Consider the following 57671-nt stretch of genomic DNA (forward strand, 5'->3'; position numbering starts at 1 on the left):
TCGATCACGCAACGAACACAAATGCCCTGCGGCAACTCCGAGGGGATGATGAACTTCTGTAGTCTCGGTGTTGGCTGTTAATCTGGAAAGAGTTGTGCGTGTCCCATTTTTCTGTTTGAATAAAAAATATTGATAGCACACCGAGTTCGATGCTAACTTATTGGCACAATTGAATTATTCATATCATTCCCATCTCCAACTCTATACAGTTTTCATTTTATTAGAAGTGCGAGTATTACCCTGTTAGATGTAACCTTTATTGAGACTGCGTATGCCCTTAAGACAATCAGATGAAAGTATCGCTAGTGCAATTAAATTCGATGTAGAGAAATCATCTACAGGATCAAAGCGTCTAAAATTACGTACCTTACTGACTAAGTTTGGCTACGAAAAAAGATCAGACACTAATACTGCAAAAATTACAGAATTGTTAACTTATGAAGGCCTATCAATCAACCCTCCAATTGTTAGGTTTGGAGAACGCTGGGAAATATCACTGCAGGACTGGATATATTTATCCTGTAATGTACTTCCAGAGCAACAAGTACCATCAGTATTATCAACATGGAATGCTGATGGCTGGTTCGATAAAATTTCAGAACTAGATCTCCGAACAGAAAAAGAAGTTGAAACAAAGTTCATCATTCCATTGCTAATTCGCCTTGGTTATTCGGAGAATGATAGATTCGATGGCATGCCCGTTCCCGCTGCCCATGGTTCACGAAATACAACCCTTGTCATAGATTTTGCTCTATTTAACAACAGTGAGGAGTCATTGAAAAATCAACCATTGCTAACGGTTGAGGCAAAAAAAGAAGGGCGTCTACTTAAACAACAAGAACTCCTAAATGCACACAACCAAGCCAAAAGCTATTGCCTCTGGACTCAATGCGATTTTTTCTTGATAACTGATAGTAAAACCGTTCAACTTTTTCATATTTCACGAGGAAGAATTGGCCAACTCTCACCAATATTTTCATGCGAAAGAGAGTCCCTATCTTCATGTTTTGGCGAGCTTTATGCTCGAGCGTCCAAAGAGGTGCTGACAAAATACTATCTAGCCAAATTCTCCACTACCGAAGAAACTAGCTAAGGCAATCTTCGTAAAGTGGCTTTGTTCAACAAAAGGTTCAAACCTTTCGCTCCGATCACAGGGACGTGCTAAAGCCCGCTCCTTAGCCAACAGTTATATCTATTGACGCTTCATTCCACTCATTTTATTAAGGCCATATAAGGCTTATTCAGTCAGCATTAGTATCAACACAAATCGCACCCATCATGTATGGATCTGCGAACGCATTTGCTATAACGCAGGAATGCGGCTCTCTGAGCTAAATGAATACACCCAAATATAATTTAAGTTAGATAACTTGATGAATATAACCAATTGAAGGATAAGAAACACTGAGGTGTTAATTTGCACGCTGAATTGACATGAGCACCTTGCTTCATTGAATAATCTATCCCGCGCTTATGGAAAAACCATTATGATCTCCGCGCTATAACAACTTATCTTGCTATAAGGATTACCGTGTCTCAGCCATCGGAACAACCTAAGTTAGAAACTGCGCAAATTTGCCCTTTGTGCAAAGGCGCGAATCAATGTGCGGTGATTGTTGGTAAGGGTATTGAGGATTGTTGGTGTGCGCAGCAGGTGTTCCCACCTTTGGCCGCCTTGCAAGCGCAAGCATCAGATTCGCTGCAAGGGGCAATCAGCCCCATTTTACCGTCTGCCGATGCGTGTATTTGCCAAACCTGTCTAAACCAACTCATGCAGAGTTTAAGTCAGGGGCAGCTTGCAACGCAGGATGAAAAAAGCCCATCGAGTGTGAGCGATGGGCTAGGTTATGAGGTGAAATAGCGGGCTGAAGTAATGAGTTATCGACTGATTGTGTAATCCAGTTGCACAGTGGTTTGTGCCTCAACGGCTTTACCATTTTCAAACTTAGGTGCGTAACGCCATTTATCTATCATTTTTAGTGTTTCTTTCTCGAAGAGAGCACCACCCTTAGAAGCTAAAATTTCAGGATTTTTGACGAAGCCATGCTCATCAACAGTAAATTTAAGCTGAACCCAGCCACTTTTACCTCGCTGCGCATAGGACATTGGATAGTCTGGGACGGTACGGAAAATAGGTTGTTGTTCCTGTGCGTCGGCCCAAGGACGCATTTTGCCGATAGCAATACAGTGAGCGGTGGATTCGTCACGCTTTCCTTGGCGCTCATACAGTTCGACTAAATACGCATGGGCACTCAAGGCATAGGGATGACTAAAATTGAGTGCGTCGAATTGTTTAACGACTTCTAAAAGCAATGGAATCGCTTTGTCATCATGCTTTTCGGCATATTCAACGGCACCCACCACATAGGTTGCCTTGACTCTATCCAATGCATTTTGGGGAAGAATTTCTTTATAAATATCATAGGCATCGAAGGCATAGCGTCTTACGCTTTTGGTGTATAACTCTGTATTGGATAAGCGGTTAAAGGCTGCCATTTTTACATCGGCGATCAGCTTCTTTTTATCGGATTTTTCCGCAATTGCGATAGCAGTAAGAAAATCCTCTTTCGCATCTTTGGCTTCGACGGCGGTTTGCGCAGCGCCCAGTAAGGGATCGATAAGCTCAAGCGCTTGTTTGCCATAATGAACTTTATAGTTAGCCAGAGCGAGCTGATACAACTCATTCGCCTTAGCCGTTTTGGGTAGATTCTTTTCTGTAAATGGGTAGGGTGCAACTTGCTTCTCTATCGCGCTGGCCCAATTCAAGGCGAGGTTAGCTAAGTCGACACTGTCTTTGGCATATTGAGCTTCACCGAGTTGATAAGCGGCTTTTGCGCTCGCTTCAATCTTAGCAGCATCGCCTTTTTCTACGGCGGCTTGATAGTCACTATAGGCTTTGGCAAAGCTATTTTCTGAGGCGTACACGCTAAGAGATGTGCCTAAAGTGAGGGCAAGAAGACAGGCTATTGGCAGCATTTTTCCGTGCGACATTCTATATATCCTTATTATTGATGAAGTTAGATGATACATAGATGTGCATTATGGGACAAGTCGGTTTGGCTTTTGTTAATAATGCTGGGGGAATGCTGATAACTGGGAATTGATAATTGAGAGCTGAGATTAAAAATAAACGAGCCCAGTTGAAACCGAGTTCGCTTATTTATCAGTGTTTTGTCGCTTTACTAGCCGTTATGAGTTCGAATAGCCGCAAGTGCTTTTACTCGCCGCAATTACTTAGCTGTGAAAGTCACGGTAAATTGCCCGAGCGCGCCGTATTCAAAGTCACAAACCTGCGCCAATGGCAGGTCGAGGACGCCAGCGTAGGAACCTGTGATCACATATTGCCCTTGAGTTAGGCCAATGCCTTGGGCGGATAAAAAGTTAACTAACCAGTAGAGTCCCGCCTTAGGGAAACCATTGGGATGAATGGCGAATTTTTGCAGCGTTTCATTTTGCAGCTGCTCGCCATTGGCAATATTAACGCTGAGTTCGAAATGGCTGGTTTCTAAATCTTTTTGCGGATTAAGTACTGGGCCTAACCACAATCCTTGATTGACTAAGCCATCGGCGAGGGCATCAAAATGCGTTGCTTCACTGGGTGTGTGGTATCGGCTTTTGATCAATTCCAAGGCTAAGCGTGTGTGGCCTAAGGCCGCGTCGATTTCAGCCTCTGTGTAAGGTGTGGCTCTTGGTGGTAAATCGCGAGCAATCTCGAAGGCGAGTTCAGGTTCGACGCGGGCCAGGCCTTTAGTCGACGGATAGAGTGGACAAGTGGCAGATTGTTGATACACATCAGCTTGATAAATAGGCGCTACGACGGTTTTTTCCGCCGAGGGTAATAGGCATTTCCACGCCGCGATAGGATTATTGTTAGCCTTATAGATGGCAGCCACGGTTTGCTGAATGGCGAAGGCCTGTTCGAAGCTGGTTGGCCTCAGCTCTGGGAGCAGTAAATCGCCGCTGGTGCCTGCTGCGCGGCGCGCGGCTAATTCTTTGGCTGCGGCATGAATATGCGTTTTAACTTGTTCGATCGTGGCGGTAGATAACATTAACTTTCCTATTTAAAGCGTTCGCTTAAAAAGAAGTGGCCTAGAGAGTGTGTGAAGAAGCCATTTAATCGGCCAAATATACTCGGTTATTGCCATCGCGGGAAATGCCAATGTTGGCTTTCCTAGTAAATCAGCTGCCGCTGGGTCAAGAGTGCGGCCAATATTCCAATTATTGTAAGATGCTGAAACTTGCTCCACATCAGCGTCAGCTAAAGTATCCAATCTAACGCGAATGTTTCCATGATGTGCCGCTAGATATTGCGCTGACTCAGTGCCAGAATGACGCTCCATTTTGCGGTCTCTACTGGATATCTCCGTGAACCTTAGCCATAACGCCCCTTCGGCAAATAATCATGCTCAACTCGGGCTCCTCTTCATTTCTGTTGCGATTGTATTTTGGGGTATGTTACCCATAGCCTTGAAGCTTTCGGGGGCTTTTATCGATCCTGTCACTTTGACTTGGTTTCGTTTTTTGGTTGCGCTTGTGGTCAGCATACTAATCCAATGGAGCGCGGGCAGCCTTAAGCAATTTGCGGCGCTCGATGCTAAAGTCTGGTTAAGATTAGTGCTTGCGGGCGTGTTTTTGATGCTCAATTATGTGTCTTTTGTTTACTCACTCGATTATCTCGCGCCGGGTGCTGCCCAGCTGAATTTCCAGACTTCGCCCTTTTTCCTTGCCTTCGGTGGCGTGCTGTTTTTTAAGGAACGGCTGAATGCGGTGCAACTCAGCTGTTTTGCGACACTGGCCTTAGGCATGTTGATGTTTTTCCATCCGTATTTGGATTTATCTGGCGCCAATAATCATCAGGTTTGGATTGGGGTGATGATCATTCAGTTCTCGGCGTTGTCGTGGACTAGCTATGCCTTGTTGCAAAAATCCTTATTGAATCGTTTATCGCCCGCGAACGTGCTTTTAGTGATCTATGGCTTAGGTATTTTCGTAATGGCTCCCTTTAGCGACTTTAGTCAGTTTGCCAGTATGGACAGCTTCGAGTGGCAGATTGCGCTGTTTTGCGCCGCCAATACCTTGATCGCCTATGGCTGTTTTGGGCAGTCGATGAAGTACTGGCCGACGGCACAGGTGAGTGCCATGTTGGCCCTAACGCCAGTATTTAGCTTTAGTGCCACTGCTTTGGTGGTGAGCATTGGCTGGTGGCCAGAAGTCTTCCATGCAGATGAATTAGATGGATTATCTCTGCTGGGGATTGGCGTCATTATTGTGTCTGTGATGGTGGTACAATTACTGCCACTGTATCGCAATCGTCAGGCGAAGCGTTTGCAGATTGTCTAAGGCGTACATTTTCACCTAATGGGAAAAGCCAGTGATCACCAGACTTAGCGATTTAAAACTTAAGGATATCCGTGGGGTCATCTTCGATCTCGACGGCACCTTAGCGCATTCTAATCCGGATTTTTCTGGGCTACGGCGGGAGTTGGGGATTCATTCTGGTACGGATATCTTGGCCCATGTCGATAGTCTGAGCGCGGGTGAAGAGCAGGCTCAGGCGCTGGAAATCGTCCATGAGTACGAGAGACAAAGCTCACTCAATGCCAGTTGGATCGATGGCGCGCGCGAGCTTATCGAATGCCTAAGGGCTAAGTCGCTGCCCTTGGCTATTTTGACCCGCAATATGCCAGAAGCGGCGCAAATCACTATCGATAAGCTCGGCATAGATATCGAATTGGTGTTAACGCGCTACGACGTGCAGCCTAAGCCGCATCCCGAAGGCATTCACCTTATTTGCCAGCAGTGGCAACTCGCGCCCGCAGATATCCTGTATGTGGGCGATTATCTATTCGATCTGCAAACCGCGCGTAATGCGGGTAGCCGCTGCGCATTATATTGCCCTGAAATTATTCCCGATTATGCCCAAGCGGCTGATTTACTGGTCTCTTGCTACCACAGCCTGATTAAAGCATGGCCTAAATAATTTATTCCTATGCGGTTAACCTGTTTAGCCGCATATATCTCAATTAACTCCTGTGACTACTTAGGTAATTGCTTACAAAGGTCATCAAATAGTGCAAAACTTTCGGTTAGCACCGTCTGTAATTGATCTTCGTTATAGCACCATGGCTGGCGTTGTGTACGCCAGTCGTTATCCCAGTCAATCTCTGCACCTCGTGCTAACCGCTCTGCCACGGCAATCTTTTGGTAAGAGCCGCCACCGATGCGCATATCTTCACGCCATAGGTTAAAACGGAAGGTAACCCACTGCCGCATCTCCATCATAAGTGTCATATGCGGGTAGGCGAATTTTTTCGCATTTAGCATGTAATATCCCCCCTCACTTGTGTAAAAGCGGATCGGGTATGGGAACTGGGCAACCAATATTTGTTGACGCTCCGTCGGCACCTTAGGATTAAAATCGCCAGGGAGTTTAGGAAAGCGCGCTAACATGGAGGCATAGCGCTCGGCAAAATTAACTTCACGGGCAATGGTAATCACGGGTTGTGACACTTCACTTAGGATAAAATTGTGTTGTTGCTCAGTTAACATATCGTCATCCATCTTGACTGTTTATGGTGTTATTTTCATGGTAGCTAAAGGTTAATATCCAATTTTTCAATTGATTAAAAATGTTAGGTCAATATCAAAATCGCTTTTGTCGCTACGGCCTCGCTAAGAGTCAGAAGGTATTTAGCGGTTACTTTGTGTATCCAGCTTATCTTGCTTAAGCCCAAGCCGAATACTGTCGAGTAATGCCACTAACCAGCAGAGGATAAAGCCGTAGAGCAGTTCATTGGCATTGGCAATTGTGGTCTGGGTTTGTTGGGTGATTTCGGCAGAAATTACGCCGATATCTAGCGGTAAGATGCCGTTTTGAATATCTAAGGCGATGACTTGCGCCACTTGATAGATTTGCGATAGCAACAGCACAAGACTCACGACCGCTAAGCTAAAAAATACCAGTGCCGAGCGTTTATGTTTTAGGTAAAAATGGCCGCTGCCGGGGGCGACAAAGGCGGATAACAGGCCGGCGTTAAAGGCTTTTTTCATCGAAATACACTAGATGCGTTGCTAAAGACTAAGTCGACACTAATAAACATGTTGGCTTAACTGCAAGTTAATTTGCCATTGCGACTAACATTCCAATAAAGCCCGCAAACAGAGTGCAACCGACAAGTACCATGATTAATAACGTTTTATCTTTGTGGCATGACTTAGCGAGTTCAGGCAGTGCCGAGGTAAATGGGGAAGTGATCAGTGCTAAAAAATCCATTTTATATCCTTAAGCTAGGCGTTCTTGCACTGACTATATCAGCTTGAAATATCAACTGGCCAGTGTGCTTTGAGCTAGTGCGATGTTAAGCCAACAAAAAAGGAGCCTAGGCTCCTTTTTTAGTCTCTAGCTTAAGCTAGATTAGTCTTCACGTGGTTTACGTGGCTTACGCTCACCGGCAGGTTTGTCTGCACGAGGTTTGCGGTCAGCAAATGGCTTGTCACCCGTAGATGCTGCGCGAGGCTTACGATCACCCGCTGGGCGGTCACCACGTGGTTTACGGTCACCAGCAGGGCGGTCTGAACGCGCGCTACGGCCTGAATCAACAAATACTTGATCGCCAGCTTCACGGATGTTCAATGGCTTGCCACAAACACGTACTTTACGTAGGTGCTGTAACACGTCTTTTGGCATGCCGTCTGGCAGGTCAACAGTGGTCACTGCATCGTAAAGTTGGATTGCGCCAATGTAACGGCTGTCGATGTTAGCTTCGTTCGCGATAGCACCAACGATGTTACCCACACCTACACCATTCTCACGACCTACGTCGATGACGTAACGGCACATTTTCAAATCTGGGTTGTCTTTCAACGCTTCAGCTGTACCTAAGCTGGCTGGCATTGGACGCGGTTCGCGACTTCTGCGTTCACCACGCTCACCACCACGGTCGCTACGCTCGCTGCCGCGATCAGTACGTTCACTGCGCTCATCACGGGCACGTTCTTGAATTGCTGGCAATTGAAGCGGGCGTTCTTGTTGTACTTGATGCAACAAGGCTGCGGCGAGAAGATCGGTATCGACTTCTAACTGTTGGCATAGTTGAGCAACCGCTTCTTTCATGAAATCTAAATCGCCGTTGATCGTCTCAGCCAATTGCTCACCTAAGCGAGATAGACGACGTTCTGCAACAGTCTCTGGGCTTGGGATTTTCATTGGAGAAATACGGCTGTTAGTTGAACGCTCGATCGTGCGCAGCATGCGCATTTCACGGCTTGTCACAAACAGGATCGCCATACCAGTACGGCCAGCACGGCCAGTACGGCCAATACGGTGTACATAAGCTTCGGCATCATACGGAATGTCGTAGTTCACAACGTGACCGATACGCTCAACGTCAAGACCACGGGCCGCAACGTCAGTCGCGATCAGTATGTCTAACTTGCCACGTTTCAGTTGGTCAACTGCACGCTCACGGGCTTGCTGGTTCATGTCACCATGTAGTGGTGATGAAGCATAACCGCGGGCTTCTAACTTCTCGGCTAACTCAACACATGAGTTACGAGTACGCACGAATATGATTACACCTTCAGTGTTTTCAACTTCTAATACACGTACTAAAGCTTCGAGTTTGTTGTGCTGTGATACTTGCACGAAACGCTGCTCAATTGACTCAACCGTTGTTTGGCTTGATTCAATACGAACATGCACTGGGCTGCGTAAGTGTTGGTTTGCAACACGCTTGATTTGCTCTGGCATAGTGGCAGAGAATAACGCCAGTTGGCGCTCGCTTGGCGTGTGCTCAAGGATCCATTCGATATCATCGATGAAGCCCATTTTTAACATTTCATCGGCTTCATCGAGCACGAGTGCTTTTAATGAGTCGAGTTTCAAAGTACCGCGACGCATGTGGTCCATAACACGACCAGGCGTACCCACGATAACTTGTGGGCCGCGTTTCAGGGCATTCAACTGTTGTTGCATGCTTTGACCGCCATAGATAGGAAGAACGTGGAAATTCTTCATAAATTTGGCATAGCTACTGAACGCTTCAGCAACCTGCACGGCTAATTCACGTGTTGGTGCTAAGACTAAAATTTGCGGTGTAGTTTGGCTGGTAACTTTGTTTAATAGTGGTAAAGCGAAGGCGCCAGTTTTACCTGTACCTGTTTGCGCTTGACCTAAAATATCTTTGCCAGCCATAAGTGGGTCGATACTGGCTGATTGGATTGGCGTTGGTTTTTCATAACCTAGCTCGTCAAGAGCACGCAACAAATTCTCGGATAAGCCGAGTTCACGGAAAGTTCTTTCATCGGATGACATTGGGTTGTAGCCTTGTGGATGCGCGCGCGAAATGGCGCTAATAGTTTCACAGACAGAAAATCAACCCCGTGTCGATTTCCCGCGAACGACGGATTATAGCAGCATGGACGCCACTTTACCAATCAGAGTCACGCTATTTAACCTGTTTTCTGCATTTTTTTCGCTAAAACTGAGCAAGAAACGCGCCACTTCCCATTAATTCTTTAAATATTCGGCATTTAATTGAAGTAACTCAAATGCTGACTCAGTCACTGCTGCAAGAAAAGTGATGTCGATTGTCGCGACGGTATCTTCAGGGGTGTGATATTGGGGATGGGTCGGCACGCCAAAATACAGCCAAGGGATATTAGCTTTGTGGAAGGAATAGTGATCCGATGCCCGCAGCCAATCGGTACTTTGTATGCTACGGCCAACGGGTTTGGGGTGGGAGAGCCTAATGCACAGTCGGTTCTGTTGATTCAGTAGAGGTTTAAATTGAGAGAACTGAGTGAAGTTTCGACTGCCTTCAAGGTAAATCGCATAGGGCCTGCCGGGGTGACTCACCATATCTAAATTCAACATCAGCTCAAAAGTCGCCTCTGGCAGACGGGTTTTGAGTTGTTCGACCAAGGCGATACTGCCATAGAGCCCCGGTTCCTCGGCATCGGTTGCCACAAACATTAGATTCACCTTAGGCAAGGTATGGGGTTGCAGAGCAAATTGCTGCTGCCAATGTTTGGCAATCGCCAGCATAGCGGCGACGCCGGAGGCGTTATCATCGGCGCCGTGGTAAATCTTGCTGCCGCTCATGCCTAAGTGATCATAGTGGGCGACGATAATACGCCATCGATTCGTCGGCTCTGTCGCCATGGCGGTGGCGACCACATTGGCGCCATTTTCTTGGGTGAAGAAGGTTTGATATTCAAAGGGCACGATAAAGTCTGCTCCCCAAGGCTGTAAACCTAGCCACTGAAATTGCTGCTTTATATAGTCACGACTTTTTTCTGCACCTTGGGTTTGGGTTTTGCGGCCTTCAAATTCATCTGAGCTTAATCTTGTGACAATCGCTTGTAACTCTAAGGGTTCGGCCCAAGTGAGCTTAAGTTCAGTACGCGCACAGGTTTCGGGTGAACTGGCGCAGCCAGTGAGAGTCGTTGCAACAAAGCAGGCCAGTGCTAATAAGCCAAGTCTTTGGAATTGATCTCTTATAAGGTGCATGAACGTGAACTTGGCGAGTAGCTGACCGATGCGACTGTGGTTGAATTGAGTCGATGGGCTTAGGTTTATGTCACTAAGGTTTATGTCGCTTAGGTTTTTATTTAAAAGTGATTGATGTTGCCTCGGTAACATAAGGTGAGTCACTGGGGACTGAGTGCTATTACGCATGGACATTCCTTATCGCTGAAGCCTTCGCCAGAAGATGAATATCATCTTTGCCTAAATCCGATTCTAATTCAATGTGATCTATATGTATGCGATAGCATAAGCATATTGGATTGCTGAACTAAAAAAGAAGCGCAGTGCTTATGCGACTGCGCTTCTACTGTACTCAGACCAAGGGCTCGTAACTTATGCCTTGGCTTTATTGGCCTTTGCCATTTCAATATCCCGTTTTAGCAGTGGCTTTAAGAAGCGTGCCGTGTGGGAGGTTGGATGCTCGGCGACTTCTTCCGGTGTGCCTGTGGCTAAAATCATACCGCCACCACCGCCGCCTTCTGGGCCTAAGTCGATAATCCAGTCCGCCGTTTTGATCACGTCCAGATTATGCTCAATCACCACAATGGTGTTGCCGTGGGATTTAAGACGATGTAATACATCGAGCAGCAATTGGATATCGGCAAAGTGTAAGCCCGTGGTCGGTTCATCCAAGATATACAAGGTTTGGCCCGTGTCACGCTTAGACAGCTCTTTGGCGAGTTTCACCCTCTGAGCTTCGCCGCCCGAAAGTGTGGTCGCACTTTGGCCGAGGCGCACATAGGACAAACCTACATCCATCAAGGTTTGCAGCTTACGGGCAATGGCAGGTACGGCATCGAAGAAAGTGCGCGCATCTTCCACTGTCATCTGCAGTACTTCGTGAATATTCTTGCCTTTATAGCGTACTTCTAAGGTTTCGCGGTTGTAGCGCTTACCTTTACAGGAATCACAAGGTACATACACATCGGGGAGGAAGTGCATTTCGACCTTGATTAAGCCGTCGCCTTGGCAAGCCTCACAGCGGCCACCTTTAACGTTAAAGGAGAAGCGGCCGACTTGATAACCGCGAGTACGTGATTCTTGGGTTCCGGCAAAAATCTCGCGAATTGGGGTGAAGATGCCAGTATAAGTGGCAGGGTTAGAGCGTGGCGTACGGCCAATCGGGCTTTGGTCTATATCGACCACTTTGTCGCACAGCTCCATCCCTTCGATACGATCATAGGGTGATGGCTCATCCACAGTCGCCCCGTTGAGCATTCTATGGGCGATCTTGAAGAAGGTATCGTTGATTAAGGTTGATTTACCCGAACCCGACACGCCCGTCACACAAGTGAATAAACCAATGGGAATGGTTAAATCCACATTGCGCAGGTTGTTGCCGCGTGCGCCAAATAACTCAATCACTTGAGTTTTGTCGAACGGAATACGCGGCGTATCAATATGAATGCTGCGCTTACCGGAAATATATTGGCCAGTGACTGACTCTTCACAGGCGATGATTTTCTCAATCGGGCCGTCGCAAATCACTTCGCCGCCGTGTACGCCAGCGCCAGGGCCTATGTCGATCACGTGATCCGCCATGCGGATCGCATCTTCATCGTGCTCAACCACAATTACTGTGTTGCCCAAATCCCGCAGGTGGATCAGGGTTTGCAGCAGACGTTCGTTATCCCTTTGATGCAGGCCGATTGAAGGTTCGTCGAGCACATACATCACGCCGACAAGTCCGGCGCCAATTTGGCTAGCAAGTCGAATCCGTTGGGCTTCACCACCCGAGAGGGTTTCTGCCGAGCGCGATAGGCTCAAATAATTGAGGCCCACGTTGACGAGGAAACCTAAGCGATCGCGGATTTCCTTTAAAATCTTCTCGGCGATCTGCGCCTTTTGGCCACTAAATTCGACCTTCTCAAAGTAGTCTAAGGCTTCGCCAATCGACCAAGTGGTGAGTTGCGGCAGATTGATATCGCCTAAAAACACATTACGAGCTTCTTCGCGCAGACGCGAACCACCACAGCTTTGGCAGGCTTGGGTATTGATAAACTTGGCTAATTCGTCACGTACCGAGTTGCTTTCGGTTTCGCGATAGCGCCTGTCCATGTTGTTGAGAATGCCTTCGAAGGGATGATTACGCACCACCACATCGCCGCGATCGTTGATGTACTTAAAGGCAATGCTATCTTTGCCTGAACCGTACAGGACGATTTTGCGAACTTTTTCGCTGAGCTGCTCATAGGGCACTTCGACGTCGAACTTATAGTGTTCGGCGAGTGAACTGAGCATTTGGAAATAGTAGAAGTTGCGTCTATCCCAGCCGCGAATCGCGCCGCCAGCCAGTGACAGCTCAGTGTTGCTGATCACGCGCTCAGGATCGAAAAATTGTTGTACTCCTAAACCATCACAGGTTTGGCACGCGCCGGCTGGATTGTTAAAGGAGAAGATCCTTGGCTCTAATTCTGCCATCGAATAACCGCAGTGCGGACAGGCGAAGTTGGCCGAAAAGATCAGTTCTTCGCCTTTTGCTTTACCAGTACCTGTGTCGTCATCCATGGTGGCAACGGTCGCGATGCCGCCGGAGAGTTCCAGTGCGGTTTCAAAGGATTCAGCTAAGCGTTGCTTGATATCGTCACGCACTTTAAAACGGTCGACGACCACTTCAATCGTGTGCTTAACGTGTAAATCTAAGGTTGGCGGATCGGTTAAATCACACACTTCACCGTCGATACGCGCACGGATATAACCCTGCGCCGATAGACCTTCGAGCAATTTAACGTGTTCACCCTTACGGGCGTTGACCACAGGCGCGAGCAGCATCAAGCGGCTGTCTTGGGGCATTTCTAACACTTTATCGACCATTTGGCTGACGGTTTGCGCCGCTAAGGGTTGATTGTGTGTCGGACAACGCGGCTCACCCACACGGGCAAACATCAAGCGCAGGTAATCGTAAATTTCGGTAATCGTGCCCACGGTGGAACGCGGGTTATGGGAAGTGGATTTTTGCTCTATGGATATCGCTGGGCTTAAGCCTTCGATATGGTCCACATCGGGCTTTTCCATCAAACTCAAAAATTGGCGAGCATAGGCTGACAAGGACTCGACGTAACGTCGCTGGCCCTCGGCATATAAAGTATCGAAAGCAAGGGAGGATTTGCCAGATCCCGATAAGCCCGTGATGACAATCAGTTTATCCCTTGGGATAGTCAGGTTGATATTCTTGAGATTGTGGGTGCGTGCGCCGCGTATTTCAATCTTATCCATCTATCGCTCTAATGCCATATGCTTAAAAAAATGAGCATAAGTATCGCACAGTTCCGCGGCTGAGTTTAGTTGATTCTGTGATCGGCACCAATCCTAGCGCTGGCACTGGCTTTTAATCACCTTGCTGACAGTGGCAGTTATGTACCGAGTGGATTAACTAAGATTAATGCGGTTGTTGCGTACTGACTCACAGGACAAATGTGAACACTATGTTAGACTCGTTTCCCTGTGCCTGAGCGTTAAATAGGGCAGAAAAATAAACATGTTAACCCGAGCACGGTCAATATAGGTCCGTGATAATCGGGATAAAAGTTAACTGTACAGGCAGTGGTTTAGGCCACTATTTCCTTTTGAGCAAATCCTTTTGGGTGTGATAACATGCGCCCCTTAAAAGACTTCAATCCAGGGCAAAATCATGGGTAACAACGGACTTTCGGGTACTGAGAAAAAAGTCGCGTTTTCTTTAGCCAGTGTATTTGGTTTACGCATGATGGGCTTGTTTATGATCATGCCCGTCTTTGCACTTTATGGTCAGCACCTCGAAGGCTTCTCGCCGCTGTGGGTCGGTATTGCTATCGGCGCCTACGGTCTGACTCAAGCTGTGCTGCAAATCCCCATGGGGATTTTATCTGACAAATACGGTCGCAAGCCGATTATCCTTATCGGTCTGGTGCTGTTTGCCATTGGTAGCTTGATTGCCGCCAATGCTGATTCGATTTACGGCGTGGTGTTTGGTCGAGCAGTGCAGGGCATGGGTGCGATTGCGGCTGCCGTGTTGGCGCTGGCGGCGGATTTAACCCGCGACGAACAGCGTACTAAGGTCATGGCGATTATCGGCATGTGTATCGGCGGCTCTTTTGCGCTGTCCTTACTGGTCGGGCCGATTGTGGCACAACATGTGGGCTTATCAGGCCTGTTCTTCCTCACGGCGATTCTCGCTGTGACGGGCATGTTGATCGTGCAATTTTTAGTACCGAATCCGATTTCCCACGCGCCTAAGGGCGACACGTTAGCCACGCCTGCCAGACTCAAGCGTATGTTGACCGATCCCCAGTTGTTTAGACTCGATGCGGGGATTTTTATTCTGCATTTAGTGTTAACCGCAGTATTCGTGGCCTTGCCGCTGGATCTGGTGGATGCGGGGCTCGTGAAAGAAAAACACTGGATGCTGTATTTCCCGGCTTTTGTGGGCGCGTTTTTCCTGATGGTGCCGTTAATCATCATTGGGGTTAAACGTAAGAATACTAAAGCTATGTTCCAAATCGCCTTAGTGATCATGATAGTGGCGCTGCTGGCGATGGCTTTATTCTCTAATAACTTATGGGTGTTGAGTTTTGCAGTGGTGCTGTTTTTCACTGGCTTTAACTATTTAGAAGCCTCATTGCCCAGTTTGATTGCCAAATTTTGCCCCGTCGGTGAAAAAGGCTCGGCCATGGGCGTGTATTCCACTAGCCAGTTTTTAGGGGCCTTTTGTGGTGGTATGCTGGGCGGTGGCGCCTTCCAATTAGTGGGTGCGGTCGGGGTGTTTATTGTTGCTGTGATCTTAATGTCTATTTGGTTATTCCTGACATTGGGCATGGAAAATCCTGTGCTGTTAAAGAGTTACACCTTAGAAGCCGAAGTCAAAGACAAGGCGCAAGCGCGGGATATGGCGGCTCAGTTATCACAGCTCATGGGCGTCGTCGAAGCGATCGTCGTGCTTGATGAAAAAGTTGCTTATCTTAAGGTCGACGAGCATTTCGATTTAAGAGAAGCACGAGCTGTGTTAGGCTCTGCTCAATAATATCTGGGTCTGCCGTGTGATATTTGGGGAAGCTGATTTTCCTCTATGGCGACACAGATAAACAACATACTGAATTAATAGATTATTTAAAGAATCGCAGGAGATTTCAATGGCCAGTCGTGGTGTTAACAAGGTAATTTTGGTTGGCAATTTGGGACAAGATCCAGAAGTGCGTTATATGCCAAACGGTAATGCAGTCGCTAACATCACAGTTGCGACCAGCGAATCGTGGAAAGACCAACAAGGTCAACAGCAAGAGCGTACTGAATGGCACCGTGTGGTTCTGTTCGGCAAATTAGCTGAAATTACAGGTGAATACCTGCGTAAAGGTTCACAGGTTTACCTCGAAGGTAAACTGCAAACCCGTAAGTGGAAAGACCAAAGCGGTCAAGACCGTTACAGCACTGAAGTGGTTATCGACCAAAGCGGTAGCATGCAAATGCTAGGTAGCCGTGGTCAAGGTGGCCAAGCACAAGGCGCGCCAATGGGCGGCGGCATGCCACAAAACGCAGGTTACCAATCTGCACCGCAACAAGCGGCACCAGCGCAAAATCAATATGCGCCAGCGCCTCAAGCTGCACCTGCTTACCAAGCGCCAGCTCAGCAACAATATGCTGCGCCAGCACCTGCTCAGCAGCAATATGGACAACAACAAGCTCAACCACAGCAAGGTGGTTATGCGCCTAAGCCACAAGCCGCTCCAGCGCCTGCTTATCAAGCGCCAGCTGCGCCGGCACAACGTCCAGCACCACAACCACAGCAAAACTTCACGCCAGATTTGGATGATGGCTGGGACGACGATATCCCGTTCTGAAATACACCTGAGACCAAAACGGTAAAAAATACAATTTAAAGCCCTGTTATTCAGGGCTTTTTCTTTTTCTGAAAAATGAAAAGTAGCAAAAATTATCTTACTGCTGTTGTGATATGTCATACCTTGATAAAGTGTAAAGATTATGGAGGCATCCGATGGCAAAAAAATACAGCACCAGTGCTTTTGTTATGGATAGTGGAGAGCGTTACTGTTTAGTGATGAATAGTACCTTAAAGCTACCTGAGTTTTACCCTAACCTCTTTTTGACTACGCAAGTTCGCAACAAGAGTGACTCATTCTCCACTATGGAGGCTATCGCTAGCCATTTGGTTGTGCTTCTTCGTTTCCTAGATAGTAGATGTATTGATCTTGAGGAACGACTGCTAACAAGAAGTTTTTTACTCGAGTATGAATTGGATGCCTTACGAGACTTTACTCAACATAGGTTTGGTAGCAATGTTACCGAGCTTTCAAAAAGAGATTCATCTAAAATAGGTACACCAAAACTATTTCACAGTATTGTTAGTAACAGCACACAGTATGCCCGCCTTACTTCAATTGCTAACTATTTTAGCTGGCTAGCAAAACATTTGTTGAGTAATCCGAATCAAGAAGATGCAGATAGAATTGATTCGATAGTTGAGCGAATTAAGGCTCGTCGCCCAGTGAAAAAGGGACGTAATAATTGCCAGGATAAATCGCTTAGTGATGATCAAACTGATGCGCTTTTTGAAATCATTAGATTAGGCTCAAATTTAAATCCATTTGACATGTCCGTACAGCGCCGTAATCGATTGATGGTTCTGCTTTTGTATCACTTAGGCATTCGTGGAGGTGAATTATTGAATATTCGAATATCGGATATCAACTTCGCAGCCAACAGACTCAGAATTTTTAGGCGAGCCGATGAAAAGGATGACCCTAGAGCTAGGGAGCCGAACGTGAAGACATTAGAGAGATTGATTCCTCTAAGTTCCCATTTAGCTAAGGAACTGCACGAGTATATTGTCAATGATCGGCGATTAATTCGAAACGCCAAGAAAAACGATTTTTTATTTGTCACTCATAAGGAGGGCCCGACTGTTGGGCAGCCGGTATCCAAGTCAGGGTATCATAAGCTTATGTCGGTTGTTAGGGCTATCTCTCCTCAGCTTTATTCCGTAACTGGACACATGTTGCGTCATACTTGGAATCGTAAATTTTCCGAGAAAATGGATGCTATGGATGAGCCACTTGGAGAAGCGCGTCAAGAACAACTTCGCTCGTTCTTAATGGGCTGGAAACAAGGCTCAGGCACTGCATCTACCTATAATAAACGTTTCATTGAACAAAAAGGGCACGAGGCTGCATTACTCATGCAGGAAAAAAGTGGAACCCGCATGCCAGTAGGGATACAAAATGAAGAATGATTCCTTGCCCAGATTCTATCAAGAGTATGTTTCAGCCAAAGCTGAGGGGTATTCTTTTCGGCTTTACGACAAGGTTTGGAAACTGGATAAAAATACCACAGTATATCTAACAACAATTCACCGATATTTGTCAGGGGATATACTTCATGGTTGTCTTCAAACTCTCGCATATTACGCAACAAATCTATCCCCTGCTCATGTCAACAGTATTTCTGATCGATTACAGCATATGTTACGAGTCACCGGAGCAAACAATATATCAACTGTAATTTTGATCAATTACCGCGATTCTCTTTCTTCTGCTACCCAGTGGTATCTATCGACTATACGAGGCTTCTTTAGACGTTGGTATCGGCTTGGATACCAAGGTATAGACCAGGATGTAATCCGGTTACTTGATAGTTGGACTCTTAAGGGAAATCGTAAAGGGGATGCCGTTAAGCGTAAAGATCCGGAGCAAGGGCCGTTATCTGATTTTGAGCTCCAAGCTTTTAATGAAGGGGTGGTTCATGTTTATGAGAAAGGCGTTATTTCGCTCATGGAGCTTGCTATTTCCCTCTGTGTTAGTAATACAGGGCGCCGCCCCATACAGATATCACAACTCAGGGTTGGGGATATACTCCTTGGAAAAAACAACAAAAGGGAACCTCTTTATATTCTGAATGTACCACGAGCCAAACATCGTGGCGCATTTCGTACCAGTTTTAAAGCATTTGCTATGTCAAAAGAACTGTGGCTCATAATGTCCTCCTTGGCTAGATATTCGACAGCTCAGGTTGAGAAACAACTTGGCTTTGAATTATTGGAGGATGATAAACAACAAGTACCGCTATTCCCCGATTTTGATGTTCTTAAGGATGTTAGGTCTCTTTCTCACTATCGACAGTTATTGCTCACGGATAAACTTCATATTCCGGCTTTTTTGATAACCGATACTCTAAAGTTGGTCGTTGATGTTGCTAATATAAGATCGGAACGTACAGGTGAGCTACTACACATCACTGGCAGACGCTTTCGTTATACTACTGGGACGCGCGCTGCTCGTGAGGGATTTGGTGAGTTAGTGATTGCAGAATTACTTGATCATTCAGACACTCAAAACGCGGGGGTATATGTAAAGAATATTCCTGAGCACGTAGAACGACTGGATGATGCGGTTGGTTTTCAGTTGGCACCTTACGCCCAAGCATTTGCTGGTATTTTGATTGATTCCGAACAAGATGCGGATCGTGGCACTGACAAAAGCAGTCGTATACGAACTGATGAGGGGATGGGAGTAGGCAATTGTGGTGAATATGGTTTTTGTGGTGCCAATGTCCCAATCCCCTGTTATACGTGCATGCACTTTCAACCTTGGGTGACTGGTCCTCATGAGGAAGTGTATCAAAGTTTGCTGTCCGAAAGAGAACGCATAAAAGAACTCACAGGGGATATTGAAGTAGCGGCCGTGCTAGATCGGAGTATTATTGCTGTTGCCCAAGTTATTCAACTTTGCTCAGAAAGACGTCGAGAATTAATCCAGAATGGAGATATTTCTCATGGGTAAGGTTTTTCACTTTAGCCCTAGAGCAGCCTTAGTCGCGGAAAAGAATCTTGAGTTGTTTATTGCACAATGTCGAGATGAGTTGACCGTATTTGGTGAAGATCTCATTTGGCAAGAAAATGTTTGGCCTGGAGTTGCTGTTTTTTCAAAGCTTGGTTTCATTAGTCGCAAGCTTTCTCCCGAAATGGCAATGAATGAAAGTTACATTCATTTTGCAAAAGCATATTTGCGATACCAACAAGGTCATAATCCAACTAAAGCAAAGAATGAACTGAAAGCATTAAGAGCTGTTGAGGCTGCATTAATTCAAGTATCGGGGGACGCTGATGTATCCAATATATCCACTACTGTAATGGATGAGGCAGCACAGCTAGGGATAAGTCATTACAGTACTGGAGCTGCATATGATTGTGGCCGAGAGTTAGAAAGGCTGGCCAAGTTTCTCTCATTGAATAGTTTGATACCTAAGGGAATTAGTGGGTGGGTTAACCCGATTAAGCGACCTAGTTCATCATATCGAACAGGTATCAAAGCAAAAAAAATTCGAGAGGAAAAACTGCCGAGCAGTGATGCTTTAAGTGCATTAGCTGAGGTATTTGCTAACAATCCTAGTGATCCCAGAGATATTTTCACCTCTAGCGTCTTTGCGCTGTTGATGAGTGCACCATCGCGGATTTCTGAAGTTTTGTCTTTGCCAGTTGATTGCGAAGTAACAGAAATTGATCGAAAAGGTGTAAGCCGATATGGTTGGCGATTTTTTGCAGGGAAAGGTTATGATGGTGACATCAAGTGGATTCCATCTGTCATGGAGTCCATAGCAAGAGAGGCTATCAGACGCCTAAAAGTTCAGTCCGAATCTGCAAGAAAGTTTGCCAAATGGGTTGAAGAAAATCCGACAAAATTCTATCGCCATGAAAATTGTCCTAATGTCTCGGATAAAACACCATTGACACTAGTCCAGGCTTGCAACGCATTAGGCTTAAGCCCTAGCCGCTCATCTCTATATATGAGGGGACTGTCGGACAAAAATTATGCTCACACACTTGATAGCTTATGGAGGCATGTTGTTTATCGTTTACCAGAGGATTTTCCTTGGTTCGATAAATCAAAAGGGATTAAATTTAGCAATGCGATGTTCTCCATGTGCAAAAATGCCTTACATAAATCGAAAGGCGCTTTGCCAACCGAATTACATAGGCCAACAGGAGATTTTTTCAATAATGATTTATCTCCACGAGAGTCACTTGGTAAAGCACATAGTAGTATTTTTGATCGCCACAATTATCGAGATATCGATGGAAACCGTTTAAAGATAACATCACATCAGGTGCGTCATTTGTTAAATACAATTGCACAACGTGGCGGTCTGTCAAATCTTGAAATAGCAAAGTGGTCTGGACGAGCGGATGTGCGACAAAATCGTACATACAACCATATGACGGAATATGAGATGGTTGCAATGGCAGAACAGTTGGGAGGGGCAACAGATATTTATACTCCTCTTGGTAAAGTTGATGGCAATTTGCCTATGTGCAATGGTGTGTTTAATACATTAGAACATGCAGCAGTACATGTAACGGAGTTTGGTTTCTGTGTGCATGATTATACTTTGAGCCCTTGTGAAAAATTTAGGGATTGTGTCAATTGCACCGAGCAGGTGTGCATCAAAGGCAACGAGGAAAATCTTCAACGCATCAAAGACCGGTTATCAAAATCTGAAGATTTGCTTTTACGGGCAAAGCAAGCGATGGCTGACGATTATTTTGGTTCTGATCGTTGGTATCAATATCATGATAAAACAGTTAATCGTCTTCGAGAGCTTGTTAATATTTTGGAGGATCCCAAAGTTGAAATTGGCTCTCAAATCAAATTGAAAGGAAACGATTTCAGTCAATTACGACGAGTCATTGAAAAGAAGGCAATAGGATTTATTGATAAGAACGGGATAGATAGTGCAGAAGTTGCCATGTTCGAGGAGTTGACGTCAATGCTGGAGGGGAAACTTGGCTAAGCATCTAAGTCGGGCCGATATTAAGGCAATTGTGAATCTAATCCATGGCTGGCAAGATTATAAACTAACTTGGGCTGCAATCATTGAAGTAGCTGAGCCGTTGGTCGGAAAGCGGCCCACAAGGCAGTCTTTAAGCAGTAATGACGATATTGCCGAAGCGTATAAAATTAAAAAAAATATCTTGAAGGGAGAGGTTCAACCAAAGCCCAAGCCTTCAAGCTTAAGAATTGCTGTTGATCGAATATCCCACTTAGAAACCGAACTTGCTGAGGTTAAAGAGCAGAATCGACTTTTAAAACAACAATTCGTAGTATGGCTGTATAATGCTTATAAGCATGGCTTGAAAGAGAGTCATTTGAATGCGCCAATGCCTAAGATAGACCGTGAGCGCTCTGATGGTGAAAAGCGATAACTCTTAGACTGAGTGTATCTTGAACTTCAATATAATTGAGCTCAAACAGAGCCAGGAAAACTTTCACATGTGAAAGTTTTCCTGCTTAACCTCAAAGGCAGAGAAGATGAGTAGAACACTTGAAGACATTATTGCAGAGCAACCTCAAGAGGTTGTTTACGCCGCCGAAGAGATAGCTTCGAAACAGTTGATTCAGCTTCGTCTGCTCGAGCTACTGAAGCGTATAGGTGCTGATGCAAGCTACCAAATTGACAGTTGTACGGTCGATAGCCTACGGCGGTTGAAACAAACTGTTGAATCAGGCGGAGGAAAACTCCGTCTTCATGTTGACCTACCAGATGGCTCAAACTACGGTTTCAAACTGTGACCCCCTACTTTCACATGTGAAAGTTCGTCCCCTACCGGCTCCTGTCTAAAAATCATCCCAACCAATAAAAATTCAAGATTAAATTGAATTTTTACAGTTTAAAAGGTTAAGATCAGTTTAAACAGAGCCAACCCCGAGCACAGATATGATACGTTGCCATCTCGCCCGCCTGATGGGGGAGCGGAAAATGAAGATTTCCGACGTTTTACGAGAAACAGGGCTTAGCCGCAATACAGTGACCCTAATGTACAGGGAAACAGCTCAAAAGATAGACATTGAGGCATTGGATAAGCTCTGCCAACTCTTTGCTTGCGAAGTGGCGGATATACTTGAATTCACGGATGAATAGCGTGACACCTGTTAGAGACACCCTATGCCAGCGACGTGTCAAAATCATTAGGCGTAACCCATGACTAAAGAACAACAAATTGAGCAAGGTTTAATCGCCAAGCTACAAGACCTCAAATACACCTACCGTAGCGACATTAGCGACAAGGCTAGCTTGGAGCAGAACTTCCGTAAGAAGTTCGAAGCTTTGAACCGAGTCAACCTATCTGATGCAGAATTCAACCGCCTCCGTGAAGAGATCACCACAGCGGACGTCTTTTTGGCCGCTCAAGCGCTGCGTGAAAAGGGGAAATTTACCCGTGAAGATGGCACTCCGTTGGAATACATGCTGGTTAATCTTAAAGACTGGTGTAAAAACGACTTTGAAGTAATTAGCCAGCTTCGTATCAACACAGATAACAGTCATCACCGCTATGACGTGATTCTATTGCTCAATGGCTTACCACTGGCACAGATTGAGCTGAAGTCGCTACAGATCAGTCCTCGCAGAGCGATGGAGCAAATTGTTGAGTATAAAAACGATATTGGCAACGGGTATACCAATACTCTACTCTGCTTTATGCAGTTATTTATCGTCAGCAATGGTAACGATACGCGCTATTTTGCCAATAATCGCAAAGAGCACTTCAGCTTTAATGCCGATGAGCGTTTTCTACCGATTTATCAGCACGCAGATAAGGACAATAAGAAAATTGCTCATTTGCATGAATTTGCTGATGACTTCTTGTCCAAGTGCACGTTGGGTCAGTTGCTCAGCCGCTATATGGTACTAATACAGAGCGAGCAAAAAATGCTCATCATGCGCCCGTATCAAATCTATGCCGTTAAAGCTATTGTGGATGCTATTCACCAGAACCGTGGTAATGGTTATATCTGGCATACCACAGGCTCTGGTAAAACACTCACGTCATTCAAAGCCTCTACGCTATTGAAAGATAATCCCGATATTGAAAAATGTTTATTTGTGGTCGATCGAAAAGATCTCGATCGCCAAACGCGAGAGGAATTCAACAAATTCCAGGAAGGCTGTGTTGAGCAAAACACCAATACCGAAACACTTGTGCGCCGCATGTTATCGGAAGACTATGCCGATAAAGTGATTGTTACTACCATTCAAAAGCTTGGTCTGGCCTTGGATGAAAATAGCAAACGCAACAAGTCTCAGCAGAAAAATGGCAAACAGACCTATAAAGAGCGTTTGGAGCCGCTGCGTGATAAGCGCGTGGTGTTTATCTTTGACGAATGTCACCGATCTCAATTTGGTGAGAACCATAGAGCCATTAAAGAATTTTTCCCCAAAGCTCAGTTGTTTGGTTTTACTGGTACACCTATTTTTGACGATAATTCCAGCTATCAGCAAGTAGATGGCAACTTGGCCTCTTTCAAAACCACGGAAGACATTTTCGAAAAAGAGCTACACGCCTATACCATCACCCACGCCATTGAGGACAAAAACGTACTGAGTTTCCACATTGACTATTATGGGAAAGACGATGGTAAAGGTGGTCAAATCAAGCCTAAGAAAAAAGAACTGCCACCACCTGAAGCGGTAATAAAAGCCATTCTCGACAAACACGATAGCGCCACTAATCAGCGCCGCTTTAATGCCGTGTTAGCAACAGCATCGATCAATCATGCCATCGAGTACTTTGAGCTATTTAAAACGCTTCAAACACAAAAACAGTCTGAAGACGAAAATTTCGAACCATTGAATATCGCCTGTGTATTCTCACCCCCAGCTCAGATCCCTAAAGAGAACGATGGAACCAGCACTAGCAATGTAAACAGCAACAAGAATGCAGCGGATATCAAGCAGCTTCAGGAAGATCTGCCTCAGGAAAGTGCAGACAACCAAGAAGAGCCAGAAAAGAAAAAGGCTGCACTGGTGGCAATTATTGCTGACTACAACGCGCAATACGGCACGAATCACACCATTAACGAATTCGACCTTTACTATCAGGACGTGCAGCAGCGCATTAAAGACCAAAAATACAGCAATGCTGATTACCCTCGTAAAAACAAAATCGACATCACCATTGTGGTGGACATGCTGTTAACCGGTTTTGACTCAAAATACCTCAACACTCTGTATGTGGATAAAAACCTAAAATATCATGGTCTTATTCAGGCGTTCTCGCGCACTAACCGTGTTCTGAACGACACCAAACCTTGGGGCAACATTCTGGACTTCCGTTACCAGGAAAGCGAGGTAAACGCAGCAATTGAGCTATTTTCTGGCGGGGCGAAAGATAAAGCCAGAGAAATCTGGCTGGTCGATCCTGCGCCAAAAGTGGTTGAGGCATTCCAGAAAAAGGTGGACGAATTGCAAATCTTTATGGAGTCCAAAGGCTTAACCTGCGAGCCATCTGAGGTTCACAACCTGAAAGGTGATACGGCCAAGGCCGAGTTTATCAACCACTTTAAGGAAGTGCAGAAGCTGAAAACTCAGCTAGAGCAATACACTGATCTAGACGAAGAAAGCAAAGCCGCCATCGAACAAAAACTGCCAACAGATACTCTTCGGGGCTTTAAAGCCATTTACCTCGACACAGCTATGGAGCTAAAGCGTAAACAAGGTAAAAGTGATGACAACGAAGAATCTGTGGAGCAGCTTGAGTTTGATCTAGTGCTTTTTGCCTCCAGCATTATCGACTATGACTACATAATGGGGCTGATTGCCAAATCCACGCAAAAAACTGGCAAGCAAAAGATGACGCGCCAGGAGCTGATCGACCTGATTAGCTCCAATGCTAACTTGATGGAAGAGCGTGAAGATATTATTGCCTACATCAATAGCCTCAAGGTGGGTGAAGCACTTAATGAAAAGCAAATCCGCGAAGGCTATCAAGCTTTTAAAGCGCAGAAAGCCGCGCAGGTATTAACGCAAATTGCCGAGAAACATGGGCTGCAAACCCAAGCGCTGCAAACGTTTGTGGACAGTATTTTAGATCGCATGATTTTTGATGGCGAACAGTTAACAGACCTACTTGCCCCCATGGCGTTGGGTTGGAAAACACGTCGCTTGGCAGAGTTGGCCTTGATGGAAGATTTAGTGCCGTACTTGCAAAAGCAGGCTGAAGGGCGTGAAATTTCGGGATTAGATGCGTATGAGTAAGCAAAAGAAAGAATTGGTTCCTGAGCTTCGGTTTCCTGAGTTTGAGAAGGAGCCTAACTGGCCTTGTGTGCGGTTGAATGCCGTAGCAAAAAGGTCAACAAGTAAGAACAAGGGAGAAAAAATCACCCGTGTACTGACTAATTCTGCGGTTAATGGAGTCGTAGACCAGCGAGATTATTTCGACAAGGATATTGCTGTTAAAGGGAATCTTGAAAGCTACTACATCGTTGATAAAGGCGATTACGTCTATAACCCGAGGATATCATCCACGGCACCAGTAGGGCCAATCTCGAAGAATAAAGTTGGCAAAGGGGTTATGTCTCCGCTCTACACTGTCTTTAGGTTTAATAGCAAGACAAATGATTTCTTCGAGCAGTTTTTCAAGTCGTCTAAATGGTATGCCTATTTGCAAACTGTATCGAATAGTGGCGCTCGTCATGACCGTATGAGTATTGCTAGCAGTGATTTTATGGCCATGCCTGTTCCAAATCCTTGTGAGTTGGAACAACAAAAAATCGCCGATTGCCTCACTTCCATCGATGAGCTAATCACGCTACACACTCAAAAGCTCTACGCTCTCAAGGCCCATAAACAAGGCTTGATGCAACAACTTTTCCCTGCTGAAGGTGAAACCGTGCCCAAGCTGCGCTTTCCTGAGTTTCGTAGTACAGAGGGGTGGAGAGGTGAGGCAATTTCTAATTGCCTTGAAAAGATAATTGACTATAGAGGTAAAGCCCCGCCTAAATCGGATACAGGAATACCACTAATCACTGCTAAGAATGTTAGAACCGGTTGGCTTGATATGAGCTGCGATGAATACATCGAGGCTGGACAATATGAAGATTGGATGTCAAAGGGTATTCCTGCTGCTGGGGACGTCTTGTTTACAACTGAGGCGCCATTAGGAAATGTTGCGCTATTCCCCGCAACTGGGAAGTACGCATTAGGTCAGAGAATAATTACTCTTCGGGTGAAAGCGAAAAAATGTCTGCCCGAATTCTTATTTCAATCGCTACTTAGCCCAAGGATGCAACGTGATATTGAGTACCACAGTACGGGATCAACGGCTAAAGGCATCAAGTCATCCATATTTGTTAAGCTAAGTTTGTTTTATCCGAGCATTCAAGAGCAACGAAAAATCATAGATTTCCTTTCTTCTATTGACTCATTGATTCAAAGTCAAGATACAAAGATTAAAGTCCTTAAATCTCATAAGGTTGGCTTGATGCAAAAATTCTTCCCTGTCATGGATGAGGTGGCGTGATGGCAAAAGACTTAGCCACTTTTCAAGATCTAAGCGAGGTTGCAGCTCATCTTCGGGAAATGCTAGGCACTAAAAAGTATGTTCTCCTTTTTGCCTATAATGGTACTGGAAAAACTCGATTATCAATGGAGTTTAAAGAGCAAGGAAAGAATGATGAGAACCGGGACACACTTTATTTTAATGCGTTTACCGAAGATCTTTTTTATTGGGATAACGACCTGGAAGCCGATGAAAGTAGAGAGCTCCGATTAAATACTCGCTCACGATTTTTTGATGGATTGTTCGAGTTAGAGATGGACAATCGAATTCGTCCTCTATTGCAAGCCTATGCGGATTTTGACTTCAAGATCAAAGAAAAGGAAATCGAAATAAAAGAGGGCGATAAGGCTTATAAGCAGCTTGTCACCTATGTATCGTTCGAGCGTGAAGCTTTGGTTGATGGCAAAACGGAGTTGGTCGAAAACATCAAAATATCCCGAGGCGAAGAAAATCTCTTTGTGTGGTGTTTCTTTCTTGCCATTGTTCGGCTTGTGCTCGATAAAGAGGAGGGGTCGCCATATGCCTGGGTTCAGTATATCTACATTGATGACCCTATCTCGTCCCTCGATGACAATAATGCAATCCAAGTGGCAAATCACTTAGCTCAAATATTAAAGTCGAGCAATAGTGGCATTAAAACGATAATTTCTTCGCACCATGCACTTTTTTTCAATGTGATATGCAATGAGTTAAAACGTGGATTGAGATACATGCTTTGCAGCCATGAAGGACGAGCGAAGTATTCCCTAAAAGACACGTCAGATACTCCGTTTTTTCACCATGTGGCGTCTTTAAAAAAGTTGGCCAAAGCAGCTAAACGTAATGAGCTTTACACTTATCACTTCAGTATGTTGCGCAACATCCTTGAACGCTCCGCGAGCTTCCATGGTTTTAACGACCTGTCTGATTTTATAAAACGCGACAAGGATGATCCTGATGGTGTACTACATCATCGTATTATTCAGTTGTTGAATCACGGCGGCTATTCTCATTTTGAGCCACAGGAGATGATTGAAGAAAATAAGCGCCACTTTAAGAAGATATTAGAGAATTTTATGAATGACTATGGGTTTAATCCTGAGTTGTTCCCAGATGAACAGGAAGAAGCGCTAGCATGACAAAAGAACAATTCAATCAGCTTGGAAAAACCCTTTGGGATATTGCAGATCAATTACGTGGCGCAATGAATGCCGATGACTTCCGTGATTACATGCTGTCTTTTCTTTTCTTGCGTTATCTGTCTGATAACTACGAACAGGCGGCCAAAAAGGAGTTAGGGCATGATTACCCCGAACCGGGCAATGATGATCGTCGCGCACCGCTAGCAATCTGGTATCAGAACAACCAAGCTGATATTGCAGATTTTGAAAAGCAGATGCGGCTTAAAACACATTATGTTATTGAGCCTGCATTTCTGTGGAACAGTGTGGCCGAAATGGCACGTACTCAGCATGCGGATTTGCTGGAAACACTCTGGAAGGGGTTCAAATATATTGAAGAGAAGTCCTTCAACAGCACGTTTCAGGGTTTGTTCTCGGAAATCAATCTGCACTCTGAAAAGCTCGGCAAAAAGCCAGTTGATCGTAATGCCAAACTTTGTGCCATTATCCAAAAGATTGCCGAAGGTATTTCTGGTTTCAGTAATGCAAGGGACGATCTGGGTGATGCCTATGAATACTTGATTGGCCAGTTTGCAGCAGGTTCTGGAAAAAAGGCTGGTGAGTTTTATACACCTCAACAAGTTTCTACTATCTTGTCAGAAATCGTCACATTAGATAGCCAAGACCCGACGACAGGCCCAAAGAAAAAAATTAAACAAGTGATGGATTTTGCCTGTGGCTCAGGCTCGTTGCTATTGAATGTACGAAAAAGGTTAAGTGATGAAGGTGGCTCTGTAGGTAAAATATTTGGCCAAGAGAAAAATATCACTACCTATAACCTTGCGCGTATGAACATGCTGTTGCATGGGGTTAAAGATACCGAGTTTGAAATTCATCACGGTGATACGTTAGAGAATGATTGGAGTATTCTTAATGAGATGAATCCTGCGAAGAAAATGCAATTCGACGCCATCGTAGCTAATCCGCCTTTCAGTTTGCGCTGGGAACCGACCGAGGCATTAGGTGAAGATTTCCGCTTCAAGAACTATGGTCTTGCTCCTAAATCAGCGGCTGATTTTGCTTTCCTTCTGCACGGCTTTCACTTCCTCAGTGATGACGGGGTTATGGCGATTATTCTGCCGCACGGTGTTTTATTCCGTAGTGGTGCAGAAGAGCGTATCCGTACCAAATTGTTAAAAGATGGTCATATCGATACCGTCATTGGCCTTCCTGCCAATCTGTTCTTCTCAACGGGCATACCTGTTTGCATTCTGGTGCTCAAACGCTGCAAGAAATCAGATGACGTATTGTTTATCAACGCAGCAGAACACTTCGAGAAAGGCAAACGCCAGAACTACCTTCGAAGAACAGATGAAATGCCTAATGGAGAGTTGGGCGACATAGAAAAAATTATCGACACCTACCAATTCCGAAAGGAAGAAGAGCGATATTCCCGTCGAGTGTCTATGGAAGAGATTGAGAAAAACGGCTTTAATCTGAATATCTCACGTTATGTCAGTACAGCACAGGCAGAAGAAAGAATAGATCTGAAAGATATTCACAGTAAGCTGGTGTCATTAGAAGAAAGTATTAAGAGTGCAACTCTCACTCATAACACGTTCCTCGAAGAACTAGGACTACCACCACTTCCATTAGCCGAAAAAGACTAATTTGGAACGATGTAGCTTATAGATAAAGAGCGAGCCCCAATCATCAATATTCGGGCTCTTTTTTATCAATTTAGCCTTCAGTAAGGCAATGTTATTGATCTGCACAAGAAAATCACTGCCAAGATTATGTAAAGAATGAGCGTCCGCTTCACGCTCATAGCCGCTGTCCCGAAATTTCTACTAAGCCAACATCAGTAGCCACAGAGCAAGCGAACAATAGTGTGCGTGGGATAAACAAAAGTGCGAATGTAGTGTCTAGGCTGAGTTTACCGCGATAAGCAGCCCCTGGTACTGGATCAGATCATGCGGACTTGGGTGGTTAGCAGAAATTGCAATAAGTGGTAAAAAGTCTGCGATTGTGCTGGTGTCTGGTGACGTTTTACACCTATCAAATTGATTTGGTTTTGGGGCGTTAATGTCCGCGTGGTGTTTTGGTGCTGTGCTCAAGACTCTCGTTACTATAATGAGTTTGATTATTATCCATTCATTTTATATAGTTAATAATAGAGATTTGAGCTGAATCTCGTTTGAGTCAGGTACGTCGTTGATTTCAGGCTGGGACTACGAAAATTGTAAAGAATGTTAGCTGTCGTGATTCGATTCTTAACATGAAATTTGACATTTTCTGCATTTCCATGTCTAGTGATTTGATTTTTCAAGGCTTTTTGTTTTTTTATTGTCCTCAGGTGAACAGAAGCATTTTAATTTGCTATGAAGTACTAGCGTCAATTTAGATGCTAAAGTCGACATAATCTCATTTTTTAAAGCCTCGCAATGATTTGTGGGGCTTTTTTATGACACACACTTCTAGTTGTGACTAATTTGTAAATTAATTTATTGAGCAATATTCAGCTTTTCAATTAGAATGTTGCACGCATCACATCAAGATGATGTAACTAATAGAAAGCTATATGGCTTAGGCATTATTTATATAAAGGAATATTCCCATGGAAGAGACAATGAGTCAGGAAAGCAGTTTGTTTGTAGTGGCACACTAATTTTGGCCACCTAAATAGAGGTGATATTATTACCTCGTAGATGACTTTAGGTGAACACATGAGATCGACAACCAGAAAAACATTTAGTGCTGAATTCAAACTTGAAGCAGCCCAATTAGTCCTCGATAAAAACCATAGCATCATCGAAGCTGCAAAGGCGATGAACGTTGGTAAGTCCACTATGGATAAATGGGTGAGACAGTTAAAACTAGAACGCCAGGGTGGCACACCAAAAGCATCTCCGATTACCCCTGAACAAATTGAAATCCGTGAGCTGAAGAAGCAAATAGCTCGTCTTGAGGAGCACAATCTTATCCTAAAAAAGGCTACCGCTCTCTTGATGTCAGACTCTATGAACAATTTACGCTAATCAGCGCACTCAAGCAGAGCCACTCTATTCTCACAATTTGTAATGCATTCAAAGTACATCGAAGTAGCTATAAGTATTGGCTAAAAAGAAAAGAACATATTGATGCAGACTTTACTATTTTATGCAGTGAAGTGAAGGCCGCACATCGTATTAGTCATGGCTCTGCAGGTGCGCGAACGATAGCGCAATTAGTGACTAACAAAGGGATTGGTCTCAGTCGTTATCGAGCCCGTAATCTAATGAAAAAGCTTGGGTTATTAAGCTGTCAGCAGCCTAAGCATTCTTATAGAAAAGCGACACAAGAGCATGTTGCAATCCCCAATACGCTTAATCGACAGTTTGCAGTAACTCAACCAGATCAAGTGTGGTGTGGCGACGTGACGTATGTTTGGGTCGGTAATCGCTGGGCCTATCTAGCCGTTGTTTTAGACTTATTTTCCCGCAAACCTGTTGGATGGGCTTTGTCATTATCACCAGATAGTGAGCTGACCTGTAAAGCTTTGAAAATGGCATTTGAGTTAAGGGGTAAGCCTGAGAATGTGATATATCACAGCGATCAAGGTTCGCATTACACAAGCTTGAAATTCAGACAATTAATATGGCGTTTTCAGATTGAGCAAAGTATGAGTCGCCGCGGGAATTGTTGGGATAACGCACCAATGGAGCGTTTCTTTAGAAGTTTGAAATCTGAGTGGATACCCGCAAGTGGTTATGGGAATTTTACAGAAGCAGATAAAGAGATCACAAATTACATCACTGGATATTACAGTGAGACAAGACCCCATCAATATAATGGTGGGTTAACGCCAAATGAGTCAGAACGTTTATATTGGAATGACTCTAAAACCGTGGCCAATTTTACTTGACCACTACAGTTGGAAAGTGATGATAAGTTAACCAAGGTAGAGAGTAAAAGTCACAGTGTGCCACTGTTTCATGTATCACTGACCAAGTTAATTATCATGTTTATTGCAACCTTTGGTCTCTACCAAGTTTATTGGTTTTATAAACAGTGGCAGGCTTTAAAAAATTACTATGACTTAGATGCATGGCCAATAGCGCGTAGCTTTTTTTCTATCTTTTATACACATTCTCTATTTGTTTATATTAGTGAATACATTAAAGAAGATAATCGAGAGTATCGCTGGAATAGCTCAGCTATGGCGACATTTTATGTTGTGTTGTTAGTCGTTGGCGGAATTCTTAATCAAATTGAAACGTTGCCAATATCATTAGTTGTGGCATCAATATTTATTCCATTAGCTGTTTTATATCCGCTGTATCAAGCTCAAAAAGCAGTTAATTTTGCACTTGAATCTGTGGAATATCCTGATAATTCGCGCTTAACTTGGTTGAATTGGATATGGATTTGTCTGTTTTGTTTCTATTGGGCGATGATTATTTATGCTCTCACCTTGTTAGTTTAAATTTCTGAATATGAAAGCGGAATATATTTCTAATCACTTATATTCTGCTTTTTTAACGTCACTGCTAACATCTGGGAGCTAATACGGTTGGTATAAGCTAATTTTTAGCTTACTGAATGCTATCCTTTGCCCTATCCCCTCGCGCTTATTTTTCAAGATATTCCTGCTAAATATCAAGGCTATAAACTATTTTTAGTACGCCATAAGGTATTGATTTTGTGACTTAAAGTGCTTTAGGTACTATAGTGACTGCTTATTTTATCTGAAACTTAGGTATGCGCTTCTTAGGTTTCTTGTTTGATTTTGGGGGAAAAGTGCGAATTTTAATGAATAATTTCAAGGCGATTAGCCTGATGCGCCAGTGGCTACTGCTGACATTGTTAACTGTGGCATTACCGCTACAGGCGAGCGAAGAGCCGCTGTGGATGGGAACGCCTGACTTGCCCATGAGTGGGCGAGTCCATACCGGTGAACTTGCCAATGGCATGCGCTATTTATTAGTGAGCAATAAGACGCCCGAACAGGCCGTTATCGTCCGTATGCGGGTCGATGTGGGATCTGTGATGGAAACGGATGCCGCGCAAGGTCTGGTGCATTTCTTAGAGCACATGGCCTTTAATGGCTCGACGGGTTTGGCTGCGGGCGAGATGATCCCGACTTTGCAGCGCTTAGGTCTGAGTTTTGGCGCCGATACCAATGCTGTGACTGAGTTTCAGCAGACGGTTTATCAATTCAACTTGCCTAGTAATAGCCAAGATAGAGTCGATACTGCTTTATTTTTAATGCGTGAAATTGGCAGTAATTTACTACTCGACCCTGCGCTTATTGAGCGTGAAAAAGCGGTGGTCTTGGCTGAGCTGCGTGAGCGTAGCGGTGCGGATCTGGAGAATTACCGCAATCAATTACAGTTCTTGATGCCGCAAACATTGCTCTCGCAGCGCTTCCCTGTGGGCGAGGCCAACAGCATAAAGAATGCTACTCGTGAGGCTTTACTGTCCTTATACCAAGGTTTTTACACGCCCTCACGCACCACTTTAATTGTGGTGGGTGATATCGAGGTGGCCGCAGTTGAACAAAAGATAAAACAACAGTTTGCCAGTTGGCAGGCCGCGCCTTTAGCGGCGAAGGTGAAGCCGCAATCGATTGGCACTGTCGCTGCGCGCCAGAGCGTCGAGGCGGCGGCATTTTTCGATCCAAGCCTATCGACCTCGGTTTCACTCGGTATGCTCAAGCCTATGGCATACCCTACCGACAGCCCTGCCGTGCGCGAGCAGGAAATACTGCTCGAACTCGCCCACGGCATCTTGTATCGCCGAATGGAGTCGCAGTTGCAGCATAGCCAAGGTTTATATGGCGTTAGCCTGCAGGTTGGGGATCAATTTGATATCGCCTACGGCACTCAAATGAGCTTAGGTACGCAGGAAAATAACTGGCAAGAGGGCATAGCAATATTGGAGCAAACCTTGCGCCAAGCAAAAGAATTTGGTTTTAGTCAGCAGGAAATTGACCAACAAATCAAACGTATGCACAAAGGATATCAGCTCAGCGCTGCGGGTAGCAGTACTATCCACAGTGTGAATATTGCTGATGGGTTAGTCTACTCGGTCGCAGAAAAGCGCGTGCCTGTAGAGCCTGAATGGCAGCTGGCATTTTTTGAAAAAATAATGCCAACAGTGACGCCGCAAAAGCTAAAGCAAGTGTTTAATCAGACTTGGAACGCCACGCCGTATCTGTATCTAACCAGCAATAAGCCCATCGAAAATGTTGAAAAACAGCTTGTTGCTAGCTATGAGAAAAGCCGCAAACAAGCCGTGAGTGCACCAGCAGCGAAGGCGATTGATGAGTTCGCATACACTGAATTTGGCGATCAGGGCAAGTTAAACGCCGATAATCGCGATGCCGAAACGGGCATTCGTCAGTTGCAGTTTGCCAATGGTGTGCGGCTTAATCTTAAGCCTACTGACTTTAATAAAGGTACCACATTGGTCAGCCTCAACATTGGCTTTGGTGAAGTGCCATTCCCTGAGTTAGATGGCCTGTCTTATCTGTTTAACAGTGCCTTTGTGCAGGGAGGGCTTAAGGCCCATGACTATGGCAGTCTGCAGGATATTTTTGCTGGGCAAGATATTTCCATTAACCTAGGTGTGCGTGAGCAGAGTTTTGGCGGTGAGATCAGTACCAATGCCGCAGAATTACGTACACAGCTTGGCTTAATGACGGCCTTTTTGATTGAACCTGGCATGAATAAGCAGGCTGAGCAATTGTTCCGCGAGCAAGTGATTGCCGAGCAGCAAAGTCTCCATAGCAACCCGCAAACTGAGTTTTCTAATCAGTTTGATCGTATCTCCCACAGCGGTGATAAACGCTATGGTTATGGGGAACCAGAAGAAATTTTAAAGCGTCAGTTTGCAGAGCTGGCGCCGAGTTTCCATTCAGCCGTCGAGCAAGGAGCAATTGAAATCGCCATAGTAGGTGATTTCGACGAAGCTAGCGCCATCGCTGCTGTGGCTGAAACTCTCGGGGCAATTAAACGCAGCCCCACTAAAAATAGCCAGTCGCTAGTGCCTGTGTTCCCGAAAGTGCCCGCTAAGATGACGTTAACACACTATGGTCATCCCGATTCAGCGGCGCTGGCCATGGTGTGGCCAACAACGGATATGACTCACTTGAGCCAACATGCGGGATTGGGATTGCTGGAGCAAGTGCTCGGCATTTTATTAACGGAGAATGTGAGAGAAAAAGCGGGCGCGAGTTATTCGCCATCGGCCTTTTCTTATAGTGATTTCAATGCCAGCGGTTATGGTTACTTAGGTTTGTTTAGCGTGACGACTCAAGCCATGTTGCCAACGGTGGCCGAGTATTTCACCGCTGCAGTTAACCAAGTCAAGCAGCCGCAGGGGATTAGCGAAGACTTACTTAACCGAGCCCGCCAACCTGTGCTTGAATGGATGCAAGCCGCGCCGCAGAGCAATGGTTTTTGGTTAGATTTAGCGTCAAATGCCCAGAGCCACCCTGGGCGTTTTGCAGCGTTTAAACAAAGACAAGCGTTGGCGCAGAAGATGACACCGGCAGAGCTTAGTAAACTGGCACAGCAATATTTGCCAGCAGAGGGTAGTTTAACCATCCAAGTCCTTCCTGCACCCTTAACACCTCAGCAATGAGTGTTGGGTTCATAGAATAGAAGATTGACCATTCGCCGCCATATCCCCTGTGCTAGCCAGTGCAGGGGATATTTTGTTTCTATTCCTTCTGTTCCTTCAATTTAGGGCCAATTCCACGGCCTATATCCCTTGGTCGCAAACGGAAATACCTGTTGTCGAAAAAGCCACTCACTTAACTGCGGTCGCCCCACTACTCTAAGCGCAACTTATTTGCGAGGAGATGGGTGAGGTATATGTTGCGATATCTTTTGTGTAGTTTTTGTTTAGTGCTTCTGTATCCAACTGGGATAGATATGTACTTGGTTGGTTTACCGCAAATCGCGCAGGATTTAGGCGCGAGTGAAGCACAGTTGCATATCGCTTTTTCTGTGTATCTTGGCGGAATGGCGGCAACCATGCTTTTTGCTGGCAGCGTAGCGGACCGATTAGGGCGCAAGCCTGTCACTCTATTCGGCGCTATTGTCTTTGCCTTAGCTTCGTATTTAGGTGGTATGGCTGAGACAAGCAATCAGTTCTTACTCATACGTTTTATGCAGGGAATTGGTGCTGGTTCCTGTTACGTTGTCGCCTTTGCTATTTTACGCGACACCTTGGACGATAAGCGCCGAGCTAAAGTGCTCTCAATGATCAATGGTATTACGTGCATTATCCCGGTCATTGCACCTGTTATTGGGCATGTAATTATGCTCAAGTTCCCTTGGCAGAGTCTGTTTAGCACTATGGCTGGCATGGGACTATTAGTCTGTTTGTTATGTATTTTTATATTACGGGAGACTAAGCCTGTGCAGAGTAGGATTGAGGATGTTAATCGTCAGTTGGCGCCGCAAGAATCTTTTCGTCAGTCCTTTTTCCTCAGCCGGCTTGTTATGACGACTCTAGGTGTGACTACGATTCTCAGTTATGTCAATGTGTCTCCCATGCTGATCATGGGGCAGATGGGGTTTGACCGCGGGCAATACTCTAATGTTATGGCATTGACAGCGTTAGTGAGTATGCTGGTATCGTTCTCGACTCCTTTTGCACTTGCTGTGCTTAAAGAAAAAAGTTTGATGTTGATTTCACAGCTGTTATTTGCAGCTGCCGCGCTAGTGTTTGTGCTAACTCAGGTGCAATATTTTAGCCTTAATGTGAATTTATTAGGCTTTGGTTTTGTCTGTAGCGGATTCGCTATTGGATTTGGTGTGACTATGAGCCAAGCACTGAGCCCCTTTGCATCGCGTGCTGGGGTGGCAAGTTCATTGTTAGGTATTGCACAGGTTTGTACTTCAGCACTGTATATTTGGCTGATGGGATTAATAGGTATTAGTCCACTTAACATATTGTTGCTGATATTAGCCTTGGGCTCTGTTATCAGTACCTTACTCATATTATGTGTGCCTACAGCACCGAGCGTTTATCTAGATGAAGAAATCACTCGCACGTCTTGACCTTAATCTATTGTTTACTCTACAACTTCTCTTACAAGAGCGGAGTGTGACTAAGGCCGCTAAAAAGCTCAATGTCACCCCATCAACCGTGAGTAAATCCTTGGCGAAATTGCGTGATTGGTTTGACGACCCACTATTCATTAAAACGCCTCAGGGATTGCAGTTAACGCCATTGGCCCAAAGCATGGAGCATGACTTAGCCGATTGGTTACAAATGGGCAAACAGCTTATGGGCAAGCGCGGGGACGATATGGCAAAAGGGCTCAGTTTTGAGCTAATGCTTGAGTCACCTTTGTCGCTCATTATGCTTAATCAATTAACGCAGGCTATTTACCAACACTACCCTGATGCAAAAGTGAAAGTACGAAATTGGGATTATGATTCTCTGGAGGCCATTATTCGCGGTGAGGCTGACATAGGTTTTACAGGCCGAGAAAGTCATCCTCGTTCCAAGGAATCCCTTGATTTATTACCGTATTTTATCGATTTTGAGGTTTTATTTACCGATCTTCCCCAGGTGTATTTACGCCGCGATCATCCCGCCTTGCAGGAAGAGTGGAATATAGACACTTTCTTAAAATACTCGCATATCAATATCTTGTGGGAAAAGAGCGAAACCTGGGCCTTAGATGATGTACTTATTGAGCTTGGTTTAAGTCGCAATATAGTACTGACCTTGGCCAGCTTTGAGCAGTCACTGTTTGTCGCGGCAGAGCCTCACCACAGTATGATGGCAATCGCGCCGCAATATTGTGAGCAGTATGCCCACCAATTACACCCTGACTTAGTCAGTCGTCCTATCCCGATAAGTGGCGAATATCTTGATAAACTTGCCATTCCTTTTACCTTGATTTGGCATAAGAGAAACAGCCACAACCCCAAAATCACTTGGCTGCGAAACAAGATAAAAGCAATTTATCAACAGCATGATTAAGGTTTCTATTTACTGCTTTCACTTTGTTGGGGAATACCCAATTGCTGGCAAATATATTGGATACACAATTCTTGCTGTTGGCACCATAGCCCATAACTGACGGGGATAAGTTTAATCCCGGCGCGCTGTAACAGTTTATACAGTTCAATATCGAAAAAGTCCGCCCATGGCCCTGGGTAACCGATTAAATCTATTGCTAAATATTGGTTACCATAGCGGCACAGAATGTCCAGTTCTAGCCCCGCCATATGGTAGGCGCGCCAGACTGTTATGCCTTTTGCTTCAATCGCGAGTGCCACCGACTGGCCGAAGCTATCGAGGGCATCGACATAATTGTGCGCCGCTTGAAATTGGCCCGCCGATGTTAAGTAAGTTGCCAGTAAATTATTGTTGGGGAGCTCATGCGCTTGTACCGATAAAAATAGCCACTGCATTTGTTTAGCGCGGGTGATGGCGACATTGAACATATCGGCTCGATTTAAATACACGGCGGCGCGGCTGTCGTTGGCCGTAATGCTAAACGACAGCAGCATGATATCGCGCTCTTCCCCTTGAAAACCAAAGGGCGTGGCAATCCTCAATTGATGACGTTCTATTTGTTGTGCGCTAAAGCGTGCGAGGATCTGCTGGGATAAATACTCAGTTTGATTGCGAAAACAGGAGAGCACACCAATGCTGGCGGGCACTAATGTATTCATTTGGTCATCAATCAGTTGTGATAACTTTTGAATTAATGCCTCCGCTTCTAGTCTGTTAACTCCCTTGCTATCCCGCGCGCCTGTCACTTGTATTCTATGTAAGTGTCCTGAACTCGTGCAGGGTCTGTGCTGCATAATTTTCAGCATGCCTTGATAAAACTGCTGATTACTAAATTGGATCAGCTCAGGTTTACTCCGAAAATGCTCATTTAAAAATACCACTTGGGATTGGCTCGCAAGGGATTGTGATACTAAGTCGAGCATACTGGCATCACGGTAGCTCATTAGGCCGCGGCAATCCGCAGCAAGTCCGAGTTGGGTTTGGATTTGGGTTTGTTTTGCACGGGATAAAAACGAGAAATGGCGCAGCTGTTTACTGTCGCCCACCACCAGTGCCGCTTTTGCCCGCTGTAAGGCCGGTAAACAGGCGGCAATATTGGCTTGGGTGGCTTCATCAATAATCACTAGATCAAACATTTGCTGCTCCATGGGCAGCACTTTATGCAAGCTGGCAAGGCTAGATAACCAAATGGGAAAGGTTTGCTTTAAGGCATCAAAATCCGTTTTGTAGAAACCGTCGAGTTGCTTAGCGGACTGCCGAGCGCGAAGTGCACTGGCAAAACTCACCAGTGTACTGCGCTTATGTTTGAGTAATTGGTTTAATCGATAGTGAGTGGCCAATTGTAAGTATTTGAGGCTTAAGTCTTCTTTTTGGGCGATGAGGGCGGTTAATTTATCGAGCACATCCCATTGCTGAGCAAACTGTTTGATCCCGGCACGGTAAGCCCAGTTGTAAAATCCTAAGCGCCAGCGCGATTGTCCTTGTTGTAAGGTCGCCAGTTTTTGGCCGCGACGTATGGCGTGTCGGCAATGGTGAATAAAACCGGCTTCCATTTTGGTTTGCTCGCGAGTCACAGTATTAAGTTGCTGTTTTGCATTGAGTAGTAGGATATCCGAGAGGGTTTCAGCAGTCGCAGGATGCTGACCATGCAGCATTTCATCTATCTGGTTTTTAAGGACTTTAATAAATTGCGGCGAGCCGGCGCGAATAAGGCTGCTCCCAAGCTGGAATTGTTGCTGCAACTTATCGGCAATCACATCAACGGCAACATCGGTGTGGGCGACGATGAGGACAGATTTACCCCTTAATACCTGCTCCGCCGCCACTGTGGCTATGGTGTAACTTTTACCCGTTCCCGGTGGACCCGATATTTGCCCCAAAGTTTGATTGGCCGCCACCTTTAAGGCTTGAATTTGTGCGCGGCTTAATAGCCCAGGAAGGTAATTCTCTTGGGTATCGACATTGTGACTAACTGAATCTCGAGTTGGCGCTTGCCCAAACAGCGCTTGAAGCGGCGCAGAGTGTGAAGGCGCTGTGATGAGATTGTCGAGTTCGTGCAATATGCCGCGACTTGCCTGCGAACGCTCTGCAAGAATAATTTGGCTGCGACTAACCATAAACCGCCCACGTTTACGGCATAAGCCAGTGAATTCAGTCTCATCGATCAGCTTGGGAAAATGCAATAAATGACTGGTATCAACATCGGCTTGGCCCGCCCGCAGCCAAGCTATCCAGCCACTGACATCCGTTGGATTATCGCGTAACTCTTGACTTAAGCTGTGTCCTTCAACGACTAATTTTTCTAACAGGGCTTCATTGATGGTGAATGGCCCGCCGCCAGAGAAGCTGTTATTAGATTCGAGGTAAATGTTATCGCCATCGGCCTGCAATTGGCATTCGCGGTACAGCAATGGCGTGACGACTTTACGTTTTTCGCCATTAAGCTCGACAGTGCCGCAGAAAAACAGACAAGAGTGCAATAATATTTTTTCACGTAGATACAAGGCACTACGCGCCATTAATGCGGAGGCAGGAGCAAATGGCACCGGCAAGCGAGGCAGAAAGCCACTGCTTAACTCGTCTTCACCTTGGAGCAATAGCTTTTCTTGCTCAGCAAGTTTGTGGCTAGACCAAAGGTTAATTTCAGCACTATCGTGTTGAAAACACTGTTTGTAGTAGTTAAGAATCCCTTGCAAACCCTATCCATCCCAAAGGCTTAATTGGCGGTGCGAGAGTAACTCAATCGCATAAGTCGAACAAGGTTTGCACCAACTGTGGATGATTTCTCCATGGTCGCAATAGCCTAAAAGAGAGGTATTCGATATGCCAGCCTTATTGCTCTGGAGCGGAAGCGTTTTTGTAGATGTGAACTAAGGTATCAGCAATCGCATTTGTATCAATTAAGGGCCCGAAAAGTGGCGTTTGTATCAGTATTTTGTGTGTTATTGAAATGTTTGTTAAGTGTTTGAGTTTGTGAAATATTTGTTTTTGTTTTTAGTGGAAATTGCCATTGTTGTCATTGTATAACTGCGTAGACTGAACTGAATTTTTGTCTGCTAATGAGGGAAACAATGATAAAAAGTAAGCTAAAGGGATTCGCGGTTTTGACCTTCGCCTGTTTAGGCGTGACCGCTTGCGGTGGTTCTGATAATGACAAGGATGAGGATACCTCTAAAACTGATACTTATGTGCAATTCTATAATGCGACAGTGGGGAGCACTGCTACCGCGCTGAAGATTGGCGATAAAACCTATGAAAGCGTGAGCTACGCAGATGCGATGCCACGATTTACATCTACCCCCGGTGTGAGTGAGGTAGAGGTGATGGGTAAGGATGCGGCAAATAAAGATATTTCACTCTACAAAGAGAATATTGATTTAAAAACGGCAACCGACCATTTCTTTGTATTGCATGGGGATTTTGCCTCGCCAGCCCTTTTGAATATCAATTACTCGCGTACCGAGCTCGATAAACAAAATGCCGAAGCGGACAAGAGCAAGATGCAATTATTGATTGCACACACTGCGACTGATGCACCTGCCTACGATGCCTATATTGCCAAAGCGGATAAAGGCTTTGCCGATGCAGTGATGCTAGGCAGCGTCTCCTATGGTGAGGTTTCAACACCACAGATTTTAGATACGGGCGACTATAAAATTTATCTGACTGCGGCGGGTACGACCAATATCAGTTACACCACGGCAAGCATTAACTTTAAAACCAAGGTGCCTTATAAGTTGATTTTAAGGGAAAGCTTTGGCGCTTCAGCCGCTAAAATCAGTTTAGACAGCGTCGACTCAACCACCAATGTGCGTAACCATGTCGCCCTCGAAAGCAGTGTAGATTTTAGGGTATTCAATGGCTTGGCTACACATAATGTTGATGTAAAAGTAGTGAGTAGTAAGCAAGAAGCGCTATTTAGCAATGTGGCCCCCTTCGGCGTAACAGCTTACCAAGGCGCCGAGTTTAATGACTTTGGTGTGAGCGTACTTGACCATACAAGCCAAGCTAAATTACTCGACAATGTGCTGATCACCCTTAATCAAGATGATATTAAAACCATCTTCATTTACGAGCAGGCGACAGAGCAGGGCAGCCAAGTGAAGGCGATGGAGATGAAGCAAACTCAGACTCCAAGTCCCTATAGCTTTAAGTTTGACATCGTGAGTTTTGCCGATAAAAGTAATCTCACTGTATATTTCTTAAAAGCAAATGACACGATTGAAACTGCGGTAAATAAAATCACTGCGGTCAACCCAGCTAGCCCTCAGTCAGTGACTGTACCTGCAGGCGAATATTCTATTAAAGTCATCGCAGTCGAAAACGGCACTAAAACCGTTGTCTATGCCTCCGATTTAATGGATTTCAGCAATGAAGATAATGTCACTATGGTGCTGAATAAAGATGCTGCCACTAGCTTTGGTTATAACTTGATTAAGCTCTAACCGTTAAGGTGAGTGAACTTAGTTAATACAAGAGCGCTACTTAGGTAGCGCTTTTTATTGATTGTGGCAGTGGGGTTAATGTAGGCTAATCGGCAAAATTAAGCTGAGTGGTGGTTGTGTGGATAACGCGAGCAGCATAGGAAAAGGAGTTCACTGTGATTAGCAAAGGATTTAAAGACGGCCATTTCCAAATTGGTGAAGGCAGTATTAGCGGCACCATAGCGTGCATGTTAGCCATATTATCGTTTTTAGGTGTATTGGCGTTTCATTTCCCTGAATACCTGACTACCCCCGAATTACGCCAAAGTTATAACGTCGATATTATTCGCAGTTTGATATTTGTCGCCTTAGTGGTGTCGGGCAGCTTAGGTTTATTAAATTTTATTCGAAATAAAAATAAACGATTTGGCTTTGTCGCTTGGGTATTTGTGAGCTTGGCGATTGCCTTTGGTGGTCATCAAGTCGAGGTCGAGCCTTTTGCCAATCATAAGGTCTCACTGGGGTTAGATTGGTTTATTTTAGACTTATTAGGTTCAACCTTAATTTTTATTTTTATCGAAAAATGGCTACCCCATAAACCTGAACAGCCAATATTGAGACCCGAATGGCAAGGGGATTTAAATCATTTTTTGGTGAATCATTTAGCGATTGGATTTGTATTATTGGTGACGAATCAATTTGTGCAGTCGACCTTTTCTTGGGCTATTTCCAGCACAGTGCAAAGCTTTATCGCAGGTCTGCCCTTTGTGTTGCAACTGCTGTTGATTCTATTGGTCGCCGATTTAATGCAATATGCGGCGCATCGCGCTTACCATGAGATCCCATTCCTGTGGCGTTTCCATTCGGTACACCATAGCGCCAAGCATTTAGATTGGTTGGCGGGATCAAGGCAACATATGTTTGAGTTGATCGCCACCCGTTGTCTAGTACTTACGCCGATTTTTATCTTGGGATTTTCCAAAGATATCATCAGTATTTATGTCATTATCGTTGGCGTACAGGCGGTATTTAACCATGCCAATGTCCAAGTTAACTTCGGTTGGCTACGTTACTTAATCGTCAGCCCGCAGTTCCACCATTGGCACCATGCTTCCGATAAGGCGGCTATAGATCGTAACTATGCCGCCCATTTTTCATTTTTAGATTACCTCTTTGGAACCGCAGTTCGAGGTCAGAAAGAGTGGCCAGAGCAATATGGTGTCGTCGGTGATTACATGCCCGTTGGCATGTTTAAGCAGCAATTATATCCCCTCGGTTTAGCGAAGAAGGACACAAAATAACGGCGCTGCATTTGGAGTGGTTCGTTTTGGAGTGGTTTGTTTTGGAATGATTATCTGGAAGTCAATGTGAGGTCAACTGAGTAGCAATGTTTAAGTGATGGTTAACTCTGACACTGGGACAGCAAAAAGCCCAACACAGCGTTTTTAATTGGCGCTTTGTTGGGCTTTTTTGCAGTTAATATCGCAAGTGTTATTCGCTGATTTTCAGCTCTTGGCCTGGCTTAATAATGCTCTTGCTATTGAGCTGGTTCCACTTCATTAAATCAGCCAGTTTGACCTTATTCTTACGGGCGATTTTATCCAGCGAATCGCCGGATTTTACCTTGTAGGTTTTGGCTTTTGCCGTTGGCATATCGGCCGATTTTGAGCTGGTGGTTTTAGTGCCGTTGGCATTTGTTTTGGTCGATGACTTGGCTTTGCTATCGGACTTAGTGTTGGCTTTAGCGGGTTCTGGCTCATTATCATTGGCTGCCATTGGCGTTAAGAGTGTGAGCTCTTGGCCGATTTTGAGGCGATCAGAGGTCAGGTTATTAGCCTGTTTTAATGCCTTGACTGATGTATCAAACTTAGCCGCGATTGTGCCTAGGCTGTCGCCGGACTTAACGATATAGCTTTGGCTGTCATAGCGTTTTTGGGCGTAGAGTTTGTCGTGATTTTCTTGATATTGGCCTATGTTTTCCAGCGGTAAGGCGATCTGATATTTGCCTTTGCTCGGGATCACGCCTTGGCGAAAGCCCGGGTTATAGGTTTTAAATTCTGCCTTGCTCAGCCCTGCCGCATTGGCGATTTGGCCGATATCCACGCCATTGGGCGCAGGGACTCTATCTAAGAAAGGGCGGTTCGCAATCGGTCGCACTTTTAGATTGTAATGATTGGGTGCGCGAATAATTTGAATAAAGGCCAGCCACTTAGGCACAGTTTGTACGCGTTTGGCCGGAATGCCCAGCGACCAAAAGTCCGTTGGTTTACCCTTGGCTTTATTCTTGTTGATGGCGGCTTTAATCACCAATTCACCGGTATTGTAGGCGGCGACGGCGTTGATCCAGTCTTTGTCTAAGGTGTCGTACAAATGCTGTAGATAGTCGAGCACGGCATCGGTTGAGGCCAGTGCATCTTTGCGACCGTCGTAGGCTGAGTTAACCGTTAAGCCAAAATTACGCCCAGTGGCGGGGATCATCTGCCACAGTCCAGCTGGGCCGTTTGCCTGTGCCAGTGGATTGTAACCACTTTCGACTATGGGTAATAACGCCAATTCTAATGGCATGTTACGGGCTTCGAGCTGGCTGACGATGTAATACAAAAAGGGTTCGGCGCGTTCGCCGACTTGGTTCATAAATTTCTGTTTATCATCGAAAAAGTTACGCTGTTTGCGCACTTCGGCATCGTCATGTACGTCAATGGTGTTGGCGTGTTGGATCTTTTCCCAAACGTCGCTGTACTGCTCAACCACAGCGGGTGGCGTGTGCTGCTGGTGTTGTGGCGAGTGCTCGTTAGCGTTACTCACATCATTTGCTGGGGCATTGAATTCTGTGGTTGATGGGCTTGCCGACGTGCTCGCGCAACCGCTCAATTGGGCCACGAACATGGCCAGCATTAGCACTGTAAAAGAGTGCGTTTGGCGAAAATGTTTCCGCATGATTGTCCTGTGATGAGTTAACTGGGCATTCCATATTGGTGCACATGCTAATCTGTTTTCGCGTTTCTGGATAGCTCCCCACGGTTTCCCCCTATTTACAGCGCCCGCTTAACGTCCGTTTAGCGCCGATCGCGCCGCCCTTTGGCTGTATATCTTGCGTTTAGCTTTAACCATTAATGCGCTACCATAGCGGCGATTTTTCATTGACTTGGGTAGCAAAGTGCAGACGTTAGCGCAGTTAAGAGCAGGGCAGTTACAAGGGATCACGCGTTTACAATTGGTCGAGGAGTTAACCGAGTTTCCGCGGGAGATTTTTGACTTAGCCGATAGCCTCGAAATCCTCGATTTGTCAAATAATCAACTGAGTACTCTGCCCGAGGACTTGCACCGTTTATCGCGTTTAAGGATCCTCTTTGCTTCTAATAACCGCTTCGAATACTTACCCGAGGCATTAGGGCGCTGTGCGAATTTAGAGATGATTGGCTTTAAGGCGAATCAAATCCGCACTGTGACTGCCGCTGCGTTACCGCCACAAACCCGCTGGCTTATCCTTACCGATAACCACATCGAGACCTTGCCTGCGGCTATGGGCGATTTACCTCGTCTGCAAAAATTAGCACTAGCGGGCAACCGGTTAACGGCTTTGCCCGAGTCGATGGCCAATTGCCGTAACTTAGAATTAGTGCGTCTATCGGCCAATCAACTGCAAGCGTTGCCAGCTTGGCTACTGGGTTTGCCTAAGTTGACTTGGCTCGCTTTTGCGGGTAATCCGTTCAGCCATACCTTGGTCGATCCCCATGCCGATGTGGCCACAGTGGCAAACGTGACTCTGCATGATATCAAGTTGGCAGAAAAACTGGGCGAAGGCGCCTCTGGGGTGATTTACCGTGGTGATTGGTTGAATCAGGCCATGGTCGCCGCGACGGGGTCATCACAGATTGCGGTAAAACTCTTTAAAGGGGAGGTGACCAGCGATGGTTATCCCGCCGACGAGTTAGATTGCTGCCTCACAACGGGAGATCACCCGAGCCTTATCAAGGTGGTGGCGCACATCAGCCAGAAAGACCAATTGGGCTTAGTGATGGAGCTCATCCCGCCCGGGTTTAGCAATTTAGGTTTACCGCCAAGTTTGGCAACCTGCACCCGTGATACCTTTCATGCTGATACCCAGTTCAGCCTTGATGACGTGACTAAGATTACACTCCAATTGGCCGATGCGATGGCGCACATGCACGCTAAGCAAGTGAGCCATGGCGATGTCTACGCCCATAACATTATGGTTAATCAACAGATAAACCTGTTGTTTGGTGATTTTGGTGCGGCATCCAATTTACGCAATCTGTCTACAGTAGAGCGCTTGGCAATGGAAGCGATTGAAGTGCGCGCGCTGGGCTGCTTGATTGAAGATTTGTTGGCCTATGTGGATGCATCAGCCTATGTGAGTGCCTCGATTGGCCCTGAACACTATAGAAAGTTGAGTGCGATTAAGGATGAGTGCATGCAGTTAGATGTGACTCAGCGCCCCTGTTTTGCAGAGGTGAAAAAGGCCATCGAAGCCCTGTTAAAAGGCAAATAGTGGCTTGCTAACAGGCTGATTTTACATCTGTTTCTAGTTTGTTGTGGTTTGTGTGATTTTGTGTGATTTAAGTTTTGTCGATTAGGTTTTTCGTTAACTCATTGTTTTGTTTGAATGTGTAACAGTATTTTTACTGGCACTGACAGGGATTATGCCTATAGGCTGTATACCCAAATAACCTCAAATTGCTGAATAAGCACTTTGGAGGACTGGGTATTAGTCTTGGGTTCAATCCGGTTTGCTGTTGTCGGATAGGATGTCCGTTGAATAGTAAGAACAATAGGTTTGCATACTATGTTTATACAAACGATGTTTACACAAAGAGTGACAAAACGAGCACGCAGTGCATGCGATATTTCATTTAAAAGCCAGCCCCACAATCTTCCAAAGGCGCCCTTAATCGCGCCTTTGACGTTTCTACTGGCGAGTCTTTTCACCTTAACCCCTATAGCTGTATCAGCGGCGGATAAGATCGACGTTATCCCTGTGACGGTTGAGGCCATTCAAGAAACTGCCTTTGCCGATGTGGTCAACGAAGTCGGTAAAATTAACGCCATCGACTCGGCGATCCTCAACTTTAATGCCAGTGAAAAAATCAGTGCTATCCATTTTAGTAACGGCGACAAAGTGACGAAGGGTCAAGTGATTGCCGAGCAAGATAACACTAAGGCCAAGGCAGATTTAGACAAGGCCAAAAGCACCTTAGCACTGGCAAAAACAAAGCTTGAACGGATTGAAGACCTGTTAATCAAAGAGCCATTTGCACTCTCCAAGCAAGATGTGGATGAACTGCGGGAAAATGTGAATCTGGCTGATGCCGATTTTCGTCAGAAACAAGCAACCATGAACGACTACTTGATCAAAGCCCCCTTCGACGGTCAGCTAACAAGCTTTAGCCAGTCCATCGGCAGCCAAATTGGCGCAGGTACCGCCTTAGTCACCCTCTATAGTTTAAATCCGGTCGAAGTCCGTTATGCCATTAGCCAGAAGGATTTAGGTAAGGCACAAAAAGGCCAGAAGGTGAATGTCACCGTTGAAGCCTATGGTAATAAGGTGTTCAATGGGTTAGTTAACTATGTGGCCCCTGCGGTGGATGAAAGTTCAGGACGAGTTGAGGTACACGCCGCCCTCGATAACCCTGAGTTCAAACTGGCGCCCGGTATGTTCGCCAATATTAAGCAATTCTACAGCAATGATATTAAACACTTATTAGTGCCGCAAAATTCAATTATCGCCAATAATGACGAACGCTTTGTCTGGTTAGTGCGGGGCGATAGCGCCGTAAAACAAGTGGTTAAACTCGCGCAAAACACTAATGATGGCTATGCGGTTGTAACCGAAGGTTTAGCCGAAGGCGATCTCGTGGTTAAAACGGGTATGCAAAACCTCAAGGCCGATAGCAAGATCAAAGTCATTCAGGACAAAAGCGCGGCAGATAAAGCCACTGTCTCCAGTGCTAACTCTGGTGCGGCCGTAGCGCTAAGCGCTGAGCCCAGCACTGAGGGGGCCGAATAATGCGTTTACCCGAAGTCTGTATTCGCCATCCTATCTTCGCCTCCGTACTTAGCATTATGGCTGTGTTACTGGGCTTGATTGCCTTTCAAAAACTCGATATCCAATATTTTCCTGAGCACACCACCCACTCGGCATCTGTGAATGCATCGATTGCAGGGGCGAGCGCCGATTTTATGTCGAGCAATGTGGCCGATAAGTTAATTGCGGCGGCTTCGGGCATAGACAAGGTCGATACTATGTCGACCGACTGTAGTGAAGGTCGCTGCTCGTTAACCATTAAATTCAATGACGATACCAGCGATATCGAATACACCAACTTAATGAATAAGTTGCGTAGCAGCGTCGAAGGGATTAACGATTTCCCCCAGAGCATGATAGATAAGCCGACCGTCACCGATGATACCTCGGCTACCGATGCTGCCAGTAATATCATTACCTTTGTGAACGCGGGTGGCATGGAAAAGCAGGCCATGTACGACTACATTAGCCAGCAGCTAGTGCCGCAGCTCAAACAAGTGCAAGGCGTTGGCGCCGTGTGGGGCCCCTATGGCGGCTCACAAAAGGCGGTTAGAGTCTGGCTCAACCCCGAGCAGATGAAGGCGCTCAACATTAAAGCCGCCGATGTGGTGGGCACCTTAGGTTCTTACAATGCCAGCTTCACCTCGGGGGCGATTAAAGGTAAGTCACGGGATTTCTCGATTAACCCTTTGAATCAAGTTGAAACGCTCGAAGATGTGAAGGACTTAGTGATCAAGGTCAGCGAGGGCAAGATCATCCGTGTGGCCGATGTCGCCGATGTGGTGATGGGCGAAGAAAGCCTGTCGCCGAGTCTGTTGTCCATTGGCGGACATAGTGCCATGTCGCTGCAAATTTTACCTTTGAGTAATGCTAATCCTGTGACTGTGGCCTCGAACATTAAGGCCGAAATTGCGCGCATGCAGCAGCATTTGCCCCAAGGGTTAGAAATGACCTTGGCCTACAATCAGGCCGATTTTATCGAGGCTTCCATCGACGAAGGTTTTTCCGCGCTGATTGAGGCGGTGATCTTAGTCTCCTTAATTGTGGTGTTATTTTTAGGTAGCCTGCGGGCGGCGTCGATCCCGATCATTACCATTCCCGTGTGTGTTATTGGGGTGTTTGCCGTGATGTCGGCGCTGGGTTTTAGCATCAATGTGCTCACTATTCTGGCGATAATCTTGGCTATCGGTCTGGTGGTGGACGACGCTATTGTGGTGGTGGAAAACTGCTATCGCCATATCGAAAACGGTGAAACCCCTTTTAACGCGGCGATTAAAGGCTGTCAGGAAATCATTTTCCCTATCATTGCCATGACCTTAACGCTCGCGGCCGTGTATTTGCCGATAGGACTCATGTCGGGCTTAACCGCCGATCTATTTCGGCAATTCTCCTTCACCTTGGCCGCTGCCGTGATGATCTCTGGTGTGGTGGCGTTGACTTTGTCGCCTATGATGAGCGCCTATCTTATCAATACCACTGAGCAGCAGCCTAAATGGTTTAGGCGAGTCGAGCATGCGCTGCAGCAGTTAAATGATTTGTATATCAAAGAGCTGGATAAGTGGTTCGGTCGTAAGCGTTTAATGCTCGGCGCGGCAGTGGTGCTTGTCGGTCTTGCGGGCATAGCCTACTGGCAGCTGCCGAAAATACTTTTACCCGCGGAAGATTCTGGTTTTATTGATGTGGCGTCCAATGGCCCAACGGGTGTGGGTCGCCAGTATCATCTGAACCATAATGCTGAGCTTAATGACGTGATGGATGAGCATCCCGCCGTTGGAGCGAACTTGTCTTACATCGAGGGCGAGCCAGTAAACCATGTACTGCTTAAACCTTGGGGTGAGCGCAGCGAGGGCATAGATGAGGTGATCAGTGACTTGATGACTAAATCAAAGGAAAGCGTTTCTGCCTATAACATGTCCTTTAGCATTCGCTCGGCGGATAACCTCAGTATTGCCAATAATCTGCGCTTAGAGTTAACGACCTTAGATCGCAATAAGGATGAGCTGAACAACACCGCCGCCAAAGTGCAAAAGTTACTCGAGGATTATCCAGGGCTGAACAACGTCGGTAACTCAGTGCTGAGGGATCAGCTGCGCTACGATCTGTCTATCGATCGCAACGCCATTATCCTCTCTGGCGTCAGCTATGGCGATGTGACGAATGCGCTTTCTACCTTCCTTGGCTCAGTCAAGGCGGCGGACTTACATGCCACCGATGGCTTTACCTATCCCATTCAAGTGCAAGTAAACTTAGATAAGCTCAGTGATTTCAAAGTATTGAATAAGCTGTACGTCACCTCAGAATCGGGGCAAGCATTGCCGTTATCGCAGTTTGTGTCGATTAAGCAGACCACGGCAGAGTCGAACATTAAGACATTTATGGGCCTTGATAGCGCCGAGCTGACGGCAGATATTATGCCCGGTTATTCCACCAATGAAATTAAAGCCTATTTAGACGAGCAACTGCCAACGCTGCTCAATGACGCCCAAGGCTTTAAATACAATGGGGTAGTGAAAGATTTAATGGATTCGCAGGCGGGGACTCAGTCGTTATTTTTGCTGGCACTGGTGTTTATCTATTTGATTTTGGCCGCGCAGTTTGAAAGCTTCGTCGATCCCTTAATTATCTTACTGACTGTGCCCCTGTGTATTGTTGGCGCGCTGCTGACCTTAGCTTTGTTTGGCCAGAGCGTGAATATCTACTCGCAGATAGGGTTATTAACCTTAGTGGGACTCGTGACTAAACACGGCATCTTACTGGTGGAGTTTGCCAATAAGCAACAGGACCAAGGCTTGAGTGCTATTGAGGCGGCGCTCAGCAGTGCTAAATCGCGCTTAAGGCCGATTTTAATGACCTCTTTAACCATGATTTTAAGTGCCATTCCCTTAGCGCTGGCTTCTGGGCCTGGTTCATTAGGGTTAGCCAACATAGGCTTAGTCTTAGTCGGTGGCCTATTGGCGGGGACCTTCTTCTCGTTATTTGTGGTGCCTGTGGCCTATGTCGCTATGGCCGAACTCAAAGCTAAGGATGTGCTTGCTGGCCTGCGCAGTGCTAAAGTTTAGTCGCAGGTTGGTTGGGGTTGATCGAGCCTAGATCCACTGCATGGGTTCAACTTGCCCATAAATACGTTATGATTTAAGCCAATAGCTAAGCGCGTTGGCTTATTTTTTTGATAACTTAATGATCTTTTGTATTTAAGCGAGTGTTTTAGTGCGAGTGGATTTGCCTCATCAGCGATGGAGAGCTGGCATTATGAGTTTGTTACAGTGCTTTCACAGGACGCCCCTGTATTTGGCTTGTTCGGCTGGGCTGATGTTTGCCTCTCCGGTCATGGCCTCTTTTTGGGAGTCCTTGTTTCGCAGTGAGTTGCCAGTCGATCAAGTGACGGCGCCGGCGGACAGCCAGCGTTTCGAATTTGTCGGTGTGTTGCCCGCCAATACGCAATTAGAACTGGTCGGTTATTACACCTCATCGATTTGTACCCGCAAGGAAATCCGTTTTCCCAGTGGCGATCTTGCTAATCCCTACCGCGCGACACTCGAAGAAACCTCAGTGCTAAGACAAGTCATCAGTAGCGGCAGTGAAGCGAGTGAGTTTTCGCTGCCCTTAGCCTTAAATGGTGGCGGTGATTGTCAGTGGCATCTCGAGGATTTAATGCTCGATGTGACGATACTGCCGAACCACCCGCTGTGGCAGAGAGCTAAAACGCTGCAACGGGATTACCTTGCCAAGTTGCAGGGCACTTCGGTAGATGTGGCTCAGCTTGCCAGCCAAACGGCGTTGCCGACTCAAGTGTCATCCCACGATGATTTTTATTTAAGTCATGAGCTTAATATCGATCCTATTCATGCAGGCAGCGAGGCAGATAACTCACTGCTGGCGACCACGCCGTTATCGTTAGCGCCAGTTTACTATCCGGTTTTTATTCATTATCCAGAGGAAGACAAGCCCTTCGAGGCACGGCTTAAGAGTAGCCTGCAGCGCACTTCTAGCCTGTGGGCCAGCCCGTATACTCAAGCGGTTCGGCGTGGCGATGAGGCGGTGATGCGGGTGAACTTTAATCCACAGATTGCCGAGCATTACGAGGTCGATGTCTGGTATCAGCCCGATACGGTTGAGGTGAAGTATCCCGACGGCACTCAATATGCTTATGCCAACAGTGAAGTAAAACTGTATGCCTATGGCAAACCTGAATCACAAATCAAGACCTTAGCTCAAAGTGCCAAGGCCGAAGATAAGCGCTTATTGGCGCGTATCTATGAGTTGGGCCACGTCTTACCTAAGGACGAGGCTAAGGCACAAGAGTATTACCGTGAAGCCGCAGAGGCGGGCGATATTGAAGCCTTGCACTGGATGCTAGATCAAGCCGGTTACGCGGGGCGAATTGATGAAAAAACCTATTGGCTCGGGCGCGCCGCGAGTTTTGGTGACAAAGAGGCAAAGCTTGAGTTAATCCATTTGCCTTTATCTGCCATCGAACGTGGCCTCGTTAATACGGGTGAGGATAAGGTCAGAGAAACGCAAGCGTGGCAGCAGTTAAATCAATTAGTTGACCAAGGATTGCCAGAGGCAAGCAGCCTTATGGCTTTCTATCAACTGTTACCCTATTCACCGTATTTTGATGCTAACGCAGCGCTGGAAAATTATCGTCTGAGTGTAAAGGCTAAGCCTGAACTGGCCCATGCGGCGGCCAGCGATTACTACTATTTGGCGGATAATTTTGCTGCGGGTGAGGAATTTTGGCAGATTGCCGCCGAGCGGGATCTCTATGCCGCAGCCGAATTTGCCAATATCTTGTTATCGGAAACCCATCGGGATGCGGTTAATGCGCGCTACTGGTTAGCAAGAGTGACGACGCTGGGTGCCAAGCAAGGTTTGCAGGAGGATATTTTAGGCAATGCATACTTCCAACTCGCAACCTTATTAGATAAAGGCGAGGGCGGCGCGGTCGATGCGAAAACAGCGTTAACGCTTTATCAGCAGAGCCTTGAAATTGCAGAGCGATTTTCAAATGACTATGAAGCAAAGGCCAAGGACAGAGTGCAAGTGCTTGAAGAGATGCGCTTATAACTTCATGTTTATATAAAAGAGTATTCGTTAGCATTTAGCCAATAAAAATCCCTGCCATGGCAGGGATTTTGCTATTTATTCAGCTGCTTGATTTAAGCCTCTAGTGTTAAGTGGCTAGAGTTAAATAAGCAGATTTAAACGTTCTGGCTTAAACAACGACAGCCAACTAGCGTAAATCAACCTGCAGTGCGACACCCGAACTCTGGGGTTCACTCTGCACTGTGATGTAATACCAACCCAGGCTTGGTGCATCGACTGTGATACTTTCTTGAGTGTTAGCAGGCGTGACAGACGCTGCATCGAAGTGTTGAGCATTGGCCCACGTTGTCCCCGAAAACAGGCTCACATCACCACTGCCATGGGCCGAGTTGATGCTTAACTGACTCGTACCTTCTGGCACCCAAAGATAGTAATCGCTGCGGCCATCGGCGGTGCAGATGGCTTTGCCTGAACTCAGCTCACCATGACTCAAGGGCGATTGCGTTTTGCAGGCATTAGCGATTAGAGCTGGCGTAGGCGTGTTGCTCGCGCCTGTATTGAGGGTGAGTGTGACGCCGCTAAACTCAGTGGCAGTATCTACTGTGATATAACGCCAGCCGCGATTGGCACTAAAACTTAGCGACTCTTGATTACCCACTTGAGTGCTCTTGGCATCGGCATTTTCGGCGTCGGCCCACTGACTGGCATTGAAGTAGAGATTGGCATCCCCAGCGCCGCCCTTAGTGGTGACGGTGAACTGAGTATTATCTTCCTCAACCCAGAAGTAGAAGCTGTTGCGTCCACCACTGATACACTCGTTTTTGCCCAGTGTGAGCTGGCCATAGTCTAAGGTTACTGCACCGCAATTTGCTGGTGGCTCAGGATCCACGCCGCCATCTCCCAGATCGGGATCAACATCAGCGAACAGCTCAGTGGTGCTAACTTGCATATCAACGCCGCCAAAATCTCCCGACAAGGTAATGTAATGCCAATATTCGTCAGGGTTTAACTGCACTTTAATGACTTGATAGTTACCGTTGCCGATCCCCGCGCCTTGGTTTTGCTCTGGGCTTGCCCAACCTTTAGAATTGAAATAAATGTCGGCATCACCCCAACCGCCGCCAATCTTGATCCAAAGATCTTGGGCCGAGCGATCGGTATTAGTGAAGCTGAAACTGGCGCGGCCGAGTTTAGAATCAATACATTCCATCGGCACATCGATTTTCAGGCTGGCCGATTCAGTGTAACGGTAGGCTTCGTTCGTCACTTGGCAAGGCGAGTAATCCTTACTGATAGTGCCCGCAGGTCCTGTCCAGTTACCTTCTCGGCCACTGGGCTCAGCATCGACATCACTTGGGCCTTTATCGACAATGCCATCGTCAGCCGTGCTCAAGCCGCTGGCGAGCCAACCTTGCCACTCGTTGTCGTAACGTGTACCGATACCATCCATAAAGGTTTGATATTCAGCGTATTGGTCGTTACGTAGGTAGGCGAGAATCTGTCTTACATCGTCCCTGTGATGCTCAAACATAAAGCGCACCGCCAGATAACCCCAACGGTAGATACGGTCTTGGCCCGATTCATAGTTGTTTTTGAATATGGTCGACAACATAAACTCACCGGTTTCGCCCATGGCAATGGCCGCGGTATTGGCGTCACGGTAAGAAATATATTCCGCTAGGCCTTCAATCCACCAAATAGTATTGGCCGAAGTGCCGCGACTAAAGTCACCAAACAGGTTATAGCGCCCGTCGAGGTAGTGCACATATTCGTGTTGCAGGTTCCAGACATGGAAATCCGGCGTGCGCCATTCGGCTTCATAGGCGATAAAACGCGCCTGATTTTTGAGTCCGGCGGGCGAGCCTTCAAGGTACATGCCGCCGTTGTCGGTATTGATGCCAAAGATACTGTTGGCTAAGGATTTATACTCAGACGAGCTGCCAAATATCACTAGCTCTAAATCATCGTTGTTATCTTGCCCTACAGGTTGCATGCCCGTTTCAAGTTTGCTGTGGAAATAGCTTTCTTGGCTGGTCAGCACATCACAGGCCCACTTGGCTTGATCTTGATAGAGATCTTGGGCGCGGATCTTGAGACTGTCGGAGCATTTCCAGTTGAACGGTAGGGTATCGGCCTCTAGCTGCGCCTTAAAGCCACAGATATTGTAATCGTTACAATGGCTGCGATCGTAATAGTCGGCCATTTCTGCCGCCGCGTACCAAAGCACTTTGCTCGGTTCGCTTTTACTGGTGCTGCTGAGGATGTTTTTAACTAGCTGAGTCACTCGCGGGCGCATGGCATCAATATAATACAGTCTAGATAACTCTTTGACTGAGTTGACTAACAGATACTCTGCATTGGTGCCTAACAAGTCACGATGTTCGAGTTGGAAGTTATTCAGCGCATCTAAAATGCCTTGGTCACGAGCGAATAGCGCCTGCATGTCCTCATTCCACTGGGCGCGGAATAAGGTGGTAAACACTGAGTTGGCTGCGGCGTTCATGGCGAAACTGGCTTGCCAGTTAGCATCGTAGTCGGTTAGCACTTTAATGGTGACATGATTAAAATCGGCGCCGAGCTCGGCTGAGTCAATCAGGATTAAGGCTTCTTTCAACACGCCAGCATTAGCATCGGAGACTGTCCAAATCGCAGCGTTGGCAAATAAAGCGTTGAGGGCCGATTTTAAGCTGGCCTTAGCGGCGCTGCTGTAAGCGGGTACATCATTTGGGCTGTAAAACTGCACATAGAGGGCAGCGCGGACAAAATAAATATGCGATTCAAGATGCTGAACATCGACCCCAGTGTAGTCCTTGGCTTTAGTAGCAATGGCGTTGGCGACACTGATCACATTGGCCTCGCTAAATAGCGCGGTGGCGCTACTGCCTTTGAGGCTATAGAGCTTACCGACGCATTCGGGTGTCGATTGGCTCAATTGATCCACTAGGGCTTGGCCCGATTTACCGACAAAGTCACTGCAGTCATTGCTCTGCAGTGCGGCGCTGCGACTCTGTAACTTAAGTGGCGGTTGCTCAGATACTTCGCGCTTCTTGCGTGAATGCATCTTAGGCGGTTCTGTCGCTGTCAGTTCTGTAAGCGTCGGCTCATTCGGGGATGCCATCAATGGCGTCTCCCGCAGTAGCGGTCTATGGGATTCTATTTGGCTAATGGGCGCCGAGGGTGGTCGTGGTGCCAGTTGCGCTTGTGGATTGCCGGATGTGTTGCTGCCTAATGGGTGACTCGTATGAGTGTCATGGGCGAGAGCGGGAGTCGCAAAAGCTAAGCTAATAGCTGCGAAGAGCAGTGTGTTTTTCATTGTGTATCCGTAGTTATCTAGTCTGCAAAGCAGATCTTCCTTGGGCGTTATTTGATGCGTGGAACCTAAGCTTGCATCAAACCTCATTGGATTATTTGCGTGATAACAATAGCGCGACAAACATCGCAGCTAGCAAATAATGCGTCTAAATGATGGCTGTAAGTTTTTAATATATCTAGTATTTACCTCAATATTTACTCGATACATCTTTTTTGTTCAGCTTAGGTTCAGCTTTTGCTAAATGGGTTTGCACCGGAAGCTGAGTCTGTTGGACTCCAGACCTTATAAAGACTTGATTGAATACCTTGTGGAATAAGAGTGGCTATTTGGCTTGAATTTGCGCTAGCTTAGCCGCATTAAGGTTAGATGCACTTTCCGCTGTAAGCACTCGAACCGCTAAGCCATCTGCGATGAGGTCGATGCCATTCCAAAGGAGCTTTTATGTCAGCTTTACCAAGCGAATACACCCATATCTATGTTGAGCAACCCGGTGCCCCCGAGGTGATGCAATTATCGCGCTCGCCTCTGCCTATCCCCGCCGCTGGTCAAGTGTTGATCCGCGTACATGCAGCTGGAGTGAATGGCCCCGATGTCAAACAAAGGGTGGGCGCGTATCCACCGCCACCGGGTGCATCACTTATTATTGGGCTTGAAGTCGCGGGGGATATTTGCGCCCTAGGTGAAGGCGTGAGCCAATGGCAAATCGGCGACAAGGTTTGCGCCTTAGTACCGGGCGGGGGTTATGGCGAGTATGCGCTCACCTATGCCGCCCACTGTTTGCCTATCCCAACGGGCTTTAGTTATGTGCAGGCCGCTGCGCTGTCAGAAACCTTCTTCACCGTATGGGGCAACCTGTTTATGCGTGCG

The 57671-nt window shown here is 46.2% G+C and carries 39 protein-coding genes (1 of these 39 running past the window's edge); 28 read left to right on the forward strand and 11 right to left on the reverse strand.

From position 1 onward, the window contains the following. Nucleotides 1–271: 271 nt before the first annotated feature. Together Q4Q46_RS11735 and Q4Q46_RS11740 are read left to right on the forward strand one after the other, a co-directional pair. Nucleotides 272–1093 carry a type I restriction enzyme HsdR N-terminal domain-containing protein gene (locus tag Q4Q46_RS11735; RefSeq protein ID WP_263167728.1) on the forward strand — a complete coding sequence of 274 codons (822 nt, stop codon included), beginning with the start codon at nucleotides 272–274 and terminating at the stop codon, nucleotides 1091–1093. Nucleotides 1094–1531: 438 nt separating this feature from the next. Then, complete coding sequence (locus Q4Q46_RS11740) at nucleotides 1532–1861, forward strand: cysteine-rich CWC family protein (protein WP_311906020.1); 330 nt, start codon at nucleotides 1532–1534, stop codon at nucleotides 1859–1861. A 17-nt stretch (nucleotides 1862–1878) separates the two neighbouring features. On the opposite strand, the gene Q4Q46_RS11745 is transcribed toward Q4Q46_RS11740, so the two are convergent. Together Q4Q46_RS11745 and Q4Q46_RS11750 are read right to left on the reverse strand one after the other, a co-directional pair. Then, nucleotides 1879–2991 (reverse strand): energy transducer TonB, encoded by a 1113-nt coding sequence (locus tag Q4Q46_RS11745; protein WP_311906021.1) that lies wholly within the window; start codon nucleotides 2989–2991, stop codon nucleotides 1879–1881. A 239-nt stretch (nucleotides 2992–3230) separates the two neighbouring features. After that, nucleotides 3231–4049 (reverse strand): hydratase, encoded by an 819-nt coding sequence (locus Q4Q46_RS11750; protein WP_311906022.1) that lies wholly within the window; start codon nucleotides 4047–4049, stop codon nucleotides 3231–3233. A gap of 316 nt (nucleotides 4050–4365) precedes the next feature. Here Q4Q46_RS11750 and Q4Q46_RS11755 point away from each other — a divergent pair, with 316 nt between their 5' ends. Next, nucleotides 4366–5340, forward strand: a complete 975-nt coding sequence (locus Q4Q46_RS11755; protein ID WP_259511492.1) for a DMT family transporter — start codon at nucleotides 4366–4368, stop codon at nucleotides 5338–5340. 31 nt (nucleotides 5341–5371) lie between these two features. Continuing rightward, complete coding sequence (locus tag Q4Q46_RS11760; protein WP_311906023.1) at nucleotides 5372–5980, forward strand: HAD family hydrolase; 609 nt, start codon at nucleotides 5372–5374, stop codon at nucleotides 5978–5980. A gap of 56 nt (nucleotides 5981–6036) precedes the next feature. Here the strand turns inward: Q4Q46_RS11760 and Q4Q46_RS11765 are convergent, their stop codons facing one another. The 6 genes from Q4Q46_RS11765 to uvrA all read right to left on the reverse strand — a co-directional run bounded on the left by Q4Q46_RS11765 (nucleotide 6037) and on the right by uvrA (nucleotide 13744). Beyond that, nucleotides 6037–6549, reverse strand: coding sequence for a hypothetical protein (locus Q4Q46_RS11765; RefSeq protein ID WP_311890589.1), 513 nt, complete (start codon nucleotides 6547–6549; stop codon nucleotides 6037–6039). Nucleotides 6550–6690: 141 nt separating this feature from the next. Continuing rightward, the gene (locus Q4Q46_RS11770; protein WP_168825605.1) at nucleotides 6691–7050 is read right to left on the reverse strand and encodes a hypothetical protein; all 360 of its coding nucleotides are present in this window, start codon (nucleotides 7048–7050) and stop codon (nucleotides 6691–6693) included. 67 nt (nucleotides 7051–7117) lie between these two features. Beyond that, nucleotides 7118–7273: a hypothetical protein gene (locus tag Q4Q46_RS11775; protein WP_168825603.1), complete on the reverse strand. Its 156-nt coding sequence runs from the start codon at nucleotides 7271–7273 to the stop codon at nucleotides 7118–7120. 141 nt (nucleotides 7274–7414) lie between these two features. Continuing rightward, complete coding sequence (locus tag Q4Q46_RS11780; protein WP_220591926.1) at nucleotides 7415–9313, reverse strand: DEAD/DEAH box helicase; 1899 nt, start codon at nucleotides 9311–9313, stop codon at nucleotides 7415–7417. A 195-nt stretch (nucleotides 9314–9508) separates the two neighbouring features. Next, nucleotides 9509–10678: a M28 family peptidase gene (locus tag Q4Q46_RS11785; RefSeq protein ID WP_311906024.1), complete on the reverse strand. Its 1170-nt coding sequence runs from the start codon at nucleotides 10676–10678 to the stop codon at nucleotides 9509–9511. 183 nt (nucleotides 10679–10861) lie between these two features. Beyond that, nucleotides 10862–13744 carry an excinuclease ABC subunit UvrA gene (gene uvrA / locus Q4Q46_RS11790; RefSeq protein ID WP_311906025.1) on the reverse strand — a complete coding sequence of 961 codons (2883 nt, stop codon included), beginning with the start codon at nucleotides 13742–13744 and terminating at the stop codon, nucleotides 10862–10864. Between the two features lie 415 nt (nucleotides 13745–14159). On the opposite strand from uvrA, the gene Q4Q46_RS11795 reads away from it, so the two are divergent. From Q4Q46_RS11795 to yidZ, 17 genes are all read left to right on the forward strand, one after another. Then, nucleotides 14160–15527 carry an MFS transporter gene (locus tag Q4Q46_RS11795; RefSeq protein WP_006083193.1) on the forward strand — a complete coding sequence of 456 codons (1368 nt, stop codon included), beginning with the start codon at nucleotides 14160–14162 and terminating at the stop codon, nucleotides 15525–15527. A 109-nt stretch (nucleotides 15528–15636) separates the two neighbouring features. Beyond that, nucleotides 15637–16341, forward strand: a complete 705-nt coding sequence (ssb, locus tag Q4Q46_RS11800) for a single-stranded DNA-binding protein (RefSeq protein WP_006083192.1) — start codon at nucleotides 15637–15639, stop codon at nucleotides 16339–16341. A 155-nt stretch (nucleotides 16342–16496) separates the two neighbouring features. Then, a complete protein-coding gene (locus Q4Q46_RS11805; protein ID WP_208249073.1) occupies nucleotides 16497–17750 on the forward strand; it encodes a tyrosine-type recombinase/integrase in 1254 nt (417 codons plus the stop codon). Further along, entirely contained in the window at nucleotides 17740–19296 is a 1557-nt protein-coding gene (locus Q4Q46_RS11810; RefSeq protein ID WP_259483750.1) for a site-specific integrase, read from the forward strand. Before Q4Q46_RS11805 ends, Q4Q46_RS11810 begins: the two co-directional genes overlap by 11 nt. Further along, complete coding sequence (locus Q4Q46_RS11815) at nucleotides 19289–21304, forward strand: integrase (protein WP_259483748.1); 2016 nt, start codon at nucleotides 19289–19291, stop codon at nucleotides 21302–21304. The genes Q4Q46_RS11810 and Q4Q46_RS11815 overlap by 8 nt, the downstream gene beginning before the upstream one ends. Next, nucleotides 21297–21716 carry a hypothetical protein gene (locus tag Q4Q46_RS11820; protein ID WP_259483747.1) on the forward strand — a complete coding sequence of 140 codons (420 nt, stop codon included), beginning with the start codon at nucleotides 21297–21299 and terminating at the stop codon, nucleotides 21714–21716. The genes Q4Q46_RS11815 and Q4Q46_RS11820 overlap by 8 nt, the downstream gene beginning before the upstream one ends. A 106-nt stretch (nucleotides 21717–21822) precedes the next feature. Next, entirely contained in the window at nucleotides 21823–22083 is a 261-nt protein-coding gene (locus tag Q4Q46_RS11825; RefSeq protein WP_208249053.1) for a hypothetical protein, read from the forward strand. A gap of 145 nt (nucleotides 22084–22228) precedes the next feature. After that, nucleotides 22229–22432, forward strand: a complete 204-nt coding sequence (locus Q4Q46_RS11830) for a helix-turn-helix domain-containing protein (protein ID WP_026027839.1) — start codon at nucleotides 22229–22231, stop codon at nucleotides 22430–22432. A 60-nt stretch (nucleotides 22433–22492) separates the two neighbouring features. After that, a complete protein-coding gene (locus tag Q4Q46_RS11835; RefSeq protein WP_311906026.1) occupies nucleotides 22493–25546 on the forward strand; it encodes a type I restriction endonuclease subunit R in 3054 nt (1017 codons plus the stop codon). Beyond that, nucleotides 25539–26810: a restriction endonuclease subunit S gene (locus Q4Q46_RS11840; protein ID WP_259483745.1), complete on the forward strand. Its 1272-nt coding sequence runs from the start codon at nucleotides 25539–25541 to the stop codon at nucleotides 26808–26810. The genes Q4Q46_RS11835 and Q4Q46_RS11840 overlap by 8 nt, the downstream gene beginning before the upstream one ends. Then, nucleotides 26810–27967, forward strand: coding sequence for an AAA family ATPase (locus tag Q4Q46_RS11845; RefSeq protein WP_259483744.1), 1158 nt, complete (start codon nucleotides 26810–26812; stop codon nucleotides 27965–27967). The genes Q4Q46_RS11840 and Q4Q46_RS11845 overlap by 1 nt, the downstream gene beginning before the upstream one ends. Further along, nucleotides 27964–29619 carry a type I restriction-modification system subunit M gene (locus Q4Q46_RS11850; RefSeq protein ID WP_259483743.1) on the forward strand — a complete coding sequence of 552 codons (1656 nt, stop codon included), beginning with the start codon at nucleotides 27964–27966 and terminating at the stop codon, nucleotides 29617–29619. The genes Q4Q46_RS11845 and Q4Q46_RS11850 overlap by 4 nt, the downstream gene beginning before the upstream one ends. A gap of 1056 nt (nucleotides 29620–30675) precedes the next feature. Beyond that, nucleotides 30676–31853 (forward strand): IS3-like element ISSba5 family transposase gene (locus tag Q4Q46_RS11855; protein ID WP_311906027.1). Its coding sequence is split into 2 segments (ribosomal slippage): nucleotides 30676–30934 and nucleotides 30934–31853, totalling 1179 coding nucleotides; the frame shifts between segments, so codons are not numbered across the junction. 96 nt (nucleotides 31854–31949) lie between these two features. Continuing rightward, nucleotides 31950–32414, forward strand: a complete 465-nt coding sequence (locus Q4Q46_RS11860) for a hypothetical protein (RefSeq protein WP_311906028.1) — start codon at nucleotides 31950–31952, stop codon at nucleotides 32412–32414. Nucleotides 32415–32767: 353 nt separating this feature from the next. Next, complete coding sequence (locus tag Q4Q46_RS11865) at nucleotides 32768–35575, forward strand: M16 family metallopeptidase (RefSeq protein ID WP_311906068.1); 2808 nt, start codon at nucleotides 32768–32770, stop codon at nucleotides 35573–35575. 233 nt (nucleotides 35576–35808) lie between these two features. Then, complete coding sequence (locus Q4Q46_RS11870; protein WP_242326194.1) at nucleotides 35809–37002, forward strand: MFS transporter; 1194 nt, start codon at nucleotides 35809–35811, stop codon at nucleotides 37000–37002. After that, a complete protein-coding gene (yidZ, locus tag Q4Q46_RS11875; RefSeq protein ID WP_311891431.1) occupies nucleotides 36977–37936 on the forward strand; it encodes an HTH-type transcriptional regulator YidZ in 960 nt (319 codons plus the stop codon). Before Q4Q46_RS11870 ends, yidZ begins: the two co-directional genes overlap by 26 nt. A gap of 5 nt (nucleotides 37937–37941) precedes the next feature. Here the strand turns inward: yidZ and Q4Q46_RS11880 are convergent, their stop codons facing one another. Beyond that, nucleotides 37942–40671, reverse strand: a complete 2730-nt coding sequence (locus Q4Q46_RS11880; RefSeq protein ID WP_311906029.1) for a DEAD/DEAH box helicase — start codon at nucleotides 40669–40671, stop codon at nucleotides 37942–37944. Nucleotides 40672–41046: 375 nt separating this feature from the next. On the opposite strand from Q4Q46_RS11880, the gene Q4Q46_RS11885 reads away from it, so the two are divergent. Together Q4Q46_RS11885 and Q4Q46_RS11890 are read left to right on the forward strand one after the other, a co-directional pair. Further along, nucleotides 41047–42420, forward strand: a complete 1374-nt coding sequence (locus Q4Q46_RS11885; protein WP_242326198.1) for a DUF4397 domain-containing protein — start codon at nucleotides 41047–41049, stop codon at nucleotides 42418–42420. A 158-nt stretch (nucleotides 42421–42578) separates the two neighbouring features. After that, nucleotides 42579–43700, forward strand: a complete 1122-nt coding sequence (locus tag Q4Q46_RS11890) for a sterol desaturase family protein (RefSeq protein ID WP_106651750.1) — start codon at nucleotides 42579–42581, stop codon at nucleotides 43698–43700. Nucleotides 43701–43890: 190 nt separating this feature from the next. Here the strand turns inward: Q4Q46_RS11890 and Q4Q46_RS11895 are convergent, their stop codons facing one another. Next, on the reverse strand, nucleotides 43891–45336 hold the full coding sequence (locus tag Q4Q46_RS11895; RefSeq protein WP_311906030.1) for a LysM peptidoglycan-binding domain-containing protein: 1446 nt from the start codon (nucleotides 45334–45336) through the stop codon (nucleotides 43891–43893). A gap of 220 nt (nucleotides 45337–45556) precedes the next feature. Here Q4Q46_RS11895 and Q4Q46_RS11900 point away from each other — a divergent pair, with 220 nt between their 5' ends. The 4 genes from Q4Q46_RS11900 to Q4Q46_RS11915 all read left to right on the forward strand — a co-directional run bounded on the left by Q4Q46_RS11900 (nucleotide 45557) and on the right by Q4Q46_RS11915 (nucleotide 53512). Continuing rightward, nucleotides 45557–46912: a leucine-rich repeat-containing protein kinase family protein gene (locus Q4Q46_RS11900; protein WP_311906031.1), complete on the forward strand. Its 1356-nt coding sequence runs from the start codon at nucleotides 45557–45559 to the stop codon at nucleotides 46910–46912. A gap of 294 nt (nucleotides 46913–47206) precedes the next feature. Next, nucleotides 47207–48427 (forward strand): efflux RND transporter periplasmic adaptor subunit, encoded by a 1221-nt coding sequence (locus Q4Q46_RS11905; protein ID WP_311900681.1) that lies wholly within the window; start codon nucleotides 47207–47209, stop codon nucleotides 48425–48427. Then, nucleotides 48427–51504 (forward strand): efflux RND transporter permease subunit, encoded by a 3078-nt coding sequence (locus tag Q4Q46_RS11910; RefSeq protein ID WP_311906032.1) that lies wholly within the window; start codon nucleotides 48427–48429, stop codon nucleotides 51502–51504. Before Q4Q46_RS11905 ends, Q4Q46_RS11910 begins: the two co-directional genes overlap by 1 nt. Nucleotides 51505–51694: 190 nt before the next feature. Next, nucleotides 51695–53512, forward strand: coding sequence for an SEL1-like repeat protein (locus Q4Q46_RS11915; RefSeq protein WP_311906033.1), 1818 nt, complete (start codon nucleotides 51695–51697; stop codon nucleotides 53510–53512). 166 nt (nucleotides 53513–53678) lie between these two features. Here the strand turns inward: Q4Q46_RS11915 and Q4Q46_RS11920 are convergent, their stop codons facing one another. Continuing rightward, on the reverse strand, nucleotides 53679–56804 hold the full coding sequence (locus Q4Q46_RS11920; protein ID WP_311906034.1) for a M9 family metallopeptidase: 3126 nt from the start codon (nucleotides 56802–56804) through the stop codon (nucleotides 53679–53681). A gap of 441 nt (nucleotides 56805–57245) precedes the next feature. Here Q4Q46_RS11920 and Q4Q46_RS11925 point away from each other — a divergent pair, with 441 nt between their 5' ends. Beyond that, a protein-coding gene (locus Q4Q46_RS11925; RefSeq protein WP_311906035.1) for an NAD(P)H-quinone oxidoreductase crosses the window boundary here: on the forward strand, nucleotides 57246–57671 show its beginning. It continues 576 nt past the right edge of the window; only the first 426 of its 1002 coding nucleotides appear in the window; the start codon lies at nucleotides 57246–57248; its stop codon lies off the right edge, out of view.

The organism is Shewanella vaxholmensis (genome assembly GCF_031932135.1).
GTDB lineage: Bacteria > Pseudomonadota > Gammaproteobacteria > Enterobacterales > Shewanellaceae > Shewanella > Shewanella hafniensis.

Coding starts and splice junctions, on each gene's coding strand:
- Q4Q46_RS11735 (WP_263167728.1), top strand. CDS start 272: ATGCCCTTAAGACAATCAGATGAAAGTATCGCTAGTGCAATTAAATTC.
- Q4Q46_RS11745 (WP_311906021.1), bottom strand. CDS start 2,991: ATGTCGCACGGAAAAATGCTGCCAATAGCCTGTCTTCTTGCCCTCACT.
- Q4Q46_RS11750 (WP_311906022.1), bottom strand. CDS start 4,049: ATGTTATCTACCGCCACGATCGAACAAGTTAAAACGCATATTCATGCC.
- Q4Q46_RS11765 (WP_311890589.1), bottom strand. CDS start 6,549: ATGTTAACTGAGCAACAACACAATTTTATCCTAAGTGAAGTGTCACAA.
- Q4Q46_RS11770 (WP_168825605.1), bottom strand. CDS start 7,050: ATGAAAAAAGCCTTTAACGCCGGCCTGTTATCCGCCTTTGTCGCCCCC.
- Q4Q46_RS11775 (WP_168825603.1), bottom strand. CDS start 7,273: ATGGATTTTTTAGCACTGATCACTTCCCCATTTACCTCGGCACTGCCT.
- Q4Q46_RS11780 (WP_220591926.1), bottom strand. CDS start 9,313: ATGTCATCCGATGAAAGAACTTTCCGTGAACTCGGCTTATCCGAGAAT.
- Q4Q46_RS11785 (WP_311906024.1), bottom strand. CDS start 10,678: ATGCGTAATAGCACTCAGTCCCCAGTGACTCACCTTATGTTACCGAGG.
- uvrA (WP_311906025.1), bottom strand. CDS start 13,744: ATGGATAAGATTGAAATACGCGGCGCACGCACCCACAATCTCAAGAAT.
- Q4Q46_RS11795 (WP_006083193.1), top strand. CDS start 14,160: ATGGGTAACAACGGACTTTCGGGTACTGAGAAAAAAGTCGCGTTTTCT.
- ssb (WP_006083192.1), top strand. CDS start 15,637: ATGGCCAGTCGTGGTGTTAACAAGGTAATTTTGGTTGGCAATTTGGGA.
- Q4Q46_RS11805 (WP_208249073.1), top strand. CDS start 16,497: ATGGCAAAAAAATACAGCACCAGTGCTTTTGTTATGGATAGTGGAGAG.
- Q4Q46_RS11810 (WP_259483750.1), top strand. CDS start 17,740: ATGAAGAATGATTCCTTGCCCAGATTCTATCAAGAGTATGTTTCAGCC.
- Q4Q46_RS11815 (WP_259483748.1), top strand. CDS start 19,289: ATGGGTAAGGTTTTTCACTTTAGCCCTAGAGCAGCCTTAGTCGCGGAA.
- Q4Q46_RS11825 (WP_208249053.1), top strand. CDS start 21,823: ATGAGTAGAACACTTGAAGACATTATTGCAGAGCAACCTCAAGAGGTT.
- Q4Q46_RS11830 (WP_026027839.1), top strand. CDS start 22,229: ATGATACGTTGCCATCTCGCCCGCCTGATGGGGGAGCGGAAAATGAAG.
- Q4Q46_RS11835 (WP_311906026.1), top strand. CDS start 22,493: ATGACTAAAGAACAACAAATTGAGCAAGGTTTAATCGCCAAGCTACAA.
- Q4Q46_RS11840 (WP_259483745.1), top strand. CDS start 25,539: ATGAGTAAGCAAAAGAAAGAATTGGTTCCTGAGCTTCGGTTTCCTGAG.
- Q4Q46_RS11845 (WP_259483744.1), top strand. CDS start 26,810: ATGGCAAAAGACTTAGCCACTTTTCAAGATCTAAGCGAGGTTGCAGCT.
- Q4Q46_RS11850 (WP_259483743.1), top strand. CDS start 27,964: ATGACAAAAGAACAATTCAATCAGCTTGGAAAAACCCTTTGGGATATT.
- Q4Q46_RS11860 (WP_311906028.1), top strand. CDS start 31,950: ATGTTTATTGCAACCTTTGGTCTCTACCAAGTTTATTGGTTTTATAAA.
- Q4Q46_RS11865 (WP_311906068.1), top strand. CDS start 32,768: ATGCGCCAGTGGCTACTGCTGACATTGTTAACTGTGGCATTACCGCTA.
- Q4Q46_RS11870 (WP_242326194.1), top strand. CDS start 35,809: ATGTTGCGATATCTTTTGTGTAGTTTTTGTTTAGTGCTTCTGTATCCA.
- yidZ (WP_311891431.1), top strand. CDS start 36,977: ATGAAGAAATCACTCGCACGTCTTGACCTTAATCTATTGTTTACTCTA.
- Q4Q46_RS11885 (WP_242326198.1), top strand. CDS start 41,047: ATGATAAAAAGTAAGCTAAAGGGATTCGCGGTTTTGACCTTCGCCTGT.
- Q4Q46_RS11895 (WP_311906030.1), bottom strand. CDS start 45,336: ATGCGGAAACATTTTCGCCAAACGCACTCTTTTACAGTGCTAATGCTG.
- Q4Q46_RS11905 (WP_311900681.1), top strand. CDS start 47,207: ATGTTTATACAAACGATGTTTACACAAAGAGTGACAAAACGAGCACGC.
- Q4Q46_RS11910 (WP_311906032.1), top strand. CDS start 48,427: ATGCGTTTACCCGAAGTCTGTATTCGCCATCCTATCTTCGCCTCCGTA.
- Q4Q46_RS11915 (WP_311906033.1), top strand. CDS start 51,695: ATGAGTTTGTTACAGTGCTTTCACAGGACGCCCCTGTATTTGGCTTGT.
- Q4Q46_RS11920 (WP_311906034.1), bottom strand. CDS start 56,804: ATGAAAAACACACTGCTCTTCGCAGCTATTAGCTTAGCTTTTGCGACT.